Source organism: Tenacibaculum amylolyticum, assembly GCF_964511145.1.
Taxonomy (GTDB): Bacteria; Bacteroidota; Bacteroidia; order Flavobacteriales; family Flavobacteriaceae; genus Polaribacter; species Polaribacter amylolyticum.
On the sequence record NZ_CAZEFZ010000076.1, the window covers coordinates 1 to 57671 of the forward strand.

Genomic DNA, 57671 nt, shown 5'->3' on the forward strand with positions numbered 1-57671 from the left:
CAATTTTTCTTGGGACAAATATAGAACACAAATAGCTTAAAAACAAAGCCTTGAAAATATTTTCAAGGCTTTGTAATACTATTCTTACATTTGTTGCACTAAAGACGTACAAAAACCGTAGACTTCTTCTAATTTCTTTCTATAAAAATATTTGCATTAATAGAATTCACTTCAAAAGTCGTTTTATAGGTTTCTTTTACTTTTTTATAAGGTGAAATTGTAGGTTCATCATTAATCATAAATTTACCTTTATTTGTTTGAATTTGCATATTCATATTTTTCACCTTTGCATACACATTTCCTTGAAATAACTGCAAATAAACATTTTTAAGCACTGTATGAAAGTTTACAAATCCTTTTTCTATAAGAATGAAGAGATTACCATTATAGCTCTTAGATATAACGTCTACACGTTTTCCTAAAATGGTTATATCTTTATTTTTCGGTATTTCTATTTTTACTGAAGCCTTGACACTTCCTTTTGTAATAAATTTTCTGAAGACAGTTGTTTCACTAGCTGGTATTCCTGCTACAAATGAAATTTTTAATACATCATCTTCTTCTTTTTTATCTACTTCATACGGAGTGTTTTCTGACATACTTATTAGTGTAACCCTAATTGTTTTTATCTTATCTGAAGTACTAATTTGTATTTCTCCTACGCCTTCTGTATCAATTTCAATTTTTCTTGTATTAAAATCGAACTCTTGAGTAATAGTTAATTGAGCGGTTATAAAACCACTGCATAACAAGTAATATAAAAGCAATACCTGTTTCATAAAAATAAAAAAGCTTCCATTTAGGAAGCTTTTGTTTTGATTTATTGTTTTCTTTTGGCCTCAATACTCAATGTGGCATGTGGCACTAATTTTAAGCGTTCTTTTTGAATTAACTTTCCAGTTACTCTACAAACACCATACGTTTTGTTTTCTATTCGGATAAGAGCATTTTTTAGGTCTCTAATGAATTTTTCCTGACGAATCGCTAACTGCATATTTGCTTCTTTAGCCATTGTATCTGTACCTTCTTCAAATGATTTGAAGGTTGGAGATGTATCATCAGTACCATTATCTGCACCGTTTTTATAAGAAGACCTTAGTAATTCTAAATCTTCTTCTGCTCGATCTATTTTTGCTTGAATGATTTCTTTAAATTCTAATAAATCGCTATCTGAATATCTAACTTTTACATCTTCACCCATAATTATTATGCTTTTTCGATTAACATTTTACTCTTTATGGTATCAAACTCAATATCTGTACCATTTTCTAACGCATCTACAAAAACCAATTCTTTTGTTAAGGTTTCTGCTTTAATGTAGTTTTCATTAGCAAGTATCGACTGTTGTAATTCAGCAAAATTTAAGAAAGTCAATTTTATTTTATCTGTTACTTCAAAACCAGAGTCTTTTCGAGCATTCTGAATTCTATTTACCAATTCTCTTGCAATCCCCTCTTTGCGTAGTTCATCGGTAATGGTAACATCTAAAGCAACGGTTAAACCTTCTGCATTCGCCACTAGCCAACCTTCGATGTCTTTTGATGAGATTTCTACATCTGCGGTTTCTAATGTAATCATTTTTCCGTTAATTTCTATGGAAATTTTACCTTCTTTTTCTATCGTTGCAATTTGCTCTTGGGTAAATGATTGAATTTCAGAAGAAACCATTTTCATGTCTTTTCCGAATTTTGGGCCTAATGCTTTAAAGTTTGGTTTTATTTGTTTTACTAAGATTCCTGAAGCATCGTCTAACAATTCAATTTCCTTAACATTTACTTCAGACTTGATAAGGTCTGAAACTGCTAAGATTTCTTCTTTTTGTGTATCGTCTAACACAGGAATCATTATTTTTTGTAATGGCTGACGTACTTTTATTTTTTCTTTAGCTCTTAATGAAAGTACTAACGAAGAAATTGTTTGTGCGTTCTCCATTTTACGTTCTAAAGCTTTGTCTACCATAGTTTCGTTATATACAGGGAATTCTGCTAAATGCACACTTTCGAAAGTTTCTTTCTGTGTAGCTGCATTTAAATCTTTATATAAACGATCCATAAAGAAAGGTGCTACTGGCGCTCCTAACTTTGCTACTGTAAGCATACAAGTGTATAAGGTTTGGTATGCAGATATCTTATCTTGTGCATATTCTCCTTTCCAGAAACGTCTTCTACATAAACGCACATACCAGTTACTTAAATGATCTTGTACAAAGTCTGAAATTGCTCTAGTTGCTCTTGTAGGTTCATACTCAGCATAGAATTTATCTACTTTAGCTACTAATGTATTTAACTCAGATAAAATCCAACGATCAATTTCTGGACGTTCGTTTAAAGGAACTTCAACTTCGCTGTAATTAAACCCATCTATATTCGCATATAAACTAAAGAATGAATAGGTGTTGTATAATGTTCCGAAAAACTTACGCTTTACCTCTTCTATTCCAGCTAAATCGAATTTTAAATTATCCCATGGGTTTGCATTAGAAATCATGTACCAACGCGTTGCATCTGGTCCATATTCTCCTAATGTTTTAAACGGGTCTACTGCATTTCCTAAACGCTTCGACATTTTTTGTCCGTTTTTATCTAACACCAATCCGTTAGATACAACATTTTTATACGCTACAGAATCAAATACCATAGTTCCGATAGCATGTAATGTATAGAACCAACCACGAGTTTGATCTACTCCTTCTGCAATAAAGTTTGCTGGATAGCTTTTTCCTTCGTCTATTAATTCTTTATTTTCGAATGGATAATGCCATTGTGCATACGGCATAGAACCTGAATCGAACCATACATCAATTAAATCACTTTCGCGACGCATTGGTTGTCCTGATGCAGATACTAAGACAATTTTATCAACTACATTTTTATGTAAATCTACCTTTTCATAATTGTCTTCAGACATGTTACCAACTTCAAAGTCAGCAAAAATATCGGCTTCCATTACTCCAGCATTTACTGCTTTTGCTATTTCTGATTTTAATTCTTCTACAGAACCAATACAAACTTGCTCTGTTCCATCTTCTGTTCTCCATATTGGTAATGGAATTCCCCAGAAACGAGAACGAGATAAGTTCCAATCGTTTGCATTTTTTAACCAGTTTCCAAAACGTCCTTCTCCAGTAGATTTTGGTTTCCAGTTAATGGTTTCGTTTAAACTGAACATTTTATCCTTAACATCAGTTACTTTGATAAACCAAGAATCTAATGGATAGTATAATACTGGTTTATCAGTTCTCCAACAATGCGGATAACTGTGTACATATTTTTCAACCTTAAAGGCTTTATTTTCTGTTTTTAGTTTAATTGCGATTTCAACATCAACAGATTTCTCAGGAGCTTCACCATCATTGTAATACTCATTCTTTACATATTTTCCTCCTATATCTCCTAAATCTGCTCTAAAACGCCCTTGTAAATCTACTAAAGGAACTGTATTTCCATTTGCATCTAAGACTAACATTGGTGGCACTTCTGGCACCGCTTGTTTTGCTACGAATGCATCGTCTGCTCCAAACGTTGGTGCTGTGTGTACAATTCCTGTACCGTCTTCAGTAGTTACAAAATCTCCAGCAATTACCCTAAATGCATTTTCTGCATTTTCATACGGTAACGCATACTCTAAAAGTTGTTCGTATTTTATATCTACTAAATCTGCTCCTTTAAATTCTTTTACAACAAAGAATGGGATTTTTTTATCTCCTTCTTTGTATTCAAGTAATTGCGATTTTTCTTCAACTTGATTATACTTTCCACTGAATTGTTTTCCTACTAAATTTTTAGCAAGAATTACATTCATAGGTTTAAATGTATATTGATTGTATGTTTCAACCAATACGTAATCTATCTTAGGTCCAACTGTTAATGCTGTATTACTTGGTAACGTCCAAGGAGTAGTTGTCCAAGCTAAGAAATGAATATCTCCTTCGTTTTGTAAAAACTCAGGTAATGTTTCTTCTACTGCTTTAAACTGTGCAACAACTGTTGTATCTGTTACATCGCGATAACAACCAGGTTGGTTAACCTCATGTGAACTTAAACCAGTTCCGGCTTTTGGAGAATATGGCTGAATCGTATATCCTTTGTATAATAAATCTTTATTATAAATCTGTTTTAATAACCACCAAACAGATTCCATATATTTCGATTTGTATGTGATATATGGATCATTCATATCTACCCAATATCCCATTTTATGAGTTAGGTCGTTCCATATATCTGTATAACGCATTACTGCTTTTTTACAAGCTTCGTTATATTCTTCTACGGTAATTTTAGTACCGATGTCTTCTTTCGTTATACCAAGTTCTTTCTCAACACCTAGTTCAACTGGTAAACCATGCGTATCCCATCCTGCTTTACGTTTTACTTGATATCCTTTTTGTGTTTTATATCGGCAAAAAATATCTTTAATAGAACGTGCCATTACGTGGTGAATTCCTGGCAAACCATTTGCAGATGGTGGCCCTTCGAAAAACACGAATGGTTCTTTTCCTTCTCTTGTAGAAACACTTTTCTCAAAGATGTTGTTTTCCTCCCAATAGTTTAAGATTTCTTCTGCTACTTTAGGTAGGTTTAATCCTTTGTATTCAGTAAAATTCTTACTCATTTTTTCGTTCTATATATTGAATCTGCGAAATTAAGTATTTTATTGTAATTCTTTATTTTCTATACAAAAAAAGCACCTTAAAAAGGTGCTTTTTATTTTATTTTCAAATATTACTACTTGACTTTGAGTTTTTGCCCAATAATTATCTCGTTTGATTTTAATTTATTTAACTCTTTGAGTTTTTCTACTGTTATACCAAATCGTTTTGAAATACTGAATAGTGTATCTTTTGGAATCACTGTATAATAAACTTGCTCTTGATCAATATCCATCTCCGCTTCATCTCTTTTTTGGTTTTCACCTTTTTTTACGATATAGAAATATGATCGTCTGTTTTGTTGATGTTGTGCTTCGGTACATTTACGTTGATTCGCATCGTTACAATTATTCAACAGCTGATCTTCTCCATATCCTATTGCACTTGCAATTCGCTCAGGCGCAATGCCTCTTGAAACTATATAATCTCTAGTAGCTTTCGCTCTCTTATCTGATAAAAAACGATTGTATGCACTTGGCCCTCTACTATCTGTATGTGATTCTATACGAATTACCATATCTGGATTGTTCTTCATTACTGAAACAATATGTTCTAATTCATATTCTGCATCTTCTCTAATAGTATATAGATCAAAATCGAAATAAATAGGTTTGATTACAATTTGTGCTGTAGTTTCTGGTGTATCAACAATCAATGATTCTAATGCTAAATCTGTATTGATGATTTTTTTATTAATATCTTCTGTTACTGCTGTTTTCTGATCGTTTCTATAATCGTCTTTTGTTGCCGAAACCGTAAAATTATTTTCACATGCAATTTCTTTAAAAGCATATTTACCATCTGCTCCTGTAGTTTGTTTGCTTACTGGAACTCCGTTTCCGTCTATTAATCGAACTACTGCTCCTGAAATTGGTTTTCCCGTTTCAGAATCGGTAACTACTCCAATAATATCTTCTTTACAACGGTAAATTACATAACTGTAAATATCATCGTCTCCTTTTCCTCCTTTTCTATTAGAAGAGAAGTATCCGTATGATTTATCATCGCTGATAACAAATGCAAAATCATCTAAAGGTCCATTTACAGGAGTTCCTAAATTTATTGGTTTTGTAAAATTATCTTCAACTTCTTTTGTTTCGAATACATCTAAAGCCCCTAAACCTAAATGTCCATCGGAAGCAAAATACAATGTTCCTTCTTGATCTAAATAAGGAAACATTTCTCTTCCTTCAGTATTAATAATATCTCCTAAATTTTCTACTGCTCCGTAACTTCCATCCGAATTAAGTGCTACTTTATAAAGGTCTGTAGCTCCTAAACCTCCTGGTTTGTCTGAAACAAAATATAGCGTTTTTTCATCTGGACTTAATGCTGGATGTCCTATAGAATAGTTATCATTGTTAAAAGGTAACTCTTCTACCTTTCCCCATTTTCCATTTTCTAAGGTTGCTTTGTATATTTTTAAATGAGTAACTTTATTTTTATCGCCTTTTAGTTCATCTCCATTATAATTATCTCTGGTAAAATACATTGTTTTACCATCTTTTGTAAAAATTATATTCGACTCATGATAACGTGTATTAATAGCAGTTAACTTTTCCGCATTATCTACCATTAAACCTTTTTCTATATCATTATCATTAAAGTTTTCATCTGCTGTATAAATGTTTAAATAAGGTTGATTATTCCATCTATATAGTTTTTTATCAAACTTTCCTCCATCGGGTCTTGTAGAAGCAAAGTATAATTTATTATCGTGAATAAAACCTCCAAAATCTGAATACTTTGTATTTATTTTTAAGTTTTTTAAGCTTACGAACGTTTTTTTCTTATTTGAATATTCTACAAAATAATCTTCATTTTTATCTAAAGCTAAAGCTCTAGAATCTTCTCCTTTAACTTCTTTTAATTTTCGTAGCCAAGCATCAGATTCTTTAATTTTTCCATTACTTTTTAATACTTGTGCGTATCTGAAGATATATTCTGGAGAAACACTATTTTCATATTTATCTAATAGCAGTTTGTACCATTTTTCTGCTGAAATAGGATCTATATTATAATAGTAAGAATCTCCTAACCTACTTATAATTAATTGTGAATCGTCTCCCTTATCATAAAGAACTTTATAGAGTTCTGCCGATTTTTTATAGGCAAACTCCTTAAAGTATCTATCAGCTGCATATCTACGCTGTGCGTATCCAACGACACTAAAAATTAATAAATAAGTTAATAATATTCTCCTCATAAAGATTAGTTTAAAAGAATCTCGGGGATTTCATAACCTCGCCTCTGAACACTTCCCATTTTACAAATAATTCGTAGGTTCCAGAGTTATAATTACTATAATTAGAGGTTGTTAAATCGTAAGCAAAACCAATATGTAAATTATCTGTTGCTTGTAAACCTAACAAGGCACTCATAGAGTCGCCCCAACGCCAAGCTATACCTGTTGCAAATTTTTCATTGAATAAAAAGTTAGCGGAAACATCTAAAGATAATGGTGCTCCACTAACAACTTTCACTAAAGTTGCTGGTTTGAATTTTAAGTTATCATTCAAATCAAAAACATACCCAGCAATTCCAAAAAAGTGTAGACGTTCTTCTGCGATATCTCCATCTCCATTTGCAATAGTAGCTACAGTATCATCATAATGATCTGTACGTAAAATATTAGGTATTGCTACTCCTACATACCATTCTGGTTCATGGTAATAGATTCCGGCTCCAATAGTTGGAAAGAATTCACTTACATTTTGATCGAAACTTCGTTCTTGCTGACGTGCAGTTCCTTTACTCCAATCAATAGCTAAATGACGTCCTCCTAGTTTTAATCCAAAAGATAAATTCCCTTCATAACTTGTACGAACAGTATACGAAACATTCGCATCTAAATAGATTTCTTGAGAAGGACCTATTTGGTCGTTGGTAAGATTTACTCCTAGTCCAACACCACTATAACCAATAGCTGTGTCATAACTAAATGTTTGTGTATCTGGTGCTCCTTGAATTCCTACCCATTGGGTGCGGCCTAAAGCAGTGATTATTGTATGACCACTCGATCCTGCATAAGCGGGATTTACACTCATTGTATTATACATATATTGAGTGTATTGCGGGTCTTGTTGTGCACATAAACTAGATATTGACAACAATAACGCAATCGTTATAACTAAGGGATTATTTGTTATTTTCATAAATGATTCTTATTCACTATTTAATTAACCTTTTATATTATTATTAAATCTATATAGCTATAATTATACCATATATACTCATACTCCAAAGCAAAAAACAAATAAAATAAGTGCTACTTACTTTGTTATTTAATGACTTTCGATTTTTACAAATATAATTTTATTGATTAATAAAAACTTACCCAATCATATTAACTATCCCCCTGAGAGTTACATGATTCTTTAAATAGTAGTAAAATATTTATGTTTAGCTTTCCTAAATTACTAAATATTCTAATTTAGGGTGTAAAGATACTCGTTATTTGATATTTACAAACAGAATTCTTAAAAAAATCTTAAATTTTACGGGTTTAATTAAAATTTCGTTCTTTTTTTATCTTTTCGTAAGCATCTTGAATGCTTTGAAACTTTTCTTTAGCAACTTTTTTGTGCTCTTCACCTATAGTATCTTGTAAGCGATCCGGATGGTATTTTTTAGCCATTTTCCTGTATGCTTTCTTTATCTCTTCATTAGATACTCCTTTATCTATTTCAAGTATTTTATAAGCTGCATCTGTTTCATCATAAAACATTGCTTTTATAGAGTTATAATCTCCTGGACTTATATATAAGTAACCTGCAATTTTCTGAATTGCTTGTTCTTCTGAAGGTCTAACCAAACCGTCTGCTTGAGCTATTCCAAATAAAAAATGAACCAACTGAAGTCTAGAAGAATGAGACATATGTTGCCTTATTTGAATACAGACTTGCCTCGTAGAAATATCTTTCTTAATAACTCCATTGAACAATTTAAAAGCGTGATTTGCTCTTTCTTTACCGTATAGTTTTACAAAATGTTTTCTAACATATTCTAATTCTCGTGGATCTACATTTCCATCAGCTTTAATAACTACTGAAGCTAAGATTAGTAAGCTAATTTCAAAATCGCCAGAAGTTGCTTCTACTCTTGGTCTACTTCTTTGTTCAGTTCTTTTATGATATTCTTCTTGTTCTTTTGTATATTCTTGTACACTCACTCCATCAATTATACTTCCCAAAGCATATCCAATTATTGCTCCAATTGGTCCGCCCAATGTAAAACCGACTCCGGCACCTAGCCATTTTGTGAATTTTCCCATGATCTAAATTTTAATCAAATATAACTTGTTAGTATGAATTTAAGCTACTTCTGTTACATATTTTAAGATTTCTTTAATCAACTTAAAATTGTTCTTTTTAACCTTTTAGACTTTTGGGGAGAAATTCATTTTCTTAGATTCTTCCCTTTTCTTTTTATTATTTCTTTTAGTTTTAATGAACTATCTTTGCAGTAAAATTTAATTTATTATAAATATGTATCCAGAAGAATTAGTTAAGCCAATGCGCGATCAATTAATTGACGCAGGTTTTGAAGCATTATACACTGCTGACGATGTTGATACTGCTTTATCAAAAGAAGGAACAACTTTGGTGATGGTAAATTCAGTTTGTGGTTGTGCAGCTGGTACAGCTAGACCAGGAGCTATTGCTTCTTTACACGTAGATAAAAAGCCGGATCATTTAACTACAGTATTTGCTGGTGTTGAAAAAGAATCTACAGCAAAAGCTCGTGAATATATGATTCCTTTTCCTCCTTCTTCTCCTGCTATCGCTTTATTTAAAGATGGAAAGTTGGTACACATGTTAGAAAGACATCATATTGAAGGAAGATCTGCACAAATGATTGCTGAAAATTTATCGCAAGCATACGAAGAGTACTGTTAAACACTCTTTAACTAATAACATAAAAAAATCCGCTCTTTTTGGAGTGGATTTTTTTATAGGTATTTTTGAAAACATTTAATTTCTTTTCTATTGAAAACAGCAACACACATTATTGTATTTCGATTATCGGCTATGGGAGATGTAGCTATGACAGTTCCTGTTATTCGTGCGCTTATAGAACAACATCCTGATGTAAAAATAACATTTGTTTCGAAGCCTTTTTTAAAACCTTTATTTAAAAATGTACGCAATGTTACTTTTCTTTCTGCAAATGTTCAAAAAGAACATAAAGGAATATTAGGGTTATTTAAACTATATAAAGAAATTAAACGATTACAACCTACTCATTTTGCCGACTTACATAATGTACTGCGTTCGAAAATTATTAGAACGTTCTTTAAAATAGGTACAAGTATACCTATTGCCAAAATAGATAAAGGAAGAAAAGAAAAAAAAGCACTTACACGAACTACTCAGAAAGTATTTAAGCAATTAAAAACTTCTCATCAACGTTATGCTGATGTTTTTACTTCGTTGGGTTTCCCTGTGGATTTAAACAAAAGATCATCTCTTGTTTCACATACATTAAATTCAGATAACGAATCTTTATTTGGCAAAAAAGACAGACCTTGGTTGGGTATTGCTCCTTTTGCTGCGTTTGCTTCTAAAACATATCCAATAGATTTAATGGAATCTGTGATTAAACTGTTATCACTAGAAGACATTCAGATTTTTCTTTTTGGTGGAAAAGCAGATATAACTACTTTAAAAAATATTGAACAACAATACGACAATGTTACTTCAGTGGCAAATACATTAGGTGGTTTAGAAAATGAGCTAAATCTCATCGCTAATTTAGATGTAATGTTATCTATGGACAGTGGCAATGCTCATTTTGCTGCAATGCAAGGAACTAAAACAATAACATTGTGGGGAAACACACATCCTTATGCTGGGTTTGCTCCTTTTAATCAGCCTAAAGAATATTGTATACTTCCTGACTTAGAAAAGTATCCTTTACTTCCTTGTTCTATTTACGGAAACAAAACAATTTCTGGCTATGAAGATGTTATGAGAAGTATATCTCCAAAACAAGTAGTGGCTAAAATTTTATTAGAAATAAAAAAGGATTACCATTAGGCAATCCTTTATAAATAATATTTTATTCTATTTCTACCTTAATCTACTAAAGGTGGAATTCTTAAAACTTGTCCAGGATAAATTCTGTCTGGGTGCTCTAACATAGGAGTGTTAGCTTCAAAAATCACAGGGTACTTCATTGCATCTCCATAAAATTCTTTTGCTATTTTACCTAATGTATCTCCACTTACTACAGTATGAAATTGTGCCATTTCTTCTGCTGCAATCTCTTCTACTTCAGCAACAGTCATATTATCTTCTACAGTAGCGATACCTTCAGTATTTCCAACTACTAAAACTACTTTTTCTTTAGTAGCTAAATCTACAGCTTCACCAGAAATTGTTGCCTTATCATCGTCAACACTAACTTCTAAATCTGCTACAGACAATTCTAAAGCATTAACAGCAGCAACTAATTTATTTGCTTTATCTGCTGCCTCTTCTTCAGTAGTTTTACCAATACCAAAAACTTTGGCCCCAGCATTTTTAATGAATGAAAATAAACCCATTTCTTTTAATTTTTTGTTATTATTATTTATTTTTTGCTCTTAGCAATATACAAATTTTATACTACAAAAATGTGTTTATTACTCACTGAAAGAGTTCCAACCTTGCGCTTGTAATTTAATCTGTTGATTCGCTCTAGTAACTAAGTTCATCCCTTGATTTTTCTCAGTAACATGACCAATTACAGTTAAATTTGGGTTCCCTTTAATTTTATCAAAATCGTTAATTGAAATCGTAAATAATAATTCATAATCCTCTCCTCCACTTAATGCCACCATTGTAGAATCAATATCAAATTCTTCACAAGTAGAAATCACTTGAGGATCTAATGGTAATTTTTCCTCATAAATATTACAACCTACTCCACTTTGTATACAGATATGCATAATTTCAGAAGAAAGTCCATCAGAAATATCAATCATAGCAGTTGGTTTTACTTCTAAATCTTTTAATAACCTAGGAATATCTTTTCTTGCCTCTGGTTTTAATTGCCTTTCAATAAGATATGTATACGCTTCTAAATCTGGCTGATTTTGAGGATTCACTTTAAAAACTTCTTTTTCCCTTTCCAATACTTGCAACCCAAGATAAGCTCCTCCAACATCTCCTGAAACTACTATTAAATCTGTTGGTTTTGCCCCACTTCTATATACAATATCTTCTTTTTTTGCAGCTCCTAAAGCAGTAACCGAAATCAACATTCCTTTCGTAGAAGAAGTTGTATCTCCTCCTATTAAATCAACATTATAAGTATCACATGCTAACTGGATTCCTGCATACAATTCTTCTATAGCTTCTAAAGGAAAACGATTTGAAACTGCAATAGATACAGTTACTTGTTCAGCTTCAGCATTCATTGCATATACATCTGAAAGGTTTACCATAATTGCCTTATAACCTAAATGCTTTAAAGGCACGTAACTTAAATCAAAATGTACTCCTTCAACCAATAAATCTGTTGTTACTAAAATCTCTTTTTCAGTTTGTGCTATAACTGCACAATCATCTCCAATTCCTTTTTGAGTAGATTTATTATAAATCTTAAAGTTTTCCGTTAAGTGCGTTATCAAACCAAACTCTCCAAGTTCAGACAAAGAGGTTCTCTGCTTATTTTTATCTTCTAACATGCTGCAAAGATACTATTAGATTACAAAAAGAGTTAACAATATTGATTAACTTACTTTTTTTTCTTCAATAACCTAGGGGTTTTCTACATTAAATTGTTATATACTCAAAGAATCTTATTAATTTCTTATTTTTATAACTTAATTCCATTAAAAACAACTTATATGAAAACACAACTACATTTTATTTTTATTCTGTTGTTTTTATCTACATTTCGAATAGATTCACAAACTCCATGTGATGGTACTGGTTTTGCTGGAGTTTACCCATGTAACAACTACGATTTAATGTCTGTAATAGACGTAAATACTTTATCTGGCTCTCTTACTGCTGAAGGAAGTGATGTTTGGGGATGGACTGATACTACTACAGGAAAAGAATATGCTCTAACTGCATTAACTAACGGTACTGCTTTTGTAGACATTAGCGATCCTGTAAATCCAATATTCTTAGGTAGGCTAGACACAAACACCCGTACAAGTGTTTGGAGAGATGTAAAAGTATACAACAATCATGCTTTTATTGTAGCAGATAATGTAGGAGATCATGGAATGCAAGTTTTTGATTTAACAAGACTACGAAATGTTGCCTCTCCTCCAGTAACCTTTAATGCAGATGCTATTTATTCTGGGGTTACAAGTTGTCATAATATTGTTATTAATGAAACATCCAACTACGCGTATCTTGTAGGCTGTGATTCATTTAGTGGAGGACCTGTTTTTGTAGATATTTCTGACCCTAAAAACCCAACCGCTGCTGGAGGATATTCAGCTCAGGGATACACACACGACGCGCAAGTTATTACTTATAATGGACCTGACGCAACTTACACTGGAAGAGAAATTTTATTAGCTAGTAATGGAAATGATGGAGGCACAAATGATGTTGTTATTGTAGATGTTACGGATAAAGCATCACCTCAATTGATTTCTAAAATCTCATATACAAATCCAGAATATGCACATCAAGGTTGGTTTACTGATGATCATCGTTATTTTATTCTTGGTGATGAGTTAGACGAACAACGAACTGGAACTAATACCAGAACTTTAATTTTTGATTTAACAGATTTAGATACTCCAACTTTTTCATCAGCTTATTTAGGACCAACCAAAGCGATTGATCATAATGGGTATGTTAAAGGAAATGAATATTTTATTGCGAACTATAGAGCAGGAATGAGAATTTTAGATATTTCTAATATTTCAGACAACACCAACCCGATGACGGAGGTTGGTTATTTTGATACTTATCCTGACAATGATAATGTAGGTTTTAATGGTGCTTGGAGCGTGTACCCGTATTTCCCTAGTGGTAATATTCTGATTAACGATATTGAAAGAGGCTTATTTGTTGTAAGAAAAAGTGGGACTTTATCCGTAGATAATCCAATTGTTGAAGAAACTAAATTTAACATCTATCCAAACCCTACAAATCGAAACCCAATAATTTCTTCTAATGGAAAATCAATTACCTCGATAGAAGTATTTAATATCTTAGGTAAGAAAATATACCATCAGAAAAATATTAACCAACAAGAATTCGTTCTACCCATTGAAAATCATTCAAAAGGTATTTACCTTGTGAAGATTAACAATACAATTGGAAAAAAATTAATTATTAAATAAGTTTTATTTACGTGAGGTATATTATTTCTTTAGCCCTAGTACTACTCTTATATTCTTGTAGTGAACCTAACCTACAAATTAACAACGGAAGCACTTCTAATTTTCTTGAGGAAATTGCTTTTGTAAAAACATTTGGAGGAAGTGGTAATGATGTTGGAAATGCTGTTGTAGCAACTAATGATGGAGGCTATGCTATTTTAGGGTATACTACTAGTACCGATGGCGATATTGAGAACAAAACACAAAATGACTCTGATCTTCTTCTATTAAAATACAATACTCAAGATGAACTTCAATGGTCTAAAACATATGGAGGAACTCTTGATGATAGAGGAAATGAAATTATACAAACAGCAGATAATGGTTATATCATATTTGGCTTTAGTAGAAGTAACGATGGTGATGTTACTAACAACGAAGGTAACTCTGACTTCTGGATAGCTAAATTAGATACTTCAGGAACTATTCAATGGCAAAAATCTTTTGGCTTTTCTGGAAGAGATAATGGTGTTTCTCTAACACCAACATCTGATAATGGATATTTAATTGTCGGTGAATTAGATGTTACCGCTTCTGGAGGCCAAGGAAATTCAAGAAGTGCTAGTAGACATGCAGGTGGTGATTATTGGGCAATTAAACTAAATACCAATGGTATGAAAGAATGGAGTAAATTCTTTGGAGGTACGTTTACAGAAACACCACAAGGCGTAGTTGAAACTAATGAAGGGGACTTTATAATTTCTGGTTTTTCTGACAGTGAAGATGTAGATATTTCAAATAATAAAGGAACTTATGACTTTTGGATTATTAAAATTAGTAGTACTGGAACATTGCTCTGGGAAAAGAATTTTGGTGGTTCTGAAATTGATGAAGCTTATAGCATTCAAAAAACAACCGATGGGAATTTTGTTATTGTTGGAGATACACGAAGTTCTGACAAAGATATTACGAGAAATAATGGTGGTGCAGATTTATGGCTTATAAAAATTAACACTAATGGGAACCTTATTTGGCAGAAAAACTTTGGAGGATCTGGATTTGATGCTGGTAGAGCAGTTTATACAACTAAAGATGGTGGTTTTATTATTTGTGGTAGCTCAAGAAGTTCTGATAGGGATTTTGTGAATAAAGGGCAAAATGACGCTTGGATTTTAAAAGTTACAGCTAATGGTTCTACAGAATGGCAAAAATTTATTGGAGGTTCAGACATAGACCTTCTTTATGGTGTAACCGAACTAAATAATGGTGCGATTATTGCTGTAGGAGAAAGCACTAGTAACGATCAGGATATAGATGAAAACAAAGGATTTTCTGATCTATTAATTATTAAAATACAATAATGACAAATAAAATATTCTTTTTTAGCCTTTTAATCCTTTTTCTTTATTCATGTTCCAGTAATGAAGATATAACTATTCAAAATAAAAAACTAACAGTAAATTTTATTCATGAATGGGACGGTACACTAGTTACAAAAAATGATTTTAATGTAGTAAAATTTGCAACTGAAGATAAAGACACCATAAGTATTGAAAGATATCGCTATGTCTTGTCTAATATTAAATTAGTAGATAACTCAAGTTTTGAAACACCTTTATTAGACTATATGCTAATCGATCTAGGAGAAGAACAAAACTTATCATTCACTATAGATAAACTGATACTAGACAGAACCTATACTTTAAATTTTACTTTTGGCTTTACAGATGCAGATAATACAGATGGTGCTTACGCAGATTTAAATACTACTAACTTTAATGTTCCGCAGATGTTAGGTGGAGGCTACCATTATATGCAATTTGACGGAAAATTTATCAGTGCAACCACAACAACACCCGCTGGATTTAATTATCATGCTATAAGAGCTGTAAATTTGACAGATCCTGCTAACATAATATACAGAGATACTTCTTTCGAAGTAAACCTAAATAACATTGTAATTACTGGGAATGAAGCTACAATAGATGTAAAAGTAAATATTGCTGAATGGTTTAAAAATCCAAACACTTGGGATTTAGACGTTTTAAATCAAATGTTAATGCCAAATTTTGATGCGCAAGTAGAAATGAATTCAAATGGTAGAAATGTTTTTAGTTTGTAAATGAAACAATACTGGTTACATATTCTATTCATCACTTCTATAATGGTTGCTTGTTCCTCTGGAAACAATAATAATCTACCAGAAGAACAAGAGGAATATACTCCAGTATCTATCGATTTAGAAATTCCAACTCTTTTTAAGGAAAAGCTCATTGCTCCTATAATTCCTATAAATAATCCACAAACTACAGAAGGAATTGCATTAGGAAAAAAACTATTTTTCGATCCAATTCTTTCTAAAGACAATACTATTTCATGCGCCTCTTGCCACGAACCTCAAAAATCTTTTACAGATAATTTACAATTTAGCAAGGGTGTTAATGGAGCCACAGGAACTCGTAACTCTATGCCTCTTTTTAATTTGGCTTGGAATTTTGACGAACGTTTTGCTTGGGATGGAAAAGAATTAAGCTTAGAAAGACAAGCTTTTGAACCAGTAAAAAATCATCTAGAAATGAATAATGACTGGAAAGCTGTCGCAAACGAATTACAAAATCATCCAGAATACCCAGAATTATTCAAAGAAGCCTTTGGTAATATTCCTATAGATTCTAATTTAGTAGTACGCGCTATTGCTCAGTTCGAAAGAACGTTAATTTCTGGAAATTCAAAATTTGACAAATTCTTAAGAGGAGAAACTACACTTACTCCAGAGGAGGAAAATGGTTTTAACGCCTTTATGGATGAAACTAGAGGAGACTGTTTTCATTGTCATGGAAGCAATAACAATCCTTTATGGACAGATAATAAATTTCACAATAACGGACTTGATGCTACTTTTACTGATTTAGGTTTAGGTGCCGTTACTGGTGATGCAAATGATAACGGAAAATTTAAATCTCCTTCACTAAGAAACCTTGCTTTTACCGCTCCGTATATGCACGATGGTAGATTTCAAACTTTAGAAGAAGTTATCAATCATTATTCCGAAGGCTTAAAAAACTCGCCAACTATAGATCCTTTAATGAAAAAAGTCAATCAAGGAGGCGTTCATTTATCTGCGAAAGACAAAGCAGATTTAAAAGCTTTTTTACTTACACTTACCGATTCAGATTTTATTAATAATCCTGATTTTAAAGAATAATAAGTTTTTTCGATTATAACATCATTATTAACATTCAAACAAAGCATGGCAGAGTGATAGTTATATCGTATATTTGCACTCTAATTTAGACTTAATCTATTTATATGATAAAAGTTTCAGATACAGCTAAAAAGAAAGTTATTGAATTAATGACTGAAGATGGCTTTGATGCTACTTCGGACTTTGTTCGAGTTGGTGTGAAGAGCGGTGGTTGTTCAGGACTTTCTTATGATTTACATTTTGACAAATCGCAAGAAGAAAACGACAAAATTTTTGAAGACAATGGTGTAAAGATTGTTGTTGATAAAAAAAGTTTTTTATACTTAGTTGGAACCACATTAGAGTATTCTGGTGGTTTAAATGGAAAAGGATTTGTTTTTAATAATCCAAATGCAAATAGAACATGTGGTTGTGGAGAAAGTTTTTCTCTATAATTACTACTATTACTACAAATAACTGAACACTGAACGATGAGTAAGTATACAGAAGATGATTTAAGAGAAGAGTTAAAAACCAAAGAATACGAATACGGTTTTTATACAGATATAGAAAGTGAAACCTTTCCAAAAGGACTTAACGAAGATATAGTACGTGCCATTTCTAAAAAGAAAAACGAGCCTGAATGGATGACTGAATGGCGATTAGAAGCATTCAAGGTTTGGAAAGAAATGGAAGAGCCTGAGTGGGCAAACGTACATTACGAGAAACCTAGTTTTCAAGATATCTCATACTATTCTGCTCCAAAGCAGAAACCAAAATTAAATAGCTTAGACGAGGTAGATCCAGAAATGTTAGCTACTTTCGAAAAGTTAGGTATTTCTTTAGAAGAGCAAAAAAGATTAGCAAATGTTGCTGTTGATATTGTAATGGATTCTGTTTCTGTTGCAACAACGTTTAAAGAAACATTAGCTGAAAAAGGTATTATTTTTATGCCTATTTCTGAAGCAATACAAGAACATCCAGAATTAGTAAAGAAATATATTGGGTCTGTAGTTCCAACTACAGATAACTTTTATGCTGCATTAAACTCAGCTGTTTTTTCTGATGGATCTTTCTGTTATATTCCTAAAGGTGTACGTTGTCCAATGGAATTATCTACGTACTTCAGAATTAACGAAGGAGGTACTGGACAATTTGAAAGAACGTTAGTAATTGCAGATGAGGGAAGTTACGTTTCTTATTTAGAAGGATGTACTGCACCTCAAAGAGACGAAAACCAATTACATGCTGCCGTTGTTGAGCTAATTGCTTTAGACGATGCTGAAATTAAGTATTCTACTGTTCAAAACTGGTTCCCTGGAGATTCAGAAGGAAAAGGTGGAGTTTTCAATTTTGTAACAAAAAGAGGTTTGTGTGAAACAAATGCAAAAATCTCTTGGACGCAAGTAGAAACTGGTTCAGCTGTAACATGGAAATACCCTAGTTGTATATTAAAAGGAAATAATTCAGTAGGAGAATTCTACTCTATTGCTGTAACAAATAATTTCCAACAAGCAGATACTGGTACAAAAATGATTCACCTTGGTAAAAACACCAAATCTACCATCATTTCAAAAGGAATCTCTGCTGGAAAATCACAAAACAGTTATCGTGGTTTAGTACATATTGGATCTAGAGCAGAAAATGCACGTAATTTCTCTCAATGTGATAGTTTATTAATGGGTAATGAATGTGGAGCACACACATTCCCATACATAGAAACAAAGAATAAATCGGCTCAAATAGAGCACGAAGCTACTACAAGTAAAATTGGTGAAGATCAATTATTTTACTGTAACCAAAGAGGTATTGATACTGAAAAAGCAATTGCATTAATCGTTAATGGATTTAGCAAAGAGGTATTAAATAAGTTACCTATGGAGTTTGCTGTTGAAGCACAAAAATTATTAGAGATTTCTCTAGAAGGAAGTGTTGGATAATTTGTAAGAATTAATTATTCAATTTGAAAAACAACAATTAAACAAGATAAATTTGCTCACAGCCTAAAGCGAGAGCTTATATATAAAAACAAGATGTTAAAAATTCAAAACTTACACGCAGAAGTAGAAGACAAATCAATCTTAAAAGGATTGAATTTAGAAGTTAAAGCAGGAGAAGTACATGCTATTATGGGACCAAATGGTGCAGGTAAAAGTACTATGGCTTCAGTAATAGCAGGAAAAGAAGATTATGAAGTTACTTCTGGTTCTATTGAATTAGATGGTGAAGATATTAGTGAATTAGCTCCAGAAGAAAGAGCGCAAGCAGGTGTATTTTTATCATTCCAATATCCAGTTGAAATTCCTGGAGTTACTGTTACGAATTTTATTAAAACAGCAATCAACGAATCTCGTAAAGCACAAGGTTTAGAGGAAATGCCAGCTAAAGAAATGCTACAAAAGATTCGCGAAAAATCAGAATTATTAGAAATAGACCGTAAGTTTTTATCTCGTTCTTTAAATGAAGGATTTTCTGGAGGAGAGAAAAAACGTAACGAAATTTTTCAAATGGCAATGTTAGAGCCAAAATTAGCCATCTTAGATGAAACTGATTCTGGTTTAGATATCGATGCTTTACGTATTGTTGCTAATGGTGTGAATAAATTAAAGTCTGAAGATAACGCTGTAATTGTTATTACGCACTACCAACGTTTATTAGATTATATCATTCCAGATTATGTACACGTTTTACATGATGGTAAAATTGTAAAAACTGGAGATGCTTCTTTAGCTTTAGAGTTGGAAGCGAAAGGTTATGATTGGATTAAAGAAGAGGTAAATTCATAATTAGTTGTATTCAACTAAAAATTGAAAGAATGGAATTAAAAGACAAATTAATATCATCATATGTAGCTTTCGAAAATGGAGTGAACATTAATAGCGATGTACATGAAATAAGATCTAAAGCGTTACAAAATTTTGAAGAATTAGGCTTCCCTACTAAAAAGTTAGAAGCTTGGAAATACACTTCTTTAAACTCGGTTTTAAAAGAAGATTATAGCATTTTCCCAAAAGCTGAAACTGCAGTTGAGTTAGCTGATGTAAAAAAGTACTTTATTCATGATATAGACACTTATAAAATTGTGTTTATTGACGGGAAGTACAGTTCTTTTTTATCTGATACTACGCACGATAATATGGATATTTGCTTATTATCTTCTGCGCTAACCAAATCAAAATATAAGCCTGTAATTGAAAATTATTTCAACAAAGCAGCTAAGCAAGATAACTTAACTTCTTTAAATACTGCATTTGCAAACGAAGGAGCTTATATATACATTCCAAAGAATGTTGAAGTTGAAAAACCTATTCAGATTATCAACTTTACAACTGGAGCAGAAAATGCAACTTTATTACAACCACGTAATTTAATTGTTGCAGAACGTAATGCACATGTTCAAATTATAGAGCGTCATCAGAGTTTAACAGAGCAACCTGTATTGACTAATTCTGTTACAGAAATATTTGTAGATACACACGCTTCTGTAGACTACTATAAAATCCAGAACGATGCTGTTACTGCTACTTTAGTTGACAATACATATATTGAACAACAAAAAGAAAGTAACTGTTCTGTTCATACGTTCTCTTTTGGTGGTAAGATTACACGTAATAACCTAAACTTCTTCCAAAAAGGAGAGCATATTGATTCTACTTTAAAAGGAATTACAATTTTAGAAGGGAAACAACATGTAGACCATCATACTTTAGTACACCATATAGAACCTAATTGTGAAAGTCATCAAGACTATAAAGGTATTTATGGAGATCGTTCTGTAGGAGTTTTTAATGGTAAAGTAGTTGTAGAGAAAGAAGCTCAAAAAACAAATGCATATCAGCAAAATAACAATGTTTTAGTGAGTGATAAAGCAACTATTAATGCGAAACCTCAATTAGAGATTTTTGCAGATGATGTAAAATGTTCTCACGGATGTACTATTGGTCAATTAGATGATCAAGCACTTTTTTATATGCAACAAAGAGGTATTCCTAAAAAAGAAGCTAAAGCTTTATTAATGTATGCTTTTGCTAATACTGTTTTAGAAAGTGTGAAAATACCGGAAGTAAAGAAAAGAATCACCAAAATTATTGCTCAAAAATTGGGCGTAAGTATTGGATTCGATCTATAAAACACAAAACCGAGCTAATCAGCTCGGTTTTTTATTTCTATTATGTTTTCTTTTCAACCAATAGAAATGCCATATACAACAACACCCTCTAGGAAATCAAGAGGGTGTTTCTTATTATTTAATTAGCTTTATTATATTATACGATTATTCTACAATAAACCTTTTACTTGCTTTTGTAAATTTATTCTCTAATCTAAGAATATATACTCCTGATTTTAACTTATCAGTAGTAATTGAATTTTCTCTTTCTAAATTACCTTTTATTAGTTCTTGACCTAAAGTGTTAATAACAGAAAAAGTAGCTCCATACAATTCTTTATCTGCTCCTAATAATCTTAATTGAGCTCCTCTTTTAATTGGGTTAGGTGCTATTTTAATAGAAGAGAATAAATCTTCATCTTCTTGACCTATAACATCTATTCTAGTTTCTAAGCTTTCAGCTAGAACTCCAAAATTTCCACAAGAACCTTCATAAATTTTTAACTTAGAAAATGTAGAGGTATTTCCTGACCCCGTATCATGATCATTAATAAATACTAACTTATCCATTTTCCCTGTATATGAACTCCCTACAGGAATTACATACTTTTTTGTTCCACTGCTATAGTTATTGAAATTTGTAATACCATAATCCTGAATACCATATACTTTGAAATACCTTGTAGAAGTTAAACTACTATCATCTTCAAAACCTATACCATGGATTTCACCTTCAGATGTACTACTAAACTCAAACTCTATTACAGTATTTTTAGTAACTGTATAATTCATGGCTATTTGTTTCCAAGTATTATTAGTTAATGTTAAAGAAGTTCCTTTAGCATCAATTGAATAATCACCAGCTTTATCTTGATCTCCAAAAGATGTAATTCTATAATCATTGAAATTTAATTCTTTACAAACTGGATCAGGATCAGTTCCTCCTCCAGAAGTTATAGCCAACTTATCTATAGCCATGTCACCTTGCCAATTATCACCAGTTATTCCATTAAAACGTAACATTATTTTTCCAGTATAACTACTTAAATTTATTGATGCTCCTTTCCATGAATTACCTTGATTTCCCTTCTTTTCCCATATTTTGCTCCAAGTTTTACCATTATCTTTACTTAACTGTACTCTTAAACTTCCCATTGAAGCAGCTCCGTACATATGATATTTAAATGTAAGTGTAGCATTATTAATATTACTTACATTAAAACAAGGTGAAGTAACAATAGCTTTTTTATTAGGAGAGTTTGGAGCAGAAGACTCTACATATAAATAATAGCTACCATCATTCGCTGATGCTGGCCCAGTGTTATTTGATGGTGTTCCTCCTGACTTTAAAGTCCATTGAAAATTATCATTTGTATTTTGCTTCCATTTTCCTAAAGTATTTTCAAAACTTTGATTATATGGAAATTTATTTACTGTTGAAGTACATCCTGCTGGAGGTGTTGTACTTCCTCCTCCAACACCATTCTTTGGCATTGCAGTACCTATAGAACGAATTAAATTATCACATCTACCATAAGATCCATTAGGACAACCTCCTGTATTGTGAATAGCAATTACTAAATTTGATTTATAATCTAAAACTGGCGAGCCAGAGCTCCCACCTTCTGTGTCTGCATAGTACCTAACTTGCTGACCAGAACCGTTCCTGCTTTGGTATACTCTTGAAAAACCTCCTGCGGTTGCATCTCTATCAGATTTTACAGAAATTTCTTTTCTTCTACCACCTGGATGTTGAGGAATATAAATTCTATCTCCTTTAGCCGGAACTTTTTTACTTAAACTCAAATAACCATACTTATTTGTTGGGTTAACAGGTAATTTTATCAACGTATAATCTAACGATCCGTTTGTTTTTATAAAAGTAGCAGATGAAGCAACTACATCTGCTTTAGCTTTAGCACTACCTGTACAATTTGTATAACGATAATTAAAAATATAATCTGTATTTCGAGCTCTTGACGCAGAATTTATACAATGATTATTAGTCATTAAATTACCTTCACTACCCAATAACCATCCTGTACACAAAGAGCTACCGCCAATTAATAACCTACAAACAGCTTTTGCTTTGTTATACATTGTTGTTCCTCTATAACAATCAATTCTTTGCTTGTTATCTCTTGTACAAATAGATCTGCCTTTTAATCCAGATTCAGATTCTGCTAATTTTTCAGCTATTTTTTCTTCACTGTAGCCATAAGCAACTTTGGTTATTTTAAACCCTTTATGCCTACCTACATTACCTGAAGAATAAAGTTTTACGGTAACTTTTTCATCAAACAAAACTCTTGACCAAAAATCACTGATAGTAGTCATTTGAGTATCTACAATTTTTCCTTTTCCTCCATATATAATAGATTCCTTGCTAGTATCTCCTATAATCTCAACATAATCGCCTGGTGCTAAATCAAAATCTTGAAAATATAATTTGATATAGGAGGAGTTTTTGGAGTAAAACACTTTTTCATAAGCAATTTCTTTGTCTCGAATAGTAGTTGAAGATTTCTTAAATTGTTGATACTTATTCGTAACTTGAATATTAGTATCAAATTCATCTCCAATCTTTAACGCTTTTTGTGCTGTTAAGTTTTTTGTACTCAAAAGTACAACGGTTAAGAAAACCGTCTTTAAAAAATAGTTTTTCATTTCGGGAGGATTTATTTAATTAATAAGACACAAAATAGCGAAAAACCAAATCTAGATTTAATACTTTTTTACTATTTAAGTATAGTATTCTAAACACTTTACATGTGTTTGTAAATATTGTATCTAGTAATGTTTAAATCATACACAATGAATACAATCTGTATTTCGGGCTCTTGACATAGATTTTTTTATTTCTATTATATTTTATTTTTTCAACCAATAGAAAACGCCATAAAAAAACAACACCCTCTTGATTTCCAAGAGGGTGCTTCTTATTATTTGATTAACTTTATTATACAATTACTCAATAATAAATCTTTTACTTGCTTTTGTAAACTTATTCTCTAGTCTTAAAATATAAATACCAGAGTTAAATTCATCAATATTGATAGCTCTAGTATCTTTTAAGCTACCTTTCTTTAAAACTTGTCCTAATGTATTAATAATTGAATATGTTGCATCAGATAAGTTTCTATTAGGTCCTATTAATTTTATAGGGTTTCCTTTTTTAACTGGACTAGGCCCAACTTTAATCGAAGTAAATACCTCTTCGTCTTCATTTCCTAATACATCTTCTCTAATATCAAATACTTCTGTAATAACAACAGACGAATTCTCACAAGATCCTTCATAAATTTTCACATTTGAGAACACAGAAGTATTTCCAGATCCAGCATCATTATCATTAATAAATACTAATCTATCCATGCTTCCTGTATAAGAACTACCTACAGGTATTGTATACGTTCTTGTACCACTTGTATAATTATCGTAGTTAGTTACACCATAATTTTGTGTACCATGTACTTTAAAATATCTTGAAGAAGTTAAACTATTATCGTCTTCAAAACCAATAGCATGAATTTCACCTTCTGAAGTACTACTAAATTGAAATTCAATTACAGTGTTAGCTGTTACAGTATAGTTTAATGAAATATACTTCCAAGTATTGTTTGTTAACGATAATGAATTTCCGTTTGAACTTACAGAGAAATCTCCAGCACTATCTTGAGTTGAGAAACTATTAATTGTATAATCATTAAAGTTTATTGAATCACAAGTTGGTCCAGGACCTCCGCCTCCATTAGAAGTTAACGAAAGATTGTCTATAGCAATATCACTAGACCAGCTAGAACCAGTAGTTCCAACAAAACGTAATCTAACTTCAGATTGTCCTAAATACGCACTTAAATTTACTGAAGCATTGTTCCATTGGTTTCCTTTATTTCCAGAATCACTCCATACAGAAGTCCAAGTTGTTCCATTAGTAGAAGCCTCTAAACGTAATGAACCAACGCTTGTTCCGTACATATGATTACTGAAAGAGAATATTGCAGCAGTAAGTCCAGAAAGATCAAAACAAGGACTTTGTAAAATTGCAGTAGCATTTGGTCCAATTTGTCCAGTACTTCCATTAGTTGAAGCTTCTAAGAACATATAAAAACTACCATCTGCTCCAGCGCTTGGCCCTGTTCCTGAAGACGGAGTTCCTCCACTATCTCTTACCCAATCACCGCTATCTCCACTAGCTTGCGTCCATCCAACACTAGATTCAAAACTTTGACTATATGGGAATGAGCTTACAGTTGAACTACAAACTGGATCTGGATCTGGGTCTGGACCACCGCCACCATTATCTACACCATTATTTGGCATATCATTTCCAATAGACGCAATTAAGTTATCACTTCTACCGTAAGATCCATTTGGACATCCACCTGTATTGTGAATAGCAATTACTAAGTTTGAGTTATAGTTTAATACTGGAGATCCAGAACTTCCTCCTTCTGTATCTGCATAATATCTAACTTGCTGTCCAGATCCTGATGAACTTTGGAATACTCTAGAAAAACCTCCAGCAGTTGCATCTCTATCAGATTTAACAGAGATTTCTTTTCTTCTACCACCTGGGTGTTGTGGAATATAAATTCTGTCTCCTGCAGTTGCAACAGCAGAACTTAAACTTAAATAACCGTAAGTACTAGTTGGGTTTGTAGGTAACTTTACTAATGTATAATCTAAACTAGAATTTGTTTTGATAAATGTAGCCGACGAAGCAACTACATCACTCGTTGCTGTAGTAGAACCAGTACAGCTTTGATATTGATAGTTAAACACATAATCTGTATTTTGAGCAGCAGATGCAGATCCTATACAGTGATTATTCGTCATAAGGTGTCCTTCGCTACCTAATAACCAACCTGTACAACTACTTGTACCATTGATAATTAATCTACATACAGCTTTTGCTTTTTCATACATATCTGTTCCTTGGTAACAAGCAATACGCTCTTTGTTATCTGCAGAACAAATAGATCTTTGTTGATCTCCATCATACTGAGAAGCAATTTTCTCAGCAGAGAAACCATAAGCAACTTTTGTAATTTCAAATCCGTTATTTCTTCCAACTTCGTCAGATGAATATAATTTTACAGTTACTTTATCATCAAACATAACTCTAGACCAGAAATCACTGATCATCGTCATGTTATCATCTACTATTTTTCCTTTTTCAGCGTAAATAATAGACTCTTTACTATTATTTCCAATAATTTCTACATAGTCACCAGGAGCTAAGTTGAAATTTTTAAAATATAGTTTAATGTAAAAAGAATTTGGTGAAGCGAACTCTTGTTCGAATACTAAACGTTTTTTACCATCTGGAGATCGCTCACTAAATTGACGGTATTGGGCTTTGGTGACTGAAATGTCTGTATCAAATTCATCTCCAATGGTTACTTTTTGTGCACTTAAATTTGTTGCACAGAGGAAAACGAGGGCCATAACGACCACTCTGAAAAAATAGCTTTTTTTCATTTTAATAGGGTTTTTAATTGGTTAATTTTGAATGGTAAATCTATTCATAATCAGAATAAAACACAAATTAAATGTTAAAAAAATATTTTTTTATTAACATTTATTACAATAAATTTAACTTTACAAAAAACAGTTGAAAGTTCTTTTTCGTAGAGTTCTTCTACGCTAGCTTAATGCAACAGTGTTTCGTATTACTTAATAAAAACAATATTAAAAGCCTATTAAAATACTAGATTAATTCGATTAAAAATTTAAAAAGAAGCTTGTTAAAATGCTCTTAAAATGAATATTTTTGATTTTAAAAGAACTTTTTTTTCCTGTTTTGGTGTAATGATCTTTTATTTTCTACGTCAAAATCAACGTTACCCTCTAGTGGTAAAAACAAAAACAACATTATGATGAAAAAACTATTTTTTGCTTTAGTATTAGCGTTCATTTCAGTGAATACTCAGTCTCAAACTAACGAGGTATTTGATGCTTTATTAAAAACCTATGTAACTCCAAACGGAAAGTTGGATTACAAAGGATTAAGAAAAAATAAAGCGGTATTAGACATTTATTTAAATCAACTAGAAGAAACTATTCCTTCTAAGAAATGGTCTTCTAAAAAAGCAAAAGCTTTTTGGATGAATGCTTATAATGCATATACTATTAAATTAATTATTGATAGTTATCCTTTAAAGAAGTTAACAGACATTAAAATTAAAGGAAAAAGTGCTTGGAAGATTCCATTTGCTAAGGTTGGTAGAAAAACATATTCATTAGATTACATAGAGCATAAAATCTTAAGAAGATGGCACGATGATCCAAGAATTCATGTAGGAATTAATGCAGGTTCGGTATCTGGTCCTAGATTCCCTAATTATGCTTTTACAGCAAAAAACATTAATGATAAATTAGAGAGTTTAATGTCTGAATTCGTTAATGATCCAACAAAAAATAAAATCACTTTAACAAAATTAGAGTTATCTAAAATTTTCGAATGGTACGAAGAGGATTTTATTGCTAATGGTAGTTTAGTTGACTATATTAACATTTATGCTAACTCAAAAATTAACGACAACGCCTCAGTATCTTTCTTAAAATATGATTGGTCGTTAAACGAAAAATAATACCCTTCTTTATGAGAAAAAAGTAATCCCTACTTAAAACTAAAAAAAGCTGTTCATTAGAACAGCTTTTTTTATACGTGTTGGTCTATTAAAATTGTATTTCCATCTGGATCGAAAAAGACGATACTTCCTGGTCCTTTAACTTCTTCATCAGTTTCTTTTTCTAATTTTATATGATTTTCTTTTAGGTGTTTTTGAATTGTTCTAACATCATCAAATTCTTCCAATGCATTCGCACTTTCATCCCAACCAGGATTAAATGTTAAAATGTTATTCTCAAACATTCCTTGAAACAATCCAACTAAAGCATTACCGTTTTTCATTATTAAATAATTATGATCCATTTGCCCAGCAAAAACTGCAAATCCTAATGTTTCGTAAAACTCTTTTGATTTTTGTAAGCTTTTTACAGCTAAACTAATTGAGAAAGCACCTAATTTCATGATACATCGTTTTGGTTTACAATAAAGATACTAAAAGTATCTATAATCGTTTTTCAAGTTTAGAACAAAGTAAAACGTAAAATTGATTCTTATGCTTTACGCTTCACTAAAACATATCATTATAACAATATTCTACTACATTTATTTAAAATAGTATCTATAAAATTTAATATTTATTTACTAATTTAAAAGCGCTTATAATGAGTTTTATCTACGCTACTTTTATTTAAGGTGCAGCTGTAGATATAATAAAAATCCCTAAAAACGTTCATTTTATGAAATACTGTGTCTTAACTTTCATCTCTCTTATTATTTCCTTTCATAGTTATGGTCAAATTGAAAAGTATAATTTACTTTTAAAAGAAAATGTAGATTCTGATGGAAAAATCAATTATGAATCAATTAAAAAGGATAGTAGTAATTTACATTCTTATTTGACATATTTAGCTAATACTAGCCCTGATAGTACTTGGAATGATGATATGAAAAAAGCATTCTGGCTGAATGCATATAATGCTTATACTATCAAAATAATTGTCGATAATTACCCTCCTAAAAACCTAAGTGTTGAAAAAGAAAAGACAGGTTCTGAAGGACACAACGTTGGTTTCACTATTACAAATGTAAAAATGCCTAGTATTATGTATATTCAAAAAGAAGGAAAAGATGCTTGGAATATTCCTTTTGCAAATGTAGGCGGAAAAATATACACTCTTAATCAAATTGAACACGGTATTATCAGGAAAAAATTTAGCGATGGAAGAATCCATGCAGGTTTAAACGCTGCCAGTATATCGGGGCCCACATTTGTTAATTATGCTTTCACACAAGAAAATATTAATGAAAGTCTAGAAAGCTTAATAAAATCTTTTATTAATGATTCTTCTAAGAATAAAATATCAAAGGATGCAGTAGTACTTTCTAAAGTATTTGAATGGTATCCTGAAGATTTTAATATGGGTGATATTCTAATGTTTATAAATAAATATTCTAATGTAGAAGTTGCCCCAGACGCTTCTGTAAAATTCTTAGAATACAATTGGGACTTAAATTATAAAAACGAGCAATAAGTATTATTACTCTCTTTTAGAAAAAGGAATTATGATTCCTTTTTCTAAATAGTTTTTTAACCCGTTTAATAACATAGCCCAACAAAAAGAAGAGTGCTTAAAATGCGTATTAATTTCTGGCCAATCTTTATGGAAAAACTGTAAATATGTTTCTCCTCCTTTCATTTGTAAATCAAAACCAAATGTTGTTGGATTCCAATCTTTATCAGATTTTGTCATTTTAATGTAAAAAGACACATTCTCTTTATATTCTATTACCTCTCCATACCAATTATAAGCTTCGCCAAAATAAAAATTATATACAGCTCCTAATTCTGGTATGCCTATACATTTTTGAGGCCACCATTTTTCCAATTCTTCTGGAGCAGAGATAGCTTTAAATACTTTTTCTACAGAAGCATTTATCGGTACATTATGATATATACTATTACTTTTATTCATCTATTTATGAATGCATTAGAAACATATTAAAATTACAAAAAAATGACTTCAATAAAAAAAACCAAGCTAAAAAGCTTGGTTTTTCAAATATTTATAAACTTAGATTTACATTTCTAATGCTTTCTTAGGATTTCCTCCCATTAGTAATTCCACTGGGTTTTCTAAAGCTTCTTTAACAGCTACTAAGAAACCTACAGATTCTTTACCATCAATAATTCTGTGATCGTATGATAATGCTACATACATTATTGGTTGAATTACCACTTCTCCATTTACAGCCATAGGACGATTCACAATATTGTGCATTCCTAAAATCGCACTTTGTGGTGGATTTATAATTGGTGTTGATAACATAGAACCAAAAACTCCTCCATTCGTAATTGTAAATGTACCTCCTGTCATTTCATCAACTGTAATTTGTCCTTCACGTGCTCTAATTGCTAAACGCTTAACTTCACTTTCTACTCCTCTAAACGTTAAGTTCTCAGCATTGCGAATTACAGGTACCATTAATCCTTTAGGTCCAGATACTGCAATAGAAATATCTTGGAAATCGTAAGAAACCATTTCCTTTCCATCTATCATAGAATTTACAGCTGGATACATTTGTAAAGCACGTACACAAGCTAATGTAAAGAAACTCATGAATCCTAAACCAACTCCGTGTTTCGCTTTAAAATCTTCTTTATATTCTTTACGTAGATCGAAAATTGGTTGCATGTTTACCTCGTTAAACGTAGTTAACATTGCGGTTTCATTTTTCACAGACACTAAACGCTCTGCTACTTTTCTACGTAACATAGATAACTTCTTACGCTCTACACCTCTAGATCCCATGCCTGGAGTTCCCATAGATGGAACTGCTTTTACAGCATCCTCTTTAGTAACACGTCCGTCTTTTCCTGTTCCTTTAACTTCAGAAGCACTGATTCCTTTTTCTGCTAAAATCTTCTTTGCTGCAGGTGAAGCTGCTCCAGTTGCATATGTTTCTTTTGCTGGCTCTGATTTTGGTACTTCAGCTACTTTAGGAGCTTCTGTAGCCGCTTTTGGTGCTGCTCCACCTTCTGGTTTTGCTGCACTCATGTCTATTAAACAAACTACTTGTCCAACTGCTACTGCATCTCCTTCTTCTGCTTTTAAAGTGATAATCCCACTTTCTTCAGCTGGTAATTCTAATGTAGCTTTATCAGAATCTACCTCAGCAATTGGTTGATCTTTTTCAACATAGTCCCCATCCTCTACTAACCACGTTGCAATTTCTACTTCTGTAATTGACTCTCCCGGTGAAGGGACTTTCATTTCTAAAATCATCAGTACTAAATTTTATATATCTGAAATTTAATTTTCTATTCTTTTTTTAATCGAAAACTTTGTTAATTATTGCTTTATGACGCTCTTCAAAACGTTTTTTAGAACCTGCTGCTGGCGCAGATCTATATCCTTCGCAAGCACATTCTAATTGTGCTAACTCAAAACGCTCTAACATATGCGACCAAGCTCCCATATTTTTAGGTTCTTCTTGCGCCCATACATAACGTTCTACATTAGGATACCTGTCCATTACTTCTTGAATTTTGTCGTAATGTAATGGGAATAATTGCTCTATTCTAATTAAAGCAACATCTTCTCTTCCTGATTCTTTACGTTCTGCTAATAAATCATAATAGAACTTCCCTGTACAGAACACCATTTTCTTCACTTTGCTTGTATCAACAGTATCGTCGATAACTTCTTGGAATCCTCCATTCGCAAGTTCTTCCATTGAACTAACAGCCGCTGGTAAACGCAATAAACTCTTAGGAGTAAATACTACTAAAGGTTTTCTGAAATCACGTTTCATTTGACGACGTAAAATATGATACATATTCGCAGGTGTAGAACAATTAGCAACCGTCCAGTTATCTACTGCAGACGACTGTAAGAAACGCTCTATTCTTGCCGAAGAGTGTTCAGGACCTTGTCCTTCATAACCATGCGGTAATAACATTACCAATCCGTTTTGTAACTTCCATTTATCTTCAGCAGAAGAGATGTATTGATCGAACATGATTTGTGCTCCGTTGGCAAAATCTCCAAACTGTGCTTCCCAAATAGTTAGTGTATTTGGTGCAGCCATAGCATATCCATAATCGAAACCTAATACTCCGTATTCTGATAAATGAGAATTGTATATCGTAAAGTTTCCTTTATTTTTTGGATTCGTATTTAACAAGTTAACACGCTCTAGCGTATTTTCATCGCGCATAATTGCATGACGGTGAGAGAATGTTCCTCTTTCTACATCTTCTCCTGAAATACGAATATCAAATCCTTCTTCTAATAAGGTTCCGTAAGCTAGGTTTTCCGCAGTTCCCCAATCTAATTTATCTTCTTCAAAAACCATTTTAGCACGTCCTTGTAAAATACGTTCTGCTTTACGAACAAATTTATGCCCTTCTGGTGTTGAAGAAATTACTTTAGCAATATCTTTTAATGCATCTAGTGAATATTTCGTATCCACTGGCATTAACATATCTTCTAATTGTTTACGAACAAATCCATCCCATACATCTGGCATGAAATCTTGAATTTTAGAAGTCGATTTTTTCTTCGATTCTGCAAATTCTACTTCCAAATGGCTTTTAAACTCATCTGTGATTTGTGTAACGTAATCGTTTGTTATAGAACCTTCTTCTAATAATTTTGCTACATAAATCTCTTTCGCATTTTTATGCTTTTTAATTGTTTTATATAGCTTTGGTTGTGTAAAGCTAGGTTCATCTCCTTCATTATGACCATACTTACGGTATCCTAATAAATCGATAAACACATCTTTTTTGAATTTAGCTCTATATTCTACAGCAATTTGCATTGCATGACAAACTGCTTCAGCATCATCTGCATTTACATGTAATACTGGAGATAACGTTACTTTTGCAACGTCTGTACAATAAGTACTAGAACGTGCATCTAAGTAATTCGTAGTAAATCCAACCTGATTGTTTACAACAACATGGATTGTTCCTCCTGTTTTATATCCGTTTAATTGTGCCATTTGCACAACTTCATATACAATTCCTTGTCCTGCTATAGCGGCATCTCCATGAACTAATATTGGTAAAATCTTACTGTCATCACCTTCGTAATCTAAATCTACCTTAGCTCTAACAATACCTTCTGCAACAGCATCAACAGTTTCTAAGTGCGATGGATTTGGAACCAAGTTCATTTTCATCTCTTGTCCACCTCTATACGCTTTACTCAATGTTAATCCTAAGTGATACTTTACATCTCCATCGATTGTTGCATCTTCAAAATCTTTCCCTTCAAATTCACTAAATAAATCTCGAACAGGCTTTTTGAAAATATTTACCAACGTATTTAAACGACCACGGTGTGCCATTCCTAACACACATTCTCTTACTCCATATTTTTCAGCTGCATCTCTTAAAGCAACACTAATTCCAGGAATTAATGTTTCTCCTCCTTCTACAGAAAAACGTTTTTGTCCTACATATTTCGTTTGTAAGAAACTTTCAAATGTTGAAGCTTGATTTAATTTAGATAGAATATATTTCTTTTCATCTAAATTGTAACTAGGATGGTTATCATTCTTGTTTAATCGATCTTGCCACCATTTAATCTCCTCTGGATTACGAAGATACATATACTCTACACCAATACTATCGCAATAGATTGCTTGTAAGTGCTTGATAATTACAGATAACGTTTGCGGACCAATTCCTAAGATTTGCCCTGCATTAAATGTAGTTGTTAAATCTTGTTGTGTTAACCCGAAGTTTTCAACATCTAAGCTTGGCGTATACTTTCTACGCTCTCTTACCGGGTTTGTTTTAGTGAATAAGTGACCTCTGGTACGGTATCCATTTATTAAATCGATTACCAAGAATTCTTTACGAACTTCTTCAGGAATCTCAATTTCTTCTTCATCTGTTAACGAGTAATTCTCGTTAGCTAAATCATACCCTTGGAAAAAACTTCTCCAACTCGGCTCTACAGCATCTGGGTTTTTTTGGTATTGTTCATACAGTTCACTTATAAATCCTACATGAGCTGCATTTAAGAACGAAAACTTGTCCATATATACAATTGTACTTTTCTGTAATAAGAATAACAAATACAAAAATACAACTTTTACAAAAATGAGGTTATTAAATACTTATAAAAAAGGGAATCTTTTTAAATTCTTTTTAATACACGTATCTTTTAAAAGAATAATCTCTAAACATTAAAACATCCCTTATAATTAACGGATTATAAAATTCATTCAATTTTTTATTTAAAATAATTTGCAGATATAAAAAAACTCTTTAAATTTGCACTCGCATTTTAAAACAATGGTTGTTTTAAATTCCTCCTTAGCTCAGTTGGTTAGAGCATCTGACTGTTAATCAGAGGGTCCTTGGTTCGAGCCCAAGAGGGGGAGCAAAATTAAAGGCAACGTAGAAGCCGAAAATTTCTACAACATACATATTTATTTTTTCTTATTGCAAGAAAAATTCCTCCTTAGCTCAGTTGGTTAGAGCATCTGACTGTTAATCAGAGGGTCCTTGGTTCGAGCCCAAGAGGGGGAGCAAAAAAACGTCACTTTTACATGAAGTGACGTTTTTTGTTTTACTTCTGTTTTACTATACTTCTGTTTTACTAATTAATCTTAACAGGAGACCATCTTGGTTCGTACACATTAGTATTACCTGTAATTAATTGCTCTCCTACATTTGATGCTTCCGTCGTTTTAGCAATTCCTCCTTTTCTGTTTTCATCTCCTACTTCAAACACCATGAAATTTCCTTCTAAAGGTGAGAAAGATCCTCCCGACACTTCTTTATTTATACCAGTTACCGTTAGGTTTTTCATTTCATTTACTGTAAAATCGTAATAAGTCAATCTTAAAAAAGATAACTTAGTATTATCAATACTCCAAATAGGTTGATCTTGATTTTCTACTAACAATTTATTCTCACTTCCGTCTGGTTTTATTGTATATACATGCGTATAAGAAACATCATCTTCATCGTATCGCCAAGTTTTAGTATATGCTAATAACGGATTATTTGCATCGTGATTCCAATTCAATTCTTCATACCAAAATTGATCTGCGTTTGGAGAACTTTGAATCGCTGTTAAATCAGCCATTCCTATTTGTTCTCCATTAGCTATTTTAGATTCTACAACTGCCATAGAAACTGTATATAAATTTGTAGAGAACTGGGTTAAATTATTATTGTTATTCCCAACATTAGAATTTCCTGTCATAACCGAAATCGCTAATATTTGATTATCTGGAGATACACCTAATGAACGTACATCTAGTCCAAAGTTTGAAATTTTTGTTGCTTCTTTTGTTCCAATATGTACTCTCCATGCTTCCCAAGCTGTTTCAGCAGGACCTTTAGCACTTGCATAATACACATATTTTGCATCTGGACTCCATGACACATAACCCGAAATAGGACTTGCATCCGCTAACAGTTCTACATTAGAACCATCCGGATTCATCATGTAAATATTTCTGGTATCTCCAAAAGCAATTTTATAACCTTCTAAATCAGTTGCTATTTGTTTAGTAAGTTCGGTTGCTGACGATAAGATTGTATCTTCATTTTTTTTACAAGAAACACAACTAATTATTATTCCTATTATTAAGAACAATACTATATTAAAAATGGATTTTATACTCATATTATCTTTATACTCTTATTCTTAATAAATTTTATATTCGAAATTATCTAATGTAGGTTTGTTTGATGAGATAGTTGTATTCTCTGCAAACCCCATAATTCCAACATCTATCACATCATTATCGGTTAAACTCCAATTATCAATTCCGTTAGCATTAATAGCTTGTCCTTTACCTACAATTGTATTATCAATAAACAGACTTAAGGTTTTATTTGAGGAGCAAAATTGAATTTTCAACCTTGCAGATTCTTTAGATTGTGCTAATTCTTTAAACTGAACATCAATTGGATCTTCTCCCAACCTATTAGCAACTAATTGCGCTTGAACAAATCGCATACCACCGTTAATAGCCGCCATATTGCATTCATATACTTTAGAAGACTGCCCACTTGCTACTGGTTTACCAGCAAAAACACCAAAACCTACTTGTGCTTGATTTCCTCCATTAGAATTCCAATATAATGGAATATTTACATCAACAGCTACCTCCCAAGATTTATTATAAGGCATTTGTTTTCTAAACAATTTCCATGCTTCCAAAATAGAAGAATTGTCTGTTGCTGTTAATTCTCCTTTTTCATTAACTACAGTAATTTCTGCATTAGAATTCCATCGTGAACTTTGCGAGAATTGTGCATCAAATGGAGTATTAAAAGCATAACTTTCAGTGGAAGTTACAGTTAATGTATTAAAATCACAGTCCGTCGCTACTGTAGCAGCAGGAGGTTCATTGTTATTACTACACGAAGTACAGGATAAAAAAACTCCTAAGCTTAGTAATACTACTTGTTTCAAAATTACTTTTGTTTTCAACATATTCATATTTTAAAATTGGATTATTTAACTAAACACCTGAGCTTCTCTTTAGCACTGATGTTTACCATTATTCTAAATTATCTTAAAACTTAGAAAAATATTATCCCTTAATGAAGGAATTAGTCCGAGTTTCAGTTATCTGGACTAATAAAAGCAACTATTAACTCTTCTTACAGCAGTTTATAAAGACTCAACAGACGTGAACGTTTCTCTAAAAGTTTTTGTTCTGATACGTATTTGTACTATTTTAAAACTCCTATAAGATTTATGTATCTTTAATATTGAAAGTAATATTCAAAAGGTTTGATTTCCACAAAAACATATATACCTACCAGTTCACTTTATCAATTTGTAGATCTTATTTGGGTTGGTCAAGCCTCTGACCTACATATAGAATCGAGTCATTACGCACCTTTATTCACCGAATTAATTTTTAATTATGGTGATACTTTTGAAGTTGAAGGTGAAAATGTAAAGAATTTCAACACCAACTCAGTTAATCAAGTAATCTCTGGATTAAAAACAACACCTTTTCATACTAAAGTATCTGGTAATTATAAATGTGTTGGTTTATTACTTAAACCTTTTTGCTTTGGTATACTTTTAAACAATTTGGGAACTCAAGCTTTTGAACAGATTTCTGAGATTATTTATGAGATAATTTTTGATCGAGTAATTCCTAATTTTGAAAAATTGGAGTTAAGCTTACTTGCTATATTTTCAAAACACCAAATAGATTCCGATTTGATTAAATTTGAAAACTTCACCTCTTCAATGAATATACAAAATAGCGCAATGAGAGATTTTAATTCTTCAATCTCAATTACCCAAAAGAGTTTTATACAGAAATTTAAAAGACATTACTTACTCACACCCAATGAATATTTTCAGTTAAAAAAAGTAAATCAGTCAATCCAACTAATAGAAAATAACACTTCAACAAAACTGACTGAAATAGCATTACATTCTGGATTTTACGATCAGTCTCATTTTATTAGAACCTTTAAAAAGTTTTGCGGCTACAGTCCTAAAAAACATATAAAAACGCACTAGGTAAATTCTGTACAATTTTATGTTCACAAACTATATGACATTTGCACTTTAATTTATTTAATTCTTGATTATGCATACAACAAATAAAGTTTTTATAGCCACAAGTTTAGACGGATATATTGCAGATAAAAATGGTGGAATAGATTGGCTACACTCTATACCTAATCCAAACAATGAAGATACTGGATATTTAAATTTCATAAAAGGAATTGACGCTCTTGTAATGGGACGAACAACATATGAAACGGTATTGAGTTTTGATATTCCATGGCCGTACAACAAACCTGTTTTTGTTTTAAGCAATAAACTAACAGAGATTTCTCATAGCCATAAAGAAAAAGTTTTTTTAGTTAAAGGATCATTAACTGAAGTTTTAGATCAAATTCACAAAAAAGGTTTTCATAGATTATATATTGATGGTGGTACTGTAATACAAAACTTCCTTAAAGAAGATTTAATTGATGAACTTATTATCTCTAAGATTCCTGTATTGCTTGGCAGCGGAATTCCTTTGTTTGGAGAACTTTCTGATAAATTAGAGTTTGAATTAACTGGCGTGAAAACTTATTTAACTCAAATAACACAAACGAGTTATAAACGAAAGAGATAAAACAGGTTTATATATTACTTAACCATACAATTCCTACTTCTAAAAGAGGTTATTCTTACAAAGCAAAACATTATTTGTTTGTTAGAAATTAACATAACTAAGCTGTATTAAAATTGCATCTCCTTTCATATAACTACACTATTAATTTTTGATAAAAAAGGTAATTAAATTTAGAAACATTTTTTTAACAATTGAATTTATTTGATTCAATAACTTTTTACAAGCTAAAGTTGTAGATTCGTACCTCAAACAAACATCGGTTAAAAATTACACAGATGAAACTATCCTATTATTTGCTTTGTTTTTTTCTTGTATTTACTTCATGTAAGAAAACAAAAACAGATCTTACTAAAATAACAGCCAAAACTATTGCTATAGACAGTACTATTACTTCTGCTGCAGCAATAGATAGCATGGTTGCCCCTTATAAAGAAAAGTTAGCAGCAGAAATGCAAGAAATTTTAAGTTATACAGCAAAAGATTTAGTGAAGAATGATGGCGACATGCAAAGTTCTTTAGGAAATTTAATGGCTGATATGACTTTTGACATGGCGAATCCTATTTTTAAAGAAATAACAAACAAGTCTATTGATTTTGCATTGTTTAATTATGGTGGAATTCGCGCAACAATACCTAAAGGAAACATTACAAAAGCTTCTGCTTTTAAATTAATGCCTTTTGAAAATGAATTGGTTGTTGTTGAACTAACGGGAAAAAAAATAAACGAATTAATTCATTATTTCATAAAAAATAAAAAAGCACATCCATTATCAAAAAGCATTTCTTTAATTATTAATGATAATAAGTATGATTTAAAAATACATGGAGACACTTTTGATGAAACTAAAAACTATACTGTTTTAACTTCAGATTATTTACAAAGTGGAGGCGATAAGATGGTTTTCTTTAAAGACCCAGTAAAATTAACGAAGTTAGATTATAAAGTTAGAGACGCCATTATTCATTATTTGAAAAAGGTGGATACTATTCAAACTACTATTGACAACCGTGTAATACTAAAATAATGAAAAGAAGAAATTTTATAAAACAAGTAGGAGGTGCTTCTGCATTTGCCATGGTTGGAGGATTAACATTACCTTCTTTTATTGGAAAACAAAAGCGTCATATTACCATTTTACACACTAATGATACGCATAGTCATATAGAACCTTTTGAGCCAAATCATAATAGATATGCAAATAAAGGTGGAGTCGCTAGACGTGCTACTTTAGTTGAGCAAGTACGACAAGAAAATCCAAATACTTTATTACTAGATGCTGGAGATATTTTTCAAGGAACTCCGTATTTCAACTTTTTTGGAGGTGCCCTGGAATTCAAACTTATGAGCATGTTGAAATATGATGTTGCCACTATTGGAAATCATGATTTTGACAATTCTATAGATGGTTTGTATAAACAATTACCTAACGCTAAGTTTGATTTTGTTTCCGCTAATTACGATTTTAAGAACACTGTTTTAGACACACATGTAAAACCTTATAAAATCATTGTAAAAGATGGAATTAAAATAGGGATTTTTGGTTTGGGTGTTGAATTAGCAGGATTGGTAGACAAAAAGATGTACAAAGAAACAAAGTATCTTGATCCTATAGAAATTACACAACAAATAACTGATGAATTGAAGAACGAACAAAAATGTGATTTAATTATTTGTTTATCGCACTTAGGATATTATTATAAAAATAACCCTGATAAAATATCGGATTTAAACTTAGCTAAGGTTACTAAAAATATCGATTTAATTATTGGAGGTCATACCCATACATTTTTACCAAAACCAACTATCGTAAAAAACGTGGAAGGAAAAAACATGCTGGTAAATCAAGTAGGAGCCTATGGAATTAATGTAGGTAGAATTGATTTTTACTTCGATGAAAACAATAACAAAACTTCAGAAGGAACTACTATTTTAGTGTAATTCATAAAACACTTTAAAAATCATTAACCATATACATAAAATAAGCTGTTGTATTTTTTGATGCAATAGCTTATTTTACTTTACATTACAACTCTATATCAAACCCTTACAAAAGAAAAAAGAATTTCTCTCCAAATCTAACCGAGACTTCATCAATATAAATTATTAATCTTGTTTAAACTTTTTATAAAATAATATGTCTTACTTATCAAATAAGTGTTTTTCTTTTCATTTCTTTTTATTCGTAGACACAAAGTAAGGATATAGCTTTGGTTCGTTTAGAACAAAATGTTTTACGAATAACAAACAATTCTTTAAACGAATACATTCGTTTTATTTGAATTAGATTGTTAAATTTATGAAATCGAATGCACATTAATTGATAATTTAAAACGTAAGGTTAATGCTAAAACGACTGTTACCATATTTATTCTTAATTCTTTTTTTCTATTCAGGCCATACACAAAACAAAATAGATTCTTTAAAAAATATTCTAGAAAAAACTACCGATAGTCTTTCTCAATTAACTATTCTAAATACTTTAACAAAAGAGTTAATTAAAAGCAATAGTAAAGAGAAAGAAAACTATTTGAAGGAATATATAAAACTGGCAAGTAGTTTAAAAGAGTATGATTTAATGGCATCAAAATCTCGTTTTCTAATACAATACTACATATACAATGGTAAACTAAAAGAAGCAAAAGCATTATCTGACTCTTTATTAAGCTATACTTCTCAATTCAAAAAATTAGATTCTGAAGCACATTTACTCTTAAAAAGAGCTGCTATTTATTTTACTGAAGAAAAATTCACAAAAGCCAATGAAGATTATAAAAAATCTTATGATCTTTTTATAAAAAGTGGCGATTCTATTTTTGCTGCTGATGCGTTATTTTTTAGTGCACAAGTTAGTACAGATTTAAATGAATTTGTGGATGCTGTAAACAGCTATAAAACAGCCTCTAATTTATACGAAAAACTAGGTGATCATGGATACGCATTAAGAGCTGGATCGGAATTAATATCCTTATATAATGTAAATGGTTTTTTGGAAAAAAGCATCGAAGAAAATGATCGTTTAATTAAAAAAGCCAAAGCAAATAAAGACTTCAATGCAAATGCATCATTATTAGGCCTAAAAATAAATGCATATAGCAAGCAAAAACGATTCGATAAAGTAAGAGAAGCATTAGACAAATTAACGAAAATCACAAATGAAGATTTAGATGAGTCTTGGCAAGGTTATTATTCAACTTTTATTTTGGTAAATGAATTACAATATGCAATTAATACCAACGACTTAACCAAAGCGAAAATCCTATTGCAACAACTAGATGAATTTGCAAGTTCGAAACAACTTCCTAGCTATATTGAAACGGATGTATTAAATGTGAAAGCAAATTACTATGCTGCTATTGAAGATACTAAAAGTTTACTTCCTATTTTAGAAAAATTGCTATTTCATAATGGTGGGAAAACCAATACAGATGTCGAATTAAAATCTAGACAAAAATTAGCTGATATCTACAGCCAAAGAGGACAATTTAAAGATGCTTTAAAACTTTATAAAATCAATACAAAGATTAAAGACTCTATTTACACTAATCAAAAAACCAATGCTTTTTTATATTATCAAACTGAGTACGAAACAGAAAGACGTTTACGAGAGTTAATTAAACAAGATGCAGAAATTGAAAAACTCGAATCTGATAAAGCGTTAGTAGTTACGAGACGTAATTATCAATTTGCAGGCATTATTATCTTTTTTCTTATTGCCATTAGTTTTTTCTACTACAGGCATCAGCAAAAAATAAAGGAGCAAGCCTATCAAAATTTATTATTAAACAATAAAATCGCAACAAAATCAGAAGAAATAAATGGTCTTCTTTCTGAAACTATTCAACATATAAAATCTAAGGAACGTATTGCAGAAAACCTTCAAAAACTCTCTAATGAAACTGAAGGTATTACACTTAGAAGTATTATTGCCGATTTAAAAGCTGATAAACTAGAAGATTCTAAAATTTTGGTACTAAAAAAGAATATTGAAACCTTAAATTATGAGTTTTTAAAAGCACTAAAACAGCAACATCCTACATTAACAAAAACCGATATTGAAGTATGCTCTTTTATAAAAATTGGACTCTCAAGAAAAGAAATAGCCAATTTAAGAAAGACGAGTATGGATGCTATAAAATCGACTCGTTTTCGATTAAAAAAGAAGTTACAACTCTCTAAAGACGATTCTTTAGACGATTATATCCGCACTCTTTAAAAGCTATATATTCAATTAAAACTCGAAATTTTATTACTTCCTAAGTTATAACAGAAACATAAAAAACCGTCTCAAACCCCTTGTAAAATAAGGGGTTTATTTTTTTGCACCCTTTTTTGCACCCTGCATTTTCTTTTTCTGAACTCAAAAATGAAATAGTATTGCATTGTGTTTAAATTCAAATTCCTAAAACGATCATGAAGAAAAGGATACTTTTAATTACTCTGTTATTAACTCTGTTTAGTTATAGTCAAACTACATGCCTTTTTGACGAAACTAAATTTACAGGAACATTTACCACAACTGAAGTTGGTGGCACAAAAATTAAAGCAACTGACGCTACTTCTAACTATAGATTTGGAGAACGGGTAGCCATAGATGGCAATATTGCTGTTACGGTATCTCGCAGTAATGGAGCATCAGCAGGGAAAGTATATGTATATATTAACGATGACTCAGGAAATTGGACACAACAAACTATATTAACAGCAAGTGATGGTTTTGCAGGCGATAATTTTGGTTCTAGTGTTGCTTTACAGGGTAATTACTTAGTTGTTGGTGCTAGATCACAAACCAATGCATCAGCAGTAGATACAGGAGCGGCTTATTTATTTGAATACAATGGTTCTAATACTTGGACTGAAGTAGCTGTATTTAAACCTAGTGACGGAAGTTCTGGAGATCGTTTTGGAGAATCCGTTTCTATTGAAGGAAACTTAATTCTTGTTGGAGCTAGAAATGGTTGTGTAGGGGGATGTGCTTATTTATATGAAAATGATGGAACAGGAACATTTACATATACAGAAACTAAATTAGAACCTCAAGTACAGTCTGGATATTCAGGGGCAAGATTTGGTTATGATGTTTTGGTTAAAAATGGTCGTGCTTATGTTGGTGGACCTGCTGATTATTCTTCTGTAGGTAATGCTTCTGCTGGATCAGTACAAATATGGGATCAAGCTAATGATGGATCTTGGTCACGAACACACAGGTTAAGAGGTACAGAAACGTCAGAATATTTTGGTAGCGCAATAAGTGTTCAAGGAGATTATTTAGCTATTGGCGCATATAATTTTGAAGTATCTTCTACAGCTGCAGCTGATCAAGGAAGAGTTTTCGTTTATAAAGCCGATATAAATGGTGATTATTTAGAAGCGAACAGAGTAATGGTTCAGAATGATGATAAGGACAGTTATAATGACCAACGTTTTGGAACTGATGTGGTAATAGATAATGGTTTTTTATATGTCGGAACTTTTGGAAATGGGTCAAACAGCACTGATGCTGTTTACATATTTAAAGATAATGGTGCTAATACTTGGTCTCAATTAACTAAACTAACTTCTGGTGGCGGATGGGATGAATTTTCAAACAGAGCTGTAGCAGTTTCTTATCCTTATCTACTTATAGGTCAAAATGAAGATGATTTACCTTCAAATTCTGGTGCAATTCATCTTGTATCTCTAGCGAGTACAATAACTCCAACTGCTTCGGTTTCGGAAGTTACAACAGCATTTATTGGTCAAAATAATGCAACTATAAAACTTAATTTTACTGATGAAGCTACACGTACCGAAATTCAGTTTAGTATTGATGGCGGAACAACTTACCCATATACATTTAATGATGATGCCTTAACTGGTGAAATTACAAACCTTGGAATAGGTTCGTATAATCTTAAAGCAAAATATAATTCTGGTTCATGTATTTTAGATTTAGGAACTATATCTGTAAATCAAGCTCCCTATACAGCAATTCCAGATGCAAATTTTGAAGCTGCTTTAGAAGCCTTAGGATATGATGATATTTCTGGAGATGGACAAGTGCCAACAGCCCTTATTGAAGTGGTAACTTCTTTAGATGTTTCGAACGGATCAATTTCTGACGTGACAGGAATTCAAGATTTTCTTGCCTTAGAATATCTAAATTGTAGAGTTAATCCTCTTGAAAGTATAGATCTATCAAATAATGCACAATTAAAAACATTTATTAGTGACAGTAGTCGATTGGATGAAATTGACGTAACAAACAATCCATTATTAGAAGTATTAGATGTTTCTGCTAATGATGACATAGCAGTATTGAATCTTAGTAATAACCCATTACTTAGAGAATTAACATGTAATTTTAATTCAATTGCTACTTTAGATTTAAGTACTAATACAGTTTTAGAAGTTTTAATAGCATATAACAATAATTTAACTTCATTAGATTTAACTAGCAATACTGCATTAGTACAACTAGATGCTAGAAACAACAGCTTAACTTCTTTAGACATTAAAAACGGGAATAATACGAATATGACAACTTTTGATGTTCGTTCTAATTCTGGATTATTTTGTATTAATGTAGATGATAAAGCATATAGTACCACTAATTGGACTCAAATAAGTTCTGGAATGGTATTTAGTGATGATGGATGTCGATATACACAAATACCAGATGCTAATTTTGAAGCGGCTTTAAATACTTTGGGTTATGATGACCTTTTAGGTGACGGACAAGTGCCAACAGCTTTAATTGAAGTTATTACCACACTTGAATTAAACAATCAAAACATTTCTGATTTAACAGGAATTAATGATTTTGTAGCCTTAGAGTCATTAAAATTACAATACAATAACTTAACATCTTTAGATGTATCAAGTTTAGTTAACTTAAGAATATTATGGGCTGCTAATGGAAATATTTTTAATACTATAGATGTCAGTAATAATACTGCTCTAGAAGATTTTAGAATTAGACAATATACAGGAACGTCTATAGATATATCGGCTAATACAGCATTAACACGTTTTGCTTGTACAAGTTGTGATTTAGTAACAGTAGATACAAGTAATAATCCTAACCTAAGTTTCCTAGATTTATGGGATTCAGACATTACATCAATAGACGTGAGCTCAAATACCAATTTAGCCACATTAGATGTTGCATACACAGATTTATCAGAATTAGATTTATCATTAAATACTGGCTTAACAAATTTAATTGCTCATGATATAACCACATTAACAAGTTTAAATATTAAAAATGGAGCTAATACAAGTATTACTGGATTCAATACTTCTGGAACTCCTGTTCCTTGTATTTTAGTAGATGATGCTACTTACAGTACAACCAATTGGACAAATATTGACGCAACCTCAACATTTAGTAATACCTATTGTAATTATACGGCAATTCCAGATGCTAATTTTGAAGCAGCCTTAGAAGCCTTAGGTTATGATGATATTTCAGGTGATGGACAAGTACCAACCGCATTAATTGAAGTTATAACAGTTTTAAATGTTAGTAATAAGAATATTTCAGATTTAACAGGAATAGAAGACTTTATTGCATTAATAGATTTAACAGCTAATGCTAATAGCATTACTAGTATAGATATTTCACAAAATGTAGATTTAGAAACACTAATAATTGGAGCAAATGATTTAACGGTATTAGATATATCTAATAATACCTTATTGAAGCGATTAGATGTTTTGTATAATGACATTACAGCTTTAGACACAAGTAATAATCCTAGCTTAGTTACTCTAAAAGCATACAATACAGATGTTACGAGTTATGATTTTAGTAATAATCCTCTTTTAGAAAAAGTAGAAATATATAATAATAATGCTTTAACAACTTTGGATGTTTCTAATCTATCTCAATTAGATGACCTTAGAATAAATAATACAGGGATTTCAGTATTAGATTTAAGTAACACCCCTAATTTAAGAATTATAAGAGCAAGTGACTCTAACATTCAATCATTAGATTTATCTATTCAAACTAGTTTAATACATGTATACGTTGATAATACACCTATAAACTATCTTAATGTAAAAAATGGAAACAATACGAACTTCACTCAGTTTCATGCTGATGGTACACCAAACCTGAACTGTGTTGTTGTAGATGACGCAACGTATAGTACTACTAATTGGACGAATGTAGATGTTGGGATGGCTTTTAGCGATACTTTTTGTAGATATACTACTATTCCAGATGCTAATTTTGAAACACGACTAAACAGTTTAGGTTATGATGATATTGCTGCAGATGGTCAAGTACCAACAGCTTTAATTGAAGTAATAACCACACTAGATATAAGTAACCAAAATATAGCAAATTTAACAGGTATTGAAGATTTTACAGCACTTGTAGATTTAAATGTAAACACCAATCTATTGACTAGTTTAGACCTAAGTAATAACACAAATCTTCAAACTTTAAATTTTGACAACAACAACATTACCACTTTAAATTTAGGTACAATTTCAAACCTAACTTCAATAGAAGGACGTTATAATCAATTGTCAACAATAGATTTGAGTCAAAATGCTAACTTAACGTTCATCAATTTAAGAGATAATTTATTCACAAGTGTAGATGTTTCTAATAACCCTCTTTTAGAAACGATTAATTTAAGAGGTTGCTCCAACTTAACAAGTATAGATATAAGCAACAATACTAATGTGAAGTTTTTATACTTTCAAGATACCTTGTTAAATGGATTAGATGTTTCTCAAAATCCACTATTAGAAGTTATAGTTGTAGAGCGTGTTAATTTTAATAGTATAGATGTTTCTAATTTACCATTATTAAGACAATTAAGAATCGCTGATAATAATTTTACCAGTTTAGATGTATCAAACAATCCAGCTTTGGTACGATTAGAATGTGAAAATAACAATCTGAAGTATTTAAACTTAAAAAACGGTAATAATATTAATATGCCTAATGCAGATTTTATAGCAACAGGAAATTCTTCTTTAGCGTGTATTATCGTTGATGATCCTAGTTGGAGTACTACCAACTGGACAAATATAGATGGTACCACAAGTTTTACTAACACGTATTGTCGCTATACTGCTGTTCCTGATGCAAATTTTGAAACAGCCTTAGAAGCCTTAGGTTATGATGATATTTCTGGAGATGGACAAGTACCAAGCGGATTAATAGAAGTACTTACTACTTTAACTGTAGACAATAAGAATATAAATAATTTGACAGGAATTGAAGATTTTATAGCTTTAACTTATTTAAATTGTAGAAGAAACAACCTTACAACTCTAGATATTAGTAAAAATCTACAATTAGACTATTTTAATGCCTCTCAAAATAATCTAACTACTGTAGATTTATCAAATAATGTATTATTAGAAACTTTATATCTTTTTTCTAATAATCTTACTACAATTAATCTATCGAACAATACAGCTTTAAAGCTATTGTATTTACAAAGAAATGTTAACCTACCGAATGTTGATATCAGTAACAATACTCTTTTAGAAGAAGTTGATTGTTCTGAAACTAATATTACAGGATTAAATACAACAAATAATACACTTTTAAAAAGGCTTGAGGTTTATGATTCTCCAATGGCATCTGTAGATTTATCTACGAATACTGCACTAGAATTATTACGTATGAGTAATACCAGTGTTACTGAATTAAATGTATCTAACAATACTGCTCTTACAGAAGTTCGTATGGATAATACAAGTGTACAAACGTTAGATTTGAGTAATCAAGCAGCTTTAACCGTACTAGTTGCTAATGATGGTAATTTAAGTTCTTTAAAAATTCAAAATGGAAATAACACCAATATTGCTTCATATCTATTTAATGTTAAGAATAACCCTAATTTAACCTGCGTTTTAGTTGACAATGCTGCTTGGAGTACAACCAACTGGACGCTTGTAGATGCTACAACACATTTCAGTGATACCTATTGTGAATATACAGCTATTCCAGATCCAATTTTTGAGGCTAGATTAGAAGCTTTAGGATTAGATGATATTTCAGGTGATGGACAAGTACCAACAGTACTAATTGAAACTGTAACATCATTAACCGTAAATGATCTTGGAATTAACGAATTAACAGGGATTGAAGATTTCACTGCATTGGTAACATTAAATGCCAGAGGTAATAATTTTACTACGTTAGACATGAGTCAAAACTTATTATTGCAGCATTTATATATTAATAGTAATAGTTTATCATCAATAGATGTTTCTAAAAATGTTGTTTTAAGAAATTTAAACATTGGATCAAATAGCATTACTTCATTAGATGTATCTAACAATCCAGATTTGAGAGACTTATGGGTACAAGGAAATGGTGGGTTAACTACTTTAGATTTGAGCAATAATCTTGAAATAAGAGAATTATATACATACAGCTCTGGTGTATCAACATTAGATTTGAGTATTCATACAGAATTGAGAATACTTTCAGCTTACAGAACATCTCTATCCTCAATAGATCTTTCAAATAATCCTGAATTAAGATCATTACGTGTAGATGAAACAAATATTTCATCGTTAGATGTAACTAACAATACAAAAATCGAAACGCTACGTGTAAACGATACAGGAATTAGAACCTTAGATCTAAGTAATCAAACCAATTTAGAAAAACTTTGGGCACACGATACAAGCTTAAGTAATTTAAATGTAAAAAATGGTAACAACACTAATGTTACAACCTTTGAAATAGAAAATAACACTAATCTAACTTGCGTACTAGTTGATGATGCTAATTATAGTACGACAAACTGGACAAACAAAGATGCCACTACCAATTTTAGCGATACTAACTGTACTGTAGAATTAACTGCAAAAGTATTTTTACAAGGTGCATTTATAAATCCAAATACTGGCGAAGAAACGCTAATGCGTGATGATTTACGAATTGGTACAATTCTTCCAACAACCAGTCCCTATACAGATGCCATTTCATGCGAAGCAACTGTATTTACAACTACTGGAGCAAAAGCAGTAGTAGACTGGATAGAAATTCAATTAAGAAATTCGAATGATATCACTGAAACGCTATACCAACAATCTGCTTTGTTATTAAGAGATGGAACCATTGTAGGGGTTGATGGTATTTCAGACGTACAAATAACTGCACTTCAAGACAATTATTATATCGCCATTGCCCATAGAAATCATTTAACTGTAGCTTACGACACTGTGCAATATCTAAGCGAAATGGGGATTACGCTAGATTTCACTAAAACAGAAAATGTTCAAGGTGGCACTGGAGCCTTGGAAAACTTGGGCAATGGTTTTTATGCAATTCCTGTGGGAGATATAGATGAAAATCATCAAATTCAAAATGCCGACCTAAATACAATTACTAAAGAATTAGGCAAAGCTGGTTATAGCATTTTCGATACAGATATGAATGGTCAAACTCAAAATACAGATCTCAGCTTCATCTTACAAAACATAGGTAAAGGGCAGCAATTTTAAATCAGTCACTTTTTCACAAAACACTGAAATCAAATAGTATTGCACCATGGTTTTACCAGAATATTAAAATCTAGTATAAAGAATATAAATAACACACCCTACACATGAAATTTAAAAAAGACTCACGTAACAATTTTAATTCGATTTGTATAAAAAGACTTGGTACGTTTTTATTCCTTTTTCTTTTTTCACTAATCACTTATTCACAAACTCCAGAAGGGTTTAACTATCAATCTGTCGTTAGAGATGCTTCAGGAAATGTATTGTCAAGTACTTCTATTGGAGTACAGTTTACATTACATCAAACAACAGCTACTGGAACAATAGTCTATACAGAAACACATACCCCAACAACAAACGAGTATGGAGTTTTCAATTTAGTTGTAGGTCAAGGAACTAGTTTAGATGATTTTTCAAGTATTGATTGGTCTGCTGACAGTTATTTTTTAGAAGTAAGTATTGATATTACTGGAGGAACAACGTATGTAAGTATGGGAACCACTCAGTTACTAAGTGTTCCGTACGCACTACAAGCTAAATATGTAGAAAATGGAGACAATTTAGGAGATCATACGTTAACTGAAAATATTAAAACCGATGGAAAATGGCTTTCTAATGATGGCGATGATGAAGGGTTATTAATAAATTCTGGAGGAAGAGTAACCACCTCGCACAAATTATTCTTGGGGAGTAATATAAACCTAGATACACATTGGATTAATGGAGACGGAACAGATAATAAAGGAATTCAATTTGACACCAATGGAAATATAAACACATCTGGTAAAGTTTCTTTAGGTGGAAATCTACAATTAAATGACAATTGGTTATCAAATGATGGAGACAACGAAGGTATCAAGATATTAGATAATGGAACTGTAGAGCTTACAGGTAATATTAAATTAAGTGATAATTGGATTAATAATGATGGCGGCGATGAAGGATTACAGTTCGATACTAATGGTAATATAACATCTTCAGGAACTTTGACTTTAGGAAACAACATGTTATTGAACGGTAATTGGTTGTCTAATGATGGAGGAAATGAAGGGTTGCAAATTGATAATAACGGAAATATAACTACTTCTGGAGATTTAACTTTAGGAGGAAATTTTCAACTTAATGGAATATTAACATCACCTTCTGAAAACCAAATTTTTGGTACTTATGATAATACAAGCAATCTTTCAAACCTTGAAAGAAGAAATGTAATTATTGGATATCAAGCCGCAGAAGGTGCTCAATCTGGAGATAGTAATGTTGTTATCGGATACTTTGCTGGATATAATTTAAACGGAGACTCTAATGTATTGATCGGAACAGCAGCAGGAGCTGGTGGTACATTTTCTAATCAATTACATATTAGAAATTTAATTTACGGTGAGTTTGATAATGATTACTTACAAGTGAATGGAGAGTTAAAAGTTGAGGAAAACATTTCAACTGATGGAAATGTAGTCATAGATCAAGACGGAGATGATCTTAGAGCTGCAGGTGCAGCAAACAATGTAGAAATCATTTCGGTCATCGTAGATACCGATGGCTCTTTAAATTCCAATGTTACCAGCTCATCAGGTATCACAGCTTCTTTAAGCGGAAACATATATACCGTAAATTATTCGAATCACTTTTCAAGTATTCCTGCAGTAACCATAACATGTCTTGCTTCAACTTCAAAAACTAGAAATGCTCAAATTACTTCTCTAGCTCAAGGAAAAGTTGAATACCTAGTTAGAAGTTCTGGTGGTGATGCTAAAACTGATGCTATAACTGTATTAACAATTATTGGAAAAAGATAATCAGAGTATGAAACAGTTTATATTCATAATAATCTTGCTTATATCTAGTTCATTGTTTTCACAAACACTAGAACGTACCATAATTGGATCAAGCGGACAAACATTGAGTAATGCAAATGCAAGCATCAATTTTACCGTAGGTGAATTGGTAACAACCACCAACTCAAACGGAACAATTACTCTAAACCAAGGGTTTCATCAAGAAGTAATAATACTTCAAGTAAAGCTCTCTCCTATTACTTTCTTACAAGGGCCCTTGGTAACTTCGGGAACAATAATTATGGACGATAGTTTACGAAGCAATAATGTATTGCCTACCACAAGTCCATATGCAGATGGGTTGACTTGTGAAACTACTGTATTTGACACTACTGGGAACAATGCTATTATTGATTGGGTTTGGATTACAATACGCGATAAAAACGATGAAGCAATAGTACTCGCAAGTCAATCAGCATTACTACAAGCAGATGGAGATATTGTAGCTACAGATGGAACATCGCCTGTAGCCATCAATTTACCTTCGGAAAGCTATTATATAGCTATCAATCATAGAAATCATTTAGGTATCATGAGTGCCAATGCAATTCCTCTAAATACATCAACAGCAACTACAATAAACCTTAGTGATACTACAACCGCTGTATTTGGAGGTATAAATTCGGTTGTGGATATAGGAAACGGAATCTTCGCAATGATTGCTGGAGATTTTGATGAAAACGGGCAAATTCAGAATACAGATACCAATTCAGTAATTCAATTATTAGGTATTTCTGGATATAACAATGCTGATTTAGACATGAATACTCAGGTACAAAATGCTGATATCAATAACATGTTAAATCCTAACATTGGTAAAGGACAACAATTTAATTAAATGTAATTTTTAAGTATTGTCACTTCGAGTGAAATGATTAGTAATGGAATAAAAATATCAAAACTTGTAGCTAAAAAACACTCCCATTAAAAGAACAATAGCTTTCTAAGTATCGAAATAAACAAACACTAACAACTAGAGCGGTATGAAACTATTTAAAAACAAAAAGTTTAAAGTAAGAAGAGAGACAAAGAAATTTATTTTTTTTCCAATTATATATCATGGTAATTTCTTTTGGTTGTCTCGTGTAAAAATTGAAAAATCATTTAATGGTATGTCCATGAGAATTATCAATATTCAAAGAATATAAACAAGATACTTTACTTAGAAAAACCGTTGCCTCTTGTAAAATTATACCTAGTATAATTTGAGTAGGGAACCAAGAGGTTAACGGTTTATAAAAATGAATGCATAAAAAATAATATGATTATCTGTAATACATAATGAGTAACAAACGTCAACCTGAACTTGTTTCAGGTTCTCATCCCAAATCATTGTTCAATAGCATAATGAGATTCCGAAATAAATTCGGAATGACGCTAAAAATATAATTATGAATCGATACGGATACTCTATAAAACAATCCATACTTATTATGAAAAAAATAATACTCTTATTAATCTGTGTGCTAACATACACCAGTTATGCACAAAACATTTCATTCACCTTCGTAAATGCTAGAAATACGAACGATGGTACAAATGATTTTTATGAAGCAGATATCTATATTAGTAGTGATGTAGATTTTAAATTAGGTTCAGGGCAAATCTATTTTAATTATAATACAGAAGCTTTTGGGAATAATGTACACACTAATGGTAGCTTTGAATATTTACAACCTGCAGGAAGTATTTTAGCAGAAGCTTATGGTTTCCCTGCGTATAAAGACTTTATTGTAAATGATAATACAACTTCAAGAGTTTCTACTTCTTTTCAACAAGGAGTGAGTAGCGGTACTATAACAGCTAATAATATTACTACAACTGCAAAGCATTTGTGTAGTATTAAAATAAAATATACTGATGTTAGTAAAGATCCAATGGTTACTTTTGAAGATAATGGTGTCTTCTTAGATCAATTTTTTACAGCTTGTGGACCAGCAAGTGTTGGTTTTCCTGATTGTACAAATAACCCTGGCGTACAATTAACAGAAGATACTTTCAACTCATCTGGTGCTGCACTACCTATTAGTGTTAGTTGGACAGGAAATTCAAGTAGATTTTGGGGGATTACCTCTAACTGGAGCGATACAGCTATTCCTAACAATACTAAAAATGCCATTATTCCAGATGTTGCTAATGATCCTATTATCAATTCAGGGAATTATGAAATTAACGATGTAACTATAGCATCTGGAGCTTCGTTAACTATGACTGGAGCTACTTCTCTTTCTATAAATGGTGACTTAAACAACAACGGAACTATTTCTTTAAGTGGTAATACCAATAATAGTAGTGCATTTATAGTTTCAGGTACAGCTTCTGGTGCAGTAACGTTTCAGCAAGATGGACTGGTGGCAAATGAATGGACCATTGTTTCTGCTCCTGTAATTGGGCAAAGTATCAAAGAATTTGTAGAAAATGCTGCAAACAACATTCGAATCAACACAACAGTAACTCCTAACAGATATGCAGTTGCATATTATGACGATAGCAACGCTGACGGTTCTAAATGGGTATATTATACTACGGACGATTTAACAACGAATGCCATCACTTTTGAGAAAGGAAAAGGATATGCTATTTCAAGAGCTACCGATGGTAGCATTTCTTTTACAGGCTCCTTAGAAACTTCGGAAGTAACACAAACAGTAAATGCTTCTCAATGGAATGCTATTGGAAATCCGTATACTGCTTATCTACCTATTAATGAAAACAGTGGTAGTAATTTTATTAATGACAACCTAAGTAAATTCGATCCTGCATTTATTGCCGTATATGTATGGGATACTACTCAAAATAAATACGTTGCAAACTCTTTAGTAGATAGTGAAAGTCAGCTTGCACCTGGTCAAGGATTTTTTGTAAGAACAACATCAGGAGTTTCAGAAATTTCCTTTAATCAAGCTCAAAGAACATCGCAAATGGCATCTGGATCTTCAATGAGACCCGAAAAAGCAAATGCTAATACTGTCATTCAATTATTCGCCACAGCAAATAAAACTACTGTAAGTACCACAATCAATTATTTAGATACTGCTACAAAAGGTTTAGATGTAGGTTATGATATTGGAAATTTTGAAGGCGCTAGCTTCGATATTTACACACATTTAGTAGAAAACACCAATACAAATAACTTCACTATACAATCATTACCTAAAAACGAGTATGAAACTATAATAATTCCTCTAGGTTTAGTAGCTGAAGCAGATACAGCAATAAGTTTCTCTATACATACTGTAAACATACCTGCTGATGTAAATGTATATTTAGAAGATAAGCACAATGGTACATTTACAAACCTTTCAGAAAAATCACATAACCTTACTTTACAAGAAACTGTAAAAGGAACAGGAAGATTCTTCATACATACTTCAACTAAGACTTTAGATACGGAAGATACTATTGAAAACAACACTGCTATTAGCATGTATACTTCAGAAGATAATCAACTAATTATTAACGGACTTACAAACGTAGCCACTATTAAAGTATTCTCTATGTTGGGTGAAGAGCTACTAAACAAAGAAATAAATGCTAACACACAATCCAACATTTCATTAAATGAATTAGCTACTGGAGTATACATTGTAAAATTACAATCAGTAAATACAGAAATCACTAAAAAAATCATTGTAGAATAGTCTTACAATCAAATCACAATATTATGTCTAAACAGCAAAAAGAAATTACCCGTAAAGAAGCATTACAAAAATTAGGTAACTATGGAAAGTACACAGCACTCACCGCTTTAGGAACCTATTTAATATTAAATCCAAAGAAAGCACAAGCGGCCTCTCCTGAAGCTCCCGGAGATGGTTTTTAAAAAAGAGAACACGTATTAATTATTATTTTAGAGAAAAAGGTCAGTTCATCCTATTGGCTGGCCTTTTTAAATAACCTTAACTTATTTCAGTCCCTCATTTACTACATTCAACAACAAATTAATGCATAAAGCAACTTTACTTCTTTTTCTATTTCTTAGAATTTTCTATATACAATCGCAAGTAATCGATACTACTTTGGTACGTTTAGAAAACAACATAAAAAATGCTTCAACCGATTCTCTTAAAGTAGAAACCTTGCTTAAACTATGTAGCTACCAAAAAAAAAGAGACTACAACAAAGTAATTATCTACTGCGAACAAATTTTCACTATTCTTAAAAACGTTTCATACGATACCCGAAGACATAAAGCAAAAACCTACAATCATAGAGGAATTTACAAACGAAGACAATCCAACCACATTGGAGCTCTTAAAGACTATTTTATAGCTGAAGAAATTTTCAATGAATTGCAAGACTCCACATCACTCGCAAGTATATATCATAATATTGGATATATATACCGTGCACAAAAAGAATACGATAAATCTATTAACAACTTTAAAAAAGCTATTGCAATAAATACTCGCCACAAAAGGCATAGAAGTGTAGGCAACAATTATAATATGATGTCTCAAGGCTACAAAGATCTAAACCAAATAGATTCTGCATTTTATGTTGTGGCTAAAGCAATTTCGTATTTTGAATTAGATGGATATGAAGAAGGAAAACAACAAGCCATAGCTAATAAAGCTACATTGTATTCTTATCAAGAAAAACATGACATCGCTTTGGAAATATATCTTAATTATCTAAAGTATGTAACGAATATTGGAAAAATAAAATCTATAATTACCACAAATTTAAACATTGCCAATACCTACTTCCTTACTAAAAACTATGAAAAAGCGCTTTACTACGTAAACAATGCGATTACAATTGCTACAAGAGAAAACAACAAAAAAGGAATACACAATGGTTATATGATACGTAGTAAAATATACACAGCCATAAATAATCATGATTTAGCCTTAAAAGATGTTGAAAAATACACCATCGTAAGCGAAGAAATTAACAGTACTAAAAATGCAAGAAAACTAAAAGAAATAGAACTCTTAAATCAATACCAAAAAAAACGATTAAAAGATAGTATTCTTAAAGCAGGAGAAAAACGAAACACACTTATAAAAGCAAAAAATGAAGAACTTCAAAAACAATTATATACTACTATCGTAGTAATTATAATACTTATAGTTATATCTACTTTTTATTTTGGGTACAATTACTATGTAAAAACCAAGAAAAAACAGTTAGGTCATAAAATTGAAGATTCACCTATAGAAAAGCTTACACAAGATTTACCTCAACTCTCAGAGACAAAGAGTACAGTTTCTCTAGAAGAAATCATTTTTAATTTAAAAAATAACGCTTTTGATGAAGATAAAATAGCAACCTTAAAAGAAAACATCAAAACATTAAATACCGATTTTCTAAAAAGACTTAAACAAAAACATCCAAAACTAACCAAAACAGATATAGAAGTTTGTTCGTTTATTAAAGTAGGTCTTTCAAGAAGAGAAATTGCGAACCTTAGAAGAACTAGTATAGAGGCTATAAAATCAACAAGATTTCGATTAAAGAAAAAATTAGAATTAACAAAGGAAGACGCTTTAGATGAGTACATTAAAAATTTATAAATAGGTACACACCACACTTTTTGCAAACGCCTGTTTACAATATATACACAATACTAAAGCCACTTAAAAAATTTAACTATATTTACCTTGTAGTATAGATTACAGAATTAACCCCGAGAGAAACAACCAAATAAAATTTAAGACTAGCTAACTACTGCTTAAATATGCTTCTTATTTAATTCTTACATCTATTCATTTTTAACACATTACTAATTAAAAAATAAGGGATATGTTTTTAAGTAGTATATAAATTATATAAGGGTTTATCTTACTTAAACAAGTACTGCTTTTTACATACGTTTTTTAATTCGTAGTGATTTTTAAATTATATATATAATTTTAGAATGAATTACAGAAGCATTTTCTTAGTAGTACTCTTATCTTTCGTGGTAAAAGCGCATACCCATTCTGTAAATAAACTAAACGAATTTCCATTTCAAGATACTACAAAGGTCAAGAAAAAAGAAGGAGCTATTGCCCGTTTTTTCAACAGTATTTTTCACCATAACGATTCTGCTAAGCAAGCTCGTAAATTTATTCATCAGCACCATAAACTTTTAAAAGACAAAACCCCTTCAATCTTTGCAAAAAAAGATGGTAATGTAAAACCTGTTTTCTTTAAAACACCTAAAGATTTCAAACTAGCATATGAAGTCTTTGGATGGTATCCATATTGGGAAAAAGAATATTACAAAAACATTAATTTCGACCTACTTTCTACAGTTGCTTACTTCTCGTATGAAGTAAATCCAAAGACAGGAGATGCCATTTCCGTTCATGATTGGGAAACTACAGGACTAATAGATTCTATTAAAGTCCGCAATAAAAAAGTATTACTTACCGTCAGCAATTTTGGTTTACAAAACAATAGAAGATTTTTAAAAAGATCTGATGCTATAGACACGCTTATCAACAACCT

The 57671-nt window shown here is 31.5% G+C and carries 40 protein-coding genes and 2 tRNA genes (1 of these 42 running past the window's edge); 26 read left to right on the forward strand and 16 right to left on the reverse strand.

Annotated elements, in window-relative coordinates:
• Positions 1-128 precede the first annotated feature (128 nt).
• The 6 genes from ACKTTC_RS18025 to ACKTTC_RS18050 form a co-directional block, all read right to left on the reverse strand.
• The gene (locus ACKTTC_RS18025) at positions 129-779 is read right to left on the reverse strand and encodes a hypothetical protein (protein ID WP_408041256.1); all 651 of its coding nucleotides are present in this window, start codon (positions 777-779) and stop codon (positions 129-131) included.
• A 41-nt stretch (positions 780-820) separates the two neighbouring features.
• The gene (locus ACKTTC_RS18030; RefSeq protein WP_408041257.1) at positions 821-1201 is read right to left on the reverse strand and encodes a TraR/DksA family transcriptional regulator; all 381 of its coding nucleotides are present in this window, start codon (positions 1199-1201) and stop codon (positions 821-823) included.
• A gap of 5 nt (positions 1202-1206) precedes the next feature.
• Complete coding sequence (gene ileS / locus ACKTTC_RS18035; RefSeq protein ID WP_408041258.1) at positions 1207-4611, reverse strand: isoleucine--tRNA ligase; 3405 nt, start codon at positions 4609-4611, stop codon at positions 1207-1209.
• Between the two features lie 113 nt (positions 4612-4724).
• Positions 4725-6854, reverse strand: coding sequence for an OmpA family protein (locus ACKTTC_RS18040; RefSeq protein WP_408041259.1), 2130 nt, complete (start codon positions 6852-6854; stop codon positions 4725-4727).
• Positions 6855-6864: 10 nt separating this feature from the next.
• Positions 6865-7803, reverse strand: coding sequence for a PorP/SprF family type IX secretion system membrane protein (locus ACKTTC_RS18045; protein ID WP_408041260.1), 939 nt, complete (start codon positions 7801-7803; stop codon positions 6865-6867).
• 350 nt (positions 7804-8153) lie between these two features.
• Positions 8154-8921, reverse strand: coding sequence for a TerB family tellurite resistance protein (locus tag ACKTTC_RS18050; RefSeq protein WP_408041261.1), 768 nt, complete (start codon positions 8919-8921; stop codon positions 8154-8156).
• A 214-nt stretch (positions 8922-9135) separates the two neighbouring features.
• On the opposite strand from ACKTTC_RS18050, the gene ACKTTC_RS18055 reads away from it, so the two are divergent.
• Together ACKTTC_RS18055 and ACKTTC_RS18060 are read left to right on the forward strand one after the other, a co-directional pair.
• Positions 9136-9546, forward strand: coding sequence for a BrxA/BrxB family bacilliredoxin (locus ACKTTC_RS18055; protein ID WP_408041262.1), 411 nt, complete (start codon positions 9136-9138; stop codon positions 9544-9546).
• 90 nt (positions 9547-9636) lie between these two features.
• On the forward strand, positions 9637-10686 hold the full coding sequence (locus tag ACKTTC_RS18060; protein ID WP_408041263.1) for a glycosyltransferase family 9 protein: 1050 nt from the start codon (positions 9637-9639) through the stop codon (positions 10684-10686).
• A gap of 38 nt (positions 10687-10724) precedes the next feature.
• Here the strand turns inward: ACKTTC_RS18060 and lysM are convergent, their stop codons facing one another.
• Together lysM and thiL are read right to left on the reverse strand one after the other, a co-directional pair.
• Positions 10725-11195, reverse strand: coding sequence for a peptidoglycan-binding protein LysM (gene lysM, locus ACKTTC_RS18065; RefSeq protein ID WP_408041264.1), 471 nt, complete (start codon positions 11193-11195; stop codon positions 10725-10727).
• Positions 11196-11273: 78 nt separating this feature from the next.
• Positions 11274-12320, reverse strand: coding sequence for a thiamine-phosphate kinase (gene thiL / locus ACKTTC_RS18070; RefSeq protein WP_408041265.1), 1047 nt, complete (start codon positions 12318-12320; stop codon positions 11274-11276).
• Positions 12321-12482: 162 nt separating this feature from the next.
• On the opposite strand from thiL, the gene ACKTTC_RS18075 reads away from it, so the two are divergent.
• The 8 genes from ACKTTC_RS18075 (at position 12483) to sufD (ending at position 21238) form a co-directional block, all read left to right on the forward strand.
• On the forward strand, positions 12483-13946 hold the full coding sequence (locus ACKTTC_RS18075) for a choice-of-anchor B family protein (protein WP_408041266.1): 1464 nt from the start codon (positions 12483-12485) through the stop codon (positions 13944-13946).
• 11 nt (positions 13947-13957) lie between these two features.
• Positions 13958-15286: a hypothetical protein gene (locus ACKTTC_RS18080; RefSeq protein ID WP_408041267.1), complete on the forward strand. Its 1329-nt coding sequence runs from the start codon at positions 13958-13960 to the stop codon at positions 15284-15286.
• The gene (locus tag ACKTTC_RS18085; RefSeq protein WP_408041268.1) at positions 15286-16047 is read left to right on the forward strand and encodes an MbnP family protein; all 762 of its coding nucleotides are present in this window, start codon (positions 15286-15288) and stop codon (positions 16045-16047) included. The genes ACKTTC_RS18080 and ACKTTC_RS18085 overlap by 1 nt, the downstream gene beginning before the upstream one ends.
• A complete protein-coding gene (locus ACKTTC_RS18090) occupies positions 16048-17130 on the forward strand; it encodes a cytochrome-c peroxidase (RefSeq protein WP_408041269.1) in 1083 nt (360 codons plus the stop codon). It begins immediately after the preceding gene.
• A gap of 104 nt (positions 17131-17234) precedes the next feature.
• Positions 17235-17564, forward strand: a complete 330-nt coding sequence (locus ACKTTC_RS18095) for a HesB/IscA family protein (protein WP_408041270.1) — start codon at positions 17235-17237, stop codon at positions 17562-17564.
• Between the two features lie 36 nt (positions 17565-17600).
• Positions 17601-19049: a Fe-S cluster assembly protein SufB gene (gene sufB / locus ACKTTC_RS18100; protein WP_408041271.1), complete on the forward strand. Its 1449-nt coding sequence runs from the start codon at positions 17601-17603 to the stop codon at positions 19047-19049.
• A 93-nt stretch (positions 19050-19142) separates the two neighbouring features.
• Entirely contained in the window at positions 19143-19895 is a 753-nt protein-coding gene (gene sufC / locus ACKTTC_RS18105; RefSeq protein WP_408041272.1) for a Fe-S cluster assembly ATPase SufC, read from the forward strand.
• Positions 19896-19924: 29 nt separating this feature from the next.
• Entirely contained in the window at positions 19925-21238 is a 1314-nt protein-coding gene (gene sufD / locus ACKTTC_RS18110; protein WP_408041273.1) for a Fe-S cluster assembly protein SufD, read from the forward strand.
• Between the two features lie 144 nt (positions 21239-21382).
• Here the strand turns inward: sufD and ACKTTC_RS18115 are convergent, their stop codons facing one another.
• Together ACKTTC_RS18115 and ACKTTC_RS18120 are read right to left on the reverse strand one after the other, a co-directional pair.
• Complete coding sequence (locus ACKTTC_RS18115) at positions 21383-23884, reverse strand: trypsin-like peptidase domain-containing protein (protein WP_408041274.1); 2502 nt, start codon at positions 23882-23884, stop codon at positions 21383-21385.
• A 300-nt stretch (positions 23885-24184) separates the two neighbouring features.
• Positions 24185-26701, reverse strand: coding sequence for a trypsin-like peptidase domain-containing protein (locus ACKTTC_RS18120; RefSeq protein WP_408041275.1), 2517 nt, complete (start codon positions 26699-26701; stop codon positions 24185-24187).
• Positions 26702-27099: 398 nt separating this feature from the next.
• On the opposite strand from ACKTTC_RS18120, the gene ACKTTC_RS18125 reads away from it, so the two are divergent.
• Positions 27100-27813 (forward strand): DUF547 domain-containing protein, encoded by a 714-nt coding sequence (locus tag ACKTTC_RS18125; RefSeq protein ID WP_408041276.1) that lies wholly within the window; start codon positions 27100-27102, stop codon positions 27811-27813.
• A gap of 71 nt (positions 27814-27884) precedes the next feature.
• On the opposite strand, the gene ACKTTC_RS18130 is transcribed toward ACKTTC_RS18125, so the two are convergent.
• Positions 27885-28256: a VOC family protein gene (locus ACKTTC_RS18130; RefSeq protein WP_408041277.1), complete on the reverse strand. Its 372-nt coding sequence runs from the start codon at positions 28254-28256 to the stop codon at positions 27885-27887.
• A gap of 275 nt (positions 28257-28531) precedes the next feature.
• On the opposite strand from ACKTTC_RS18130, the gene ACKTTC_RS18135 reads away from it, so the two are divergent.
• Positions 28532-29326, forward strand: coding sequence for a DUF547 domain-containing protein (locus tag ACKTTC_RS18135; RefSeq protein WP_408041278.1), 795 nt, complete (start codon positions 28532-28534; stop codon positions 29324-29326).
• A 6-nt stretch (positions 29327-29332) separates the two neighbouring features.
• On the opposite strand, the gene ACKTTC_RS18140 is transcribed toward ACKTTC_RS18135, so the two are convergent.
• The 3 genes from ACKTTC_RS18140 to ACKTTC_RS18150 all read right to left on the reverse strand — a co-directional run bounded on the left by ACKTTC_RS18140 (position 29333) and on the right by ACKTTC_RS18150 (position 33848).
• Positions 29333-29767, reverse strand: coding sequence for an SRPBCC family protein (locus ACKTTC_RS18140; protein WP_408041279.1), 435 nt, complete (start codon positions 29765-29767; stop codon positions 29333-29335).
• A gap of 105 nt (positions 29768-29872) precedes the next feature.
• Positions 29873-31078, reverse strand: coding sequence for a 2-oxoglutarate dehydrogenase complex dihydrolipoyllysine-residue succinyltransferase (gene odhB, locus ACKTTC_RS18145; RefSeq protein WP_408041280.1), 1206 nt, complete (start codon positions 31076-31078; stop codon positions 29873-29875).
• A gap of 46 nt (positions 31079-31124) precedes the next feature.
• Positions 31125-33848: a 2-oxoglutarate dehydrogenase E1 component gene (locus ACKTTC_RS18150; RefSeq protein ID WP_408041281.1), complete on the reverse strand. Its 2724-nt coding sequence runs from the start codon at positions 33846-33848 to the stop codon at positions 31125-31127.
• 271 nt (positions 33849-34119) lie between these two features.
• Here ACKTTC_RS18150 and ACKTTC_RS18155 point away from each other — a divergent pair.
• Together ACKTTC_RS18155 and ACKTTC_RS18160 are read left to right on the forward strand one after the other, a co-directional pair.
• Positions 34120-34193 (forward strand) — tRNA-Asn (locus ACKTTC_RS18155).
• Positions 34194-34267: 74 nt separating this feature from the next.
• Positions 34268-34341 (forward strand) — tRNA-Asn (locus ACKTTC_RS18160).
• A 70-nt stretch (positions 34342-34411) separates the two neighbouring features.
• On the opposite strand, the gene ACKTTC_RS18165 is transcribed toward ACKTTC_RS18160, so the two are convergent.
• Together ACKTTC_RS18165 and ACKTTC_RS18170 are read right to left on the reverse strand one after the other, a co-directional pair.
• Complete coding sequence (locus ACKTTC_RS18165; protein WP_408041282.1) at positions 34412-35449, reverse strand: TolB family protein; 1038 nt, start codon at positions 35447-35449, stop codon at positions 34412-34414.
• A 21-nt stretch (positions 35450-35470) separates the two neighbouring features.
• Positions 35471-36265: a hypothetical protein gene (locus tag ACKTTC_RS18170; RefSeq protein ID WP_408041283.1), complete on the reverse strand. Its 795-nt coding sequence runs from the start codon at positions 36263-36265 to the stop codon at positions 35471-35473.
• 303 nt (positions 36266-36568) lie between these two features.
• Between ACKTTC_RS18170 and ACKTTC_RS18175 the strand changes: the two genes are divergently transcribed.
• The 12 genes from ACKTTC_RS18175 to ACKTTC_RS18230 all read left to right on the forward strand — a co-directional run.
• Positions 36569-37318 carry a helix-turn-helix domain-containing protein gene (locus tag ACKTTC_RS18175; RefSeq protein ID WP_408041284.1) on the forward strand — a complete coding sequence of 250 codons (750 nt, stop codon included), beginning with the start codon at positions 36569-36571 and terminating at the stop codon, positions 37316-37318.
• 70 nt (positions 37319-37388) lie between these two features.
• A complete protein-coding gene (locus ACKTTC_RS18180) occupies positions 37389-37928 on the forward strand; it encodes a dihydrofolate reductase family protein (protein ID WP_408041285.1) in 540 nt (179 codons plus the stop codon).
• A 275-nt stretch (positions 37929-38203) separates the two neighbouring features.
• Positions 38204-38953, forward strand: a complete 750-nt coding sequence (locus ACKTTC_RS18185; RefSeq protein ID WP_408041286.1) for a 5'-nucleotidase C-terminal domain-containing protein — start codon at positions 38204-38206, stop codon at positions 38951-38953.
• Positions 38953-39867, forward strand: coding sequence for a bifunctional metallophosphatase/5'-nucleotidase (locus tag ACKTTC_RS18190; RefSeq protein WP_408041287.1), 915 nt, complete (start codon positions 38953-38955; stop codon positions 39865-39867). The genes ACKTTC_RS18185 and ACKTTC_RS18190 overlap by 1 nt, the downstream gene beginning before the upstream one ends.
• Positions 39868-40270: 403 nt before the next feature.
• A complete protein-coding gene (locus tag ACKTTC_RS18195) occupies positions 40271-42142 on the forward strand; it encodes a hypothetical protein (RefSeq protein WP_408041288.1) in 1872 nt (623 codons plus the stop codon).
• Positions 42143-42339: 197 nt separating this feature from the next.
• Positions 42340-49395 (forward strand): hypothetical protein, encoded by a 7056-nt coding sequence (locus tag ACKTTC_RS18200; RefSeq protein WP_408041289.1) that lies wholly within the window; start codon positions 42340-42342, stop codon positions 49393-49395.
• 104 nt (positions 49396-49499) lie between these two features.
• A complete protein-coding gene (locus tag ACKTTC_RS18205) occupies positions 49500-51194 on the forward strand; it encodes a hypothetical protein (protein WP_408041290.1) in 1695 nt (564 codons plus the stop codon).
• Between the two features lie 7 nt (positions 51195-51201).
• On the forward strand, positions 51202-52071 hold the full coding sequence (locus ACKTTC_RS18210) for a hypothetical protein (protein WP_408041291.1): 870 nt from the start codon (positions 51202-51204) through the stop codon (positions 52069-52071).
• A 595-nt stretch (positions 52072-52666) separates the two neighbouring features.
• Positions 52667-54874, forward strand: a complete 2208-nt coding sequence (locus ACKTTC_RS18215) for a T9SS type A sorting domain-containing protein (protein ID WP_408041292.1) — start codon at positions 52667-52669, stop codon at positions 54872-54874.
• Between the two features lie 23 nt (positions 54875-54897).
• On the forward strand, positions 54898-55056 hold the full coding sequence (locus ACKTTC_RS18220; protein WP_408041293.1) for a hypothetical protein: 159 nt from the start codon (positions 54898-54900) through the stop codon (positions 55054-55056).
• Between the two features lie 121 nt (positions 55057-55177).
• Positions 55178-56752, forward strand: a complete 1575-nt coding sequence (locus ACKTTC_RS18225) for a tetratricopeptide repeat protein (RefSeq protein WP_408041294.1) — start codon at positions 55178-55180, stop codon at positions 56750-56752.
• A 344-nt stretch (positions 56753-57096) separates the two neighbouring features.
• On the forward strand, positions 57097-57671 hold the beginning of the coding sequence (locus ACKTTC_RS18230) for a glycosyl hydrolase family 18 protein (protein ID WP_408041295.1). It continues 1165 nt past the right edge of the window; the window shows 575 of its 1740 coding nt (coding positions 1-575); the start codon lies at positions 57097-57099; its stop codon lies off the right edge, out of view.

Coding starts and splice junctions, on each gene's coding strand:
- ACKTTC_RS18050 (WP_408041261.1), bottom strand. CDS start 8,921: ATGGGAAAATTCACAAAATGGCTAGGTGCCGGAGTCGGTTTTACATTG.
- ACKTTC_RS18045 (WP_408041260.1), bottom strand. CDS start 7,803: ATGAAAATAACAAATAATCCCTTAGTTATAACGATTGCGTTATTGTTG.
- thiL (WP_408041265.1), bottom strand. CDS start 12,320: ATGTTAGAAGATAAAAATAAGCAGAGAACCTCTTTGTCTGAACTTGGA.
- ACKTTC_RS18165 (WP_408041282.1), bottom strand. CDS start 35,449: ATGAGTATAAAATCCATTTTTAATATAGTATTGTTCTTAATAATAGGA.
- ACKTTC_RS18025 (WP_408041256.1), bottom strand. CDS start 779: ATGAAACAGGTATTGCTTTTATATTACTTGTTATGCAGTGGTTTTATA.
- ileS (WP_408041258.1), bottom strand. CDS start 4,611: ATGAGTAAGAATTTTACTGAATACAAAGGATTAAACCTACCTAAAGTA.
- ACKTTC_RS18040 (WP_408041259.1), bottom strand. CDS start 6,854: ATGAGGAGAATATTATTAACTTATTTATTAATTTTTAGTGTCGTTGGA.
- ACKTTC_RS18170 (WP_408041283.1), bottom strand. CDS start 36,265: ATGTTGAAAACAAAAGTAATTTTGAAACAAGTAGTATTACTAAGCTTA.
- ACKTTC_RS18225 (WP_408041294.1), top strand. CDS start 55,178: ATGCATAAAGCAACTTTACTTCTTTTTCTATTTCTTAGAATTTTCTAT.
- ACKTTC_RS18185 (WP_408041286.1), top strand. CDS start 38,204: ATGAAACTATCCTATTATTTGCTTTGTTTTTTTCTTGTATTTACTTCA.
- lysM (WP_408041264.1), bottom strand. CDS start 11,195: ATGGGTTTATTTTCATTCATTAAAAATGCTGGGGCCAAAGTTTTTGGT.
- ACKTTC_RS18195 (WP_408041288.1), top strand. CDS start 40,271: ATGCTAAAACGACTGTTACCATATTTATTCTTAATTCTTTTTTTCTAT.
- ACKTTC_RS18085 (WP_408041268.1), top strand. CDS start 15,286: ATGACAAATAAAATATTCTTTTTTAGCCTTTTAATCCTTTTTCTTTAT.
- ACKTTC_RS18150 (WP_408041281.1), bottom strand. CDS start 33,848: ATGGACAAGTTTTCGTTCTTAAATGCAGCTCATGTAGGATTTATAAGT.
- ACKTTC_RS18075 (WP_408041266.1), top strand. CDS start 12,483: ATGAAAACACAACTACATTTTATTTTTATTCTGTTGTTTTTATCTACA.
- sufD (WP_408041273.1), top strand. CDS start 19,925: ATGGAATTAAAAGACAAATTAATATCATCATATGTAGCTTTCGAAAAT.
- ACKTTC_RS18090 (WP_408041269.1), top strand. CDS start 16,048: ATGAAACAATACTGGTTACATATTCTATTCATCACTTCTATAATGGTT.
- ACKTTC_RS18200 (WP_408041289.1), top strand. CDS start 42,340: ATGAAGAAAAGGATACTTTTAATTACTCTGTTATTAACTCTGTTTAGT.
- ACKTTC_RS18130 (WP_408041277.1), bottom strand. CDS start 28,256: ATGAAATTAGGTGCTTTCTCAATTAGTTTAGCTGTAAAAAGCTTACAA.
- ACKTTC_RS18140 (WP_408041279.1), bottom strand. CDS start 29,767: ATGAATAAAAGTAATAGTATATATCATAATGTACCGATAAATGCTTCT.
- ACKTTC_RS18115 (WP_408041274.1), bottom strand. CDS start 23,884: ATGAAAAACTATTTTTTAAAGACGGTTTTCTTAACCGTTGTACTTTTG.
- ACKTTC_RS18210 (WP_408041291.1), top strand. CDS start 51,202: ATGAAACAGTTTATATTCATAATAATCTTGCTTATATCTAGTTCATTG.
- odhB (WP_408041280.1), bottom strand. CDS start 31,078: ATGATTTTAGAAATGAAAGTCCCTTCACCGGGAGAGTCAATTACAGAA.
- ACKTTC_RS18190 (WP_408041287.1), top strand. CDS start 38,953: ATGAAAAGAAGAAATTTTATAAAACAAGTAGGAGGTGCTTCTGCATTT.
- ACKTTC_RS18205 (WP_408041290.1), top strand. CDS start 49,500: ATGAAATTTAAAAAAGACTCACGTAACAATTTTAATTCGATTTGTATA.
- ACKTTC_RS18055 (WP_408041262.1), top strand. CDS start 9,136: ATGTATCCAGAAGAATTAGTTAAGCCAATGCGCGATCAATTAATTGAC.
- ACKTTC_RS18180 (WP_408041285.1), top strand. CDS start 37,389: ATGCATACAACAAATAAAGTTTTTATAGCCACAAGTTTAGACGGATAT.
- ACKTTC_RS18120 (WP_408041275.1), bottom strand. CDS start 26,701: ATGAAAAAAAGCTATTTTTTCAGAGTGGTCGTTATGGCCCTCGTTTTC.
- ACKTTC_RS18030 (WP_408041257.1), bottom strand. CDS start 1,201: ATGGGTGAAGATGTAAAAGTTAGATATTCAGATAGCGATTTATTAGAA.
- ACKTTC_RS18125 (WP_408041276.1), top strand. CDS start 27,100: ATGAAAAAACTATTTTTTGCTTTAGTATTAGCGTTCATTTCAGTGAAT.
- ACKTTC_RS18135 (WP_408041278.1), top strand. CDS start 28,532: ATGAAATACTGTGTCTTAACTTTCATCTCTCTTATTATTTCCTTTCAT.
- ACKTTC_RS18095 (WP_408041270.1), top strand. CDS start 17,235: ATGATAAAAGTTTCAGATACAGCTAAAAAGAAAGTTATTGAATTAATG.
- ACKTTC_RS18215 (WP_408041292.1), top strand. CDS start 52,667: ATGAAAAAAATAATACTCTTATTAATCTGTGTGCTAACATACACCAGT.
- sufC (WP_408041272.1), top strand. CDS start 19,143: ATGTTAAAAATTCAAAACTTACACGCAGAAGTAGAAGACAAATCAATC.
- sufB (WP_408041271.1), top strand. CDS start 17,601: ATGAGTAAGTATACAGAAGATGATTTAAGAGAAGAGTTAAAAACCAAA.
- ACKTTC_RS18220 (WP_408041293.1), top strand. CDS start 54,898: ATGTCTAAACAGCAAAAAGAAATTACCCGTAAAGAAGCATTACAAAAA.